General features: G+C 72.5%; 53 protein-coding genes and 1 pseudogene (1 of these 54 cut by a window edge). 30 read left to right on the top strand and 24 right to left on the bottom strand.

What is annotated here, in order from left to right; translation table 11 throughout:
* Window positions 1–51: 51 nt before the first annotated feature.
* The 4 genes from rbfA to ACILRH_RS16000 are packed head-to-tail and all read left to right on the top strand — an operon-like array spanning window position 52 to window position 3,274.
* Window positions 52–519 (top strand): 30S ribosome-binding factor RbfA, encoded by a 468-nt coding sequence (gene rbfA, locus ACILRH_RS16015; protein WP_395694917.1) that lies wholly within the window; start codon window positions 52–54, stop codon window positions 517–519.
* A complete protein-coding gene (gene truB, locus ACILRH_RS16010) occupies window positions 512–1,366 on the top strand; it encodes a tRNA pseudouridine(55) synthase TruB (RefSeq protein WP_395694916.1) in 855 nt (284 codons plus the stop codon). Before rbfA ends, truB begins: the two co-directional genes overlap by 8 nt.
* 22 nt (window positions 1,367–1,388) lie before the next feature.
* The gene (locus tag ACILRH_RS16005; protein WP_395694914.1) at window positions 1,389–2,321 is read left to right on the top strand and encodes a bifunctional riboflavin kinase/FAD synthetase; all 933 of its coding nucleotides are present in this window, start codon (window positions 1,389–1,391) and stop codon (window positions 2,319–2,321) included.
* The gene (locus ACILRH_RS16000; RefSeq protein ID WP_395694913.1) at window positions 2,318–3,274 is read left to right on the top strand and encodes a hypothetical protein; all 957 of its coding nucleotides are present in this window, start codon (window positions 2,318–2,320) and stop codon (window positions 3,272–3,274) included. Before ACILRH_RS16005 ends, ACILRH_RS16000 begins: the two co-directional genes overlap by 4 nt.
* Window positions 3,275–3,564: 290 nt before the next feature.
* Here ACILRH_RS16000 and ACILRH_RS15995 read toward each other — a convergent pair whose 3' ends face one another.
* The 4 genes and pseudogenes from ACILRH_RS15995 to ACILRH_RS15980 all read right to left on the bottom strand — a co-directional run bounded on the left by ACILRH_RS15995 (window position 3,565) and on the right by ACILRH_RS15980 (window position 7,703).
* Window positions 3,565–3,822 carry an HPr family phosphocarrier protein gene (locus tag ACILRH_RS15995; RefSeq protein ID WP_395694911.1) on the bottom strand — a complete coding sequence of 86 codons (258 nt, stop codon included), beginning with the start codon at window positions 3,820–3,822 and terminating at the stop codon, window positions 3,565–3,567.
* Between the two features lie 28 nt (window positions 3,823–3,850).
* Window positions 3,851–5,973: pseudogene (locus ACILRH_RS15990) on the bottom strand (fructose-specific PTS transporter subunit EIIC).
* Between the two features lie 6 nt (window positions 5,974–5,979).
* Window positions 5,980–6,939 carry a 1-phosphofructokinase family hexose kinase gene (locus tag ACILRH_RS15985; RefSeq protein ID WP_395694909.1) on the bottom strand — a complete coding sequence of 320 codons (960 nt, stop codon included), beginning with the start codon at window positions 6,937–6,939 and terminating at the stop codon, window positions 5,980–5,982.
* Complete coding sequence (locus tag ACILRH_RS15980) at window positions 6,936–7,703, bottom strand: DeoR/GlpR family DNA-binding transcription regulator (RefSeq protein ID WP_395694907.1); 768 nt, start codon at window positions 7,701–7,703, stop codon at window positions 6,936–6,938. The genes ACILRH_RS15985 and ACILRH_RS15980 overlap by 4 nt, the downstream gene beginning before the upstream one ends.
* A gap of 87 nt (window positions 7,704–7,790) precedes the next feature.
* Here ACILRH_RS15980 and ptsP point away from each other — a divergent pair, with 87 nt between their 5' ends.
* Window positions 7,791–9,482 (top strand): phosphoenolpyruvate--protein phosphotransferase, encoded by a 1,692-nt coding sequence (gene ptsP, locus ACILRH_RS15975; RefSeq protein ID WP_395694906.1) that lies wholly within the window; start codon window positions 7,791–7,793, stop codon window positions 9,480–9,482.
* Window positions 9,483–9,486: 4 nt separating this feature from the next.
* On the opposite strand, the gene ACILRH_RS15970 is transcribed toward ptsP, so the two are convergent.
* Entirely contained in the window at window positions 9,487–10,140 is a 654-nt protein-coding gene (locus tag ACILRH_RS15970) for a LuxR C-terminal-related transcriptional regulator (protein ID WP_395694904.1), read from the bottom strand.
* A complete protein-coding gene (locus ACILRH_RS15965) occupies window positions 10,080–11,246 on the bottom strand; it encodes a sensor domain-containing protein (RefSeq protein WP_395694902.1) in 1,167 nt (388 codons plus the stop codon). The genes ACILRH_RS15970 and ACILRH_RS15965 overlap by 61 nt, the downstream gene beginning before the upstream one ends.
* Window positions 11,247–11,420: 174 nt before the next feature.
* Between ACILRH_RS15965 and ACILRH_RS15960 the strand changes: the two genes are divergently transcribed.
* The 6 genes from ACILRH_RS15960 to ACILRH_RS15935 all read left to right on the top strand — a co-directional run bounded on the left by ACILRH_RS15960 (window position 11,421) and on the right by ACILRH_RS15935 (window position 19,853).
* The gene (locus ACILRH_RS15960) at window positions 11,421–13,559 is read left to right on the top strand and encodes an MMPL family transporter (RefSeq protein WP_395694900.1); all 2,139 of its coding nucleotides are present in this window, start codon (window positions 11,421–11,423) and stop codon (window positions 13,557–13,559) included.
* Between the two features lie 120 nt (window positions 13,560–13,679).
* Window positions 13,680–13,922: a DUF6458 family protein gene (locus ACILRH_RS15955; protein ID WP_395694898.1), complete on the top strand. Its 243-nt coding sequence runs from the start codon at window positions 13,680–13,682 to the stop codon at window positions 13,920–13,922.
* Between the two features lie 80 nt (window positions 13,923–14,002).
* Window positions 14,003–15,586, top strand: a complete 1,584-nt coding sequence (locus tag ACILRH_RS15950) for a hypothetical protein (RefSeq protein ID WP_395694896.1) — start codon at window positions 14,003–14,005, stop codon at window positions 15,584–15,586.
* 171 nt (window positions 15,587–15,757) lie between these two features.
* Window positions 15,758–16,033 (top strand): 30S ribosomal protein S15, encoded by a 276-nt coding sequence (rpsO, locus tag ACILRH_RS15945; protein ID WP_395694895.1) that lies wholly within the window; start codon window positions 15,758–15,760, stop codon window positions 16,031–16,033.
* Window positions 16,034–16,263: 230 nt separating this feature from the next.
* Entirely contained in the window at window positions 16,264–18,495 is a 2,232-nt protein-coding gene (locus ACILRH_RS15940; protein WP_395694893.1) for a polyribonucleotide nucleotidyltransferase, read from the top strand.
* Between the two features lie 26 nt (window positions 18,496–18,521).
* The gene (locus ACILRH_RS15935) at window positions 18,522–19,853 is read left to right on the top strand and encodes a M16 family metallopeptidase (protein ID WP_395694892.1); all 1,332 of its coding nucleotides are present in this window, start codon (window positions 18,522–18,524) and stop codon (window positions 19,851–19,853) included.
* Here the strand turns inward: ACILRH_RS15935 and ACILRH_RS15930 are convergent.
* Complete coding sequence (locus ACILRH_RS15930) at window positions 19,813–21,231, bottom strand: hypothetical protein (protein WP_395694890.1); 1,419 nt, start codon at window positions 21,229–21,231, stop codon at window positions 19,813–19,815. The genes ACILRH_RS15935 and ACILRH_RS15930 overlap by 41 nt on opposite strands.
* An 83-nt stretch (window positions 21,232–21,314) precedes the next feature.
* Between ACILRH_RS15930 and ACILRH_RS15925 the strand changes: the two genes are divergently transcribed.
* Window positions 21,315–23,213: an alkyl/aryl-sulfatase gene (locus tag ACILRH_RS15925; protein ID WP_395694888.1), complete on the top strand. Its 1,899-nt coding sequence runs from the start codon at window positions 21,315–21,317 to the stop codon at window positions 23,211–23,213.
* A complete protein-coding gene (locus ACILRH_RS15920; RefSeq protein ID WP_395694887.1) occupies window positions 23,210–23,881 on the top strand; it encodes a GAP family protein in 672 nt (223 codons plus the stop codon). The genes ACILRH_RS15925 and ACILRH_RS15920 overlap by 4 nt, the downstream gene beginning before the upstream one ends.
* A gap of 91 nt (window positions 23,882–23,972) precedes the next feature.
* Here the strand turns inward: ACILRH_RS15920 and ACILRH_RS15915 are convergent, their stop codons facing one another.
* The 7 genes from ACILRH_RS15915 to ACILRH_RS15885 form a co-directional block, all read right to left on the bottom strand.
* On the bottom strand, window positions 23,973–24,506 hold the full coding sequence (locus ACILRH_RS15915) for a hypothetical protein (protein WP_395694885.1): 534 nt from the start codon (window positions 24,504–24,506) through the stop codon (window positions 23,973–23,975).
* A 290-nt stretch (window positions 24,507–24,796) separates the two neighbouring features.
* Entirely contained in the window at window positions 24,797–26,134 is a 1,338-nt protein-coding gene (locus tag ACILRH_RS15910) for a DUF1501 domain-containing protein (RefSeq protein ID WP_395694883.1), read from the bottom strand.
* A 5-nt stretch (window positions 26,135–26,139) separates the two neighbouring features.
* A complete protein-coding gene (locus ACILRH_RS15905) occupies window positions 26,140–27,834 on the bottom strand; it encodes a DUF1800 domain-containing protein (protein WP_395694881.1) in 1,695 nt (564 codons plus the stop codon).
* Window positions 27,835–28,010: 176 nt separating this feature from the next.
* Entirely contained in the window at window positions 28,011–28,508 is a 498-nt protein-coding gene (locus tag ACILRH_RS15900) for a GAF domain-containing protein (RefSeq protein ID WP_395694879.1), read from the bottom strand.
* A gap of 174 nt (window positions 28,509–28,682) precedes the next feature.
* Entirely contained in the window at window positions 28,683–29,279 is a 597-nt protein-coding gene (locus ACILRH_RS15895; RefSeq protein ID WP_395694877.1) for a hypothetical protein, read from the bottom strand.
* Window positions 29,276–29,872, bottom strand: coding sequence for a transposase (locus ACILRH_RS15890; protein ID WP_395694875.1), 597 nt, complete (start codon window positions 29,870–29,872; stop codon window positions 29,276–29,278). The genes ACILRH_RS15895 and ACILRH_RS15890 overlap by 4 nt, the downstream gene beginning before the upstream one ends.
* A 56-nt stretch (window positions 29,873–29,928) precedes the next feature.
* Window positions 29,929–30,444 (bottom strand): class I SAM-dependent methyltransferase, encoded by a 516-nt coding sequence (locus tag ACILRH_RS15885; RefSeq protein WP_395694873.1) that lies wholly within the window; start codon window positions 30,442–30,444, stop codon window positions 29,929–29,931.
* 55 nt (window positions 30,445–30,499) lie between these two features.
* On the opposite strand from ACILRH_RS15885, the gene dapB reads away from it, so the two are divergent.
* Entirely contained in the window at window positions 30,500–31,246 is a 747-nt protein-coding gene (dapB, locus tag ACILRH_RS15880) for a 4-hydroxy-tetrahydrodipicolinate reductase (protein WP_395694871.1), read from the top strand.
* A gap of 148 nt (window positions 31,247–31,394) precedes the next feature.
* Window positions 31,395–32,954 (top strand): M4 family metallopeptidase, encoded by a 1,560-nt coding sequence (locus ACILRH_RS15875; RefSeq protein ID WP_395694869.1) that lies wholly within the window; start codon window positions 31,395–31,397, stop codon window positions 32,952–32,954.
* A 156-nt stretch (window positions 32,955–33,110) separates the two neighbouring features.
* Here the strand turns inward: ACILRH_RS15875 and ACILRH_RS15870 are convergent, their stop codons facing one another.
* The 4 genes from ACILRH_RS15870 to ACILRH_RS15855 form a co-directional block, all read right to left on the bottom strand.
* Window positions 33,111–33,407 carry an AzlD domain-containing protein gene (locus ACILRH_RS15870; protein WP_395694925.1) on the bottom strand — a complete coding sequence of 99 codons (297 nt, stop codon included), beginning with the start codon at window positions 33,405–33,407 and terminating at the stop codon, window positions 33,111–33,113.
* Window positions 33,407–34,096 carry an AzlC family ABC transporter permease gene (locus ACILRH_RS15865; RefSeq protein WP_395694867.1) on the bottom strand — a complete coding sequence of 230 codons (690 nt, stop codon included), beginning with the start codon at window positions 34,094–34,096 and terminating at the stop codon, window positions 33,407–33,409. The genes ACILRH_RS15870 and ACILRH_RS15865 overlap by 1 nt, the downstream gene beginning before the upstream one ends.
* A 36-nt stretch (window positions 34,097–34,132) precedes the next feature.
* Window positions 34,133–34,360 carry a hypothetical protein gene (locus tag ACILRH_RS15860; RefSeq protein WP_395694866.1) on the bottom strand — a complete coding sequence of 76 codons (228 nt, stop codon included), beginning with the start codon at window positions 34,358–34,360 and terminating at the stop codon, window positions 34,133–34,135.
* An 85-nt stretch (window positions 34,361–34,445) separates the two neighbouring features.
* Window positions 34,446–34,976, bottom strand: coding sequence for a GNAT family N-acetyltransferase (locus tag ACILRH_RS15855; RefSeq protein WP_395694864.1), 531 nt, complete (start codon window positions 34,974–34,976; stop codon window positions 34,446–34,448).
* A gap of 99 nt (window positions 34,977–35,075) precedes the next feature.
* Here ACILRH_RS15855 and paaA point away from each other — a divergent pair, with 99 nt between their 5' ends.
* From paaA to ACILRH_RS15825, 6 genes are read left to right on the top strand one after another with little or no spacing between them, the layout of a single operon-like run.
* Window positions 35,076–36,008, top strand: coding sequence for a 1,2-phenylacetyl-CoA epoxidase subunit PaaA (gene paaA / locus ACILRH_RS15850; RefSeq protein ID WP_395694863.1), 933 nt, complete (start codon window positions 35,076–35,078; stop codon window positions 36,006–36,008).
* Window positions 36,005–36,286: a 1,2-phenylacetyl-CoA epoxidase subunit PaaB gene (paaB, locus tag ACILRH_RS15845; protein ID WP_395694861.1), complete on the top strand. Its 282-nt coding sequence runs from the start codon at window positions 36,005–36,007 to the stop codon at window positions 36,284–36,286. Before paaA ends, paaB begins: the two co-directional genes overlap by 4 nt.
* The gene (gene paaC, locus ACILRH_RS15840) at window positions 36,283–37,032 is read left to right on the top strand and encodes a 1,2-phenylacetyl-CoA epoxidase subunit PaaC (protein ID WP_395694859.1); all 750 of its coding nucleotides are present in this window, start codon (window positions 36,283–36,285) and stop codon (window positions 37,030–37,032) included. The genes paaB and paaC overlap by 4 nt, the downstream gene beginning before the upstream one ends.
* Window positions 37,029–37,499 (top strand): 1,2-phenylacetyl-CoA epoxidase subunit PaaD, encoded by a 471-nt coding sequence (gene paaD, locus ACILRH_RS15835; RefSeq protein WP_395694857.1) that lies wholly within the window; start codon window positions 37,029–37,031, stop codon window positions 37,497–37,499. The genes paaC and paaD overlap by 4 nt, the downstream gene beginning before the upstream one ends.
* A 6-nt stretch (window positions 37,500–37,505) precedes the next feature.
* Window positions 37,506–38,567, top strand: coding sequence for a 1,2-phenylacetyl-CoA epoxidase subunit PaaE (gene paaE, locus ACILRH_RS15830; RefSeq protein ID WP_395694855.1), 1,062 nt, complete (start codon window positions 37,506–37,508; stop codon window positions 38,565–38,567).
* Between the two features lie 44 nt (window positions 38,568–38,611).
* Window positions 38,612–39,625, top strand: coding sequence for an aldo/keto reductase family protein (locus ACILRH_RS15825; protein WP_395694853.1), 1,014 nt, complete (start codon window positions 38,612–38,614; stop codon window positions 39,623–39,625).
* A gap of 9 nt (window positions 39,626–39,634) precedes the next feature.
* Here ACILRH_RS15825 and ACILRH_RS15820 read toward each other — a convergent pair whose 3' ends face one another.
* Window positions 39,635–40,219: a DUF3043 domain-containing protein gene (locus ACILRH_RS15820; RefSeq protein WP_395694851.1), complete on the bottom strand. Its 585-nt coding sequence runs from the start codon at window positions 40,217–40,219 to the stop codon at window positions 39,635–39,637.
* A gap of 118 nt (window positions 40,220–40,337) precedes the next feature.
* Here ACILRH_RS15820 and ACILRH_RS15815 point away from each other — a divergent pair, with 118 nt between their 5' ends.
* The 4 genes from ACILRH_RS15815 (at window position 40,338) to ACILRH_RS15800 (ending at window position 43,951) form a co-directional block, all read left to right on the top strand.
* Window positions 40,338–41,108 carry a PspA/IM30 family protein gene (locus tag ACILRH_RS15815; RefSeq protein ID WP_395694849.1) on the top strand — a complete coding sequence of 257 codons (771 nt, stop codon included), beginning with the start codon at window positions 40,338–40,340 and terminating at the stop codon, window positions 41,106–41,108.
* A gap of 59 nt (window positions 41,109–41,167) precedes the next feature.
* The gene (htpX, locus tag ACILRH_RS15810; protein ID WP_395694847.1) at window positions 41,168–42,082 is read left to right on the top strand and encodes a zinc metalloprotease HtpX; all 915 of its coding nucleotides are present in this window, start codon (window positions 41,168–41,170) and stop codon (window positions 42,080–42,082) included.
* Window positions 42,082–42,660 (top strand): PspA-associated protein PspAB, encoded by a 579-nt coding sequence (pspAB, locus tag ACILRH_RS15805; RefSeq protein WP_395694846.1) that lies wholly within the window; start codon window positions 42,082–42,084, stop codon window positions 42,658–42,660. Before htpX ends, pspAB begins: the two co-directional genes overlap by 1 nt.
* Before the next feature lie 127 nt (window positions 42,661–42,787).
* Window positions 42,788–43,951: an ATP-binding protein gene (locus ACILRH_RS15800; RefSeq protein WP_395694844.1), complete on the top strand. Its 1,164-nt coding sequence runs from the start codon at window positions 42,788–42,790 to the stop codon at window positions 43,949–43,951.
* A 133-nt stretch (window positions 43,952–44,084) separates the two neighbouring features.
* On the opposite strand, the gene nadA is transcribed toward ACILRH_RS15800, so the two are convergent.
* Both nadA and ACILRH_RS15790 read right to left on the bottom strand, forming a co-directional pair.
* Window positions 44,085–45,257, bottom strand: a complete 1,173-nt coding sequence (gene nadA, locus ACILRH_RS15795; RefSeq protein WP_395694842.1) for a quinolinate synthase NadA — start codon at window positions 45,255–45,257, stop codon at window positions 44,085–44,087.
* 33 nt (window positions 45,258–45,290) lie between these two features.
* On the bottom strand, window positions 45,291–46,172 hold the full coding sequence (locus ACILRH_RS15790) for a GNAT family N-acetyltransferase (RefSeq protein ID WP_395694841.1): 882 nt from the start codon (window positions 46,170–46,172) through the stop codon (window positions 45,291–45,293).
* 35 nt (window positions 46,173–46,207) lie between these two features.
* Here ACILRH_RS15790 and ACILRH_RS15785 point away from each other — a divergent pair, with 35 nt between their 5' ends.
* Window positions 46,208–47,290: a glycerate kinase gene (locus ACILRH_RS15785; RefSeq protein ID WP_395694839.1), complete on the top strand. Its 1,083-nt coding sequence runs from the start codon at window positions 46,208–46,210 to the stop codon at window positions 47,288–47,290.
* Window positions 47,291–47,350: 60 nt separating this feature from the next.
* Window positions 47,351–47,713 (top strand): iron-sulfur cluster insertion protein ErpA, encoded by a 363-nt coding sequence (gene erpA, locus ACILRH_RS15780; protein WP_395694837.1) that lies wholly within the window; start codon window positions 47,351–47,353, stop codon window positions 47,711–47,713.
* A 309-nt stretch (window positions 47,714–48,022) separates the two neighbouring features.
* On the opposite strand, the gene ACILRH_RS15775 is transcribed toward erpA, so the two are convergent.
* Window positions 48,023–48,208 carry a hypothetical protein gene (locus ACILRH_RS15775; RefSeq protein WP_395694836.1) on the bottom strand — a complete coding sequence of 62 codons (186 nt, stop codon included), beginning with the start codon at window positions 48,206–48,208 and terminating at the stop codon, window positions 48,023–48,025.
* Between the two features lie 63 nt (window positions 48,209–48,271).
* On the opposite strand from ACILRH_RS15775, the gene ACILRH_RS15770 reads away from it, so the two are divergent.
* On the top strand, window positions 48,272–49,255 hold the full coding sequence (locus ACILRH_RS15770) for a carbohydrate kinase family protein (RefSeq protein ID WP_395694834.1): 984 nt from the start codon (window positions 48,272–48,274) through the stop codon (window positions 49,253–49,255).
* Window positions 49,256–49,281: 26 nt separating this feature from the next.
* Here ACILRH_RS15770 and ACILRH_RS15765 read toward each other — a convergent pair whose 3' ends face one another.
* Both ACILRH_RS15765 and ACILRH_RS15760 read right to left on the bottom strand, forming a co-directional pair.
* Window positions 49,282–49,530, bottom strand: coding sequence for a sulfurtransferase TusA family protein (locus ACILRH_RS15765; protein ID WP_395694832.1), 249 nt, complete (start codon window positions 49,528–49,530; stop codon window positions 49,282–49,284).
* On the bottom strand, window positions 49,527–50,621 hold the full coding sequence (locus ACILRH_RS15760; protein WP_395694830.1) for a cysteine desulfurase family protein: 1,095 nt from the start codon (window positions 50,619–50,621) through the stop codon (window positions 49,527–49,529). Before ACILRH_RS15760 ends, ACILRH_RS15765 begins: the two co-directional genes overlap by 4 nt.
* A 135-nt stretch (window positions 50,622–50,756) precedes the next feature.
* Between ACILRH_RS15760 and coxB the strand changes: the two genes are divergently transcribed.
* Both coxB and ctaD read left to right on the top strand, forming a co-directional pair.
* Complete coding sequence (gene coxB, locus ACILRH_RS15755; RefSeq protein WP_395694829.1) at window positions 50,757–51,653, top strand: cytochrome c oxidase subunit II; 897 nt, start codon at window positions 50,757–50,759, stop codon at window positions 51,651–51,653.
* Window positions 51,650–52,478: the start of a cytochrome c oxidase subunit I gene (gene ctaD, locus ACILRH_RS15750; protein ID WP_395694827.1), read on the top strand. Its footprint extends 920 nt past the window's final position; only the first 829 of its 1,749 coding nucleotides appear in the window; it begins with the start codon at window positions 51,650–51,652; its stop codon lies beyond the right edge, outside the window. The genes coxB and ctaD overlap by 4 nt, the downstream gene beginning before the upstream one ends.

Here is a 52,478-nt window from a genome sequence, read left to right as displayed (position 1 = left end):
AGGCCCCACACGGGGCCTGCGTCGTCCGGCGCTGGGGAGTAAGAAGGAACCATGGCCAACCCTCGCGTCCGCAAGATCGCGGACCGCATCAAGGTCGTCGTCGCCGAGATGCTCGAACGACGGATCAAGGACCCGCGACTGGGCTTCGTGACCGTCACCGACGTCCGCGTCACCGGGGACTCGCAGCACGCGACGGTCTTCTACACCGTGCTCGACGCCAGCGGCGACGACGAGGCGGCCCTGGCCGCCACGGCTGCCGCGCTGGAGTCGGCCAAGGGCCTGATCCGCTCCGAGGTCGCCAAGCAGCTCGGCACCCGCACGGCGCCGACGCTCACCTTCGTCGCGGACGCCCTCCCGGAGTCGGCGCGGCACCTGGACGAGGTGCTGGCCCGAGCCCGGGCGGCCGACGAGGCGGTCGCGGCGCGTCGGGTGGAGACCTACGCCGGCGACGCCGACCCGTACAAGAAGCCCCGCGAGGTCGAGGACGACCTCGACGCCGACGACGCACTGGATGACTGACTCCGGTCTCGTCGTCGTCGACAAGCCGGGCGGCATGACGTCGCACGACGTCGTGTCGCGGGTGCGCCGGCTGGTCGGCACCCGCAAGGTCGGCCACGCCGGCACGCTGGACCCGATGGCGACCGGCGTGCTGGTGCTCGGGGTCAACCGCGCCACGCGGCTGCTGGGCCACCTGATGCTGACCGAGAAGTCCTACGACGCGACGATCCGCCTCGGGGTGTCGACCACGACCGACGACGCCGAGGGCGAGGTGGTCGCGACGGCTCCGACGCAGGGCCTGGACGAGGCGAAGGTCCGCGCCGCCGCCGCCGAGTTCGTCGGCGACCTGCTGCAGGTGCCGACCGCGGTCTCGGCGATCAAGGTGGACGGCAAGCGGGCCTACCAGCGCGTGCGTGCGGGGGAGGACGTGGCGCTGCCGGCTCGCCCGGTCACCGTGCACGAGCTCGTGGTGACCGACGTGCGCGGTGCCGACCTCGACGTCTCGATGCGCTGCTCCAGCGGGACCTATGTCCGTGCGATCGCCCGCGACCTCGGCGCCCGGCTGGGTGTGGGCGGCCACCTCACCGCGCTGCGGCGCACCGCGGTCGGACCCTACGACCTGTCCGTGGCCCGCACGCTCGAGCAGCTCGCCGACGACCCGTCGTTGCTGCCGATCGCGCAGGCGGCGCGGGCGGCATTCCCGACGTACGACCTCGACGACGCGGGGGCGGCCGATGTCCGGCACGGCCGCGCGCTCGACCTCCCGCTCGACGCCCTGACCGCGGTGTTCGCCCCCGACGGCGAGTTCCTCGCGCTCTACGAGCCCCGCGGCGGGGTCGCGCGAGCGGTCGCCGTCTTCGCCGGCTGACCGGTCTCGATAGGCTTCCCCGGTGCTGATCTGGCGATCCCTCGACGAGGTGCCGGCCGACCTCGGACCGACCGTGGTCGTCGTCGGCAACTTCGACGGCGTGCACCTGGGGCACCGCCACGTCGTCAACCGTGCCCGCGAGGTCGCCACGGCGAGGTCCCTCCCGGTGGTCGCGATCACCTTCGACCCGCACCCGATGGCGGTGCTGCGGCCCGAGCACGCGCCGACCACGCTGACGTCGCTGGAGGTGCGCGCCGAGCTGCTGGGCCAGGCCGGTGCCGACGCCGTGCTGGCGCTGCCGTTCGACCGCGACGTCGCGGCGTGGTCTCCCGAGGAGTTCATCGAGCGGGTGCTCGTCGACGGCGTCCACGCGGCCGCGGTGGTCGTCGGGGCGAACTTCCGGTTCGGCAACAAGGCGGCGGGCGACGTCGCGGTGCTCGTCGAGGCGGGGCAGCGGCTCGGCTTCACCGCCGAGGGCATCCCGCTCGACGGCGGTCCCCAGGTGTGGTCGTCGACGTACGTGCGGATGAGCCTGGCGGCCGGGGACGTGGCCGGTGCCGCAGAGGCGCTCGGCCGTCCGTACGCCGTCCGCGGCACCGTCGTCCGCGGCGACCAGCGTGGCCGCGAGCTCGGCTACCCGACCGCCAACGTGCCGACCGACGCGCTCACCGCGGCGCCCGCGGACGGGGTGTACGCCGGGTGGCTGCGCCGGCTCGACACCGGCGAGACCTACCCGGCAGCGATCAGCGTCGGGACCAACCCGACCTTCCGGGGGACCCGCGAGCGCCGCGTGGAGAGCTACGTGCTCGACCGCACCGACCTCGAGCTCTACGGCGTCGAGGTGGAGGTCGGGTTCGTCGAGCGGCTGCGGGGAATGGTCGCCTTCTCCTCGGTCGAGGCCCTGGTCGAGCAGATGAAGCACGACGTCGACCGTGCGCGCGAGCTGCTGACGTGAGCAGCACGCTCGACGACGCGGAGGCGTGGTTCCTGCGCCACGGGTTGCCCTACTTCGTGCCGTCCGAGCGCGCCGCCGTCCGGCTCGCGCTGCGTCCGGGTCGGACGCTCCCGCTGCTGGTGGGCGTGCTCCTGGTCGCAGTGGCGGCCGGTATCGGGCTGGCGTGGTTCGCCGACGAGATCTCGGCGGGCCCGGCGGTGCTGCTGGCGATCGTGCTGGTCGCCGCGCTCTGGTACGCCCTGACGGCGCTGCGGTTCCGGCCCATCCTGGTCTGGGGACTGAGCCGGACCTTCGGATCGGCGCGCCGGCTGCTGCCGGACATCTCCCGCGCCCTGCCGCTCCTGCTGCTCGCGATCACGTTCCTCTTCATCAACACCGAGATGTGGCAGGTCGGGTCCAACCTCACGGTCGGCACCCTCTGGCTGGTGGTCTTGCTGTTCGCGGCCCTCGGGGTCGGGTTCCTCCTGGTCCGACTGCCCGAGGAGGTCGACCGCGCCGACGACGACGTCGACGCCGCCCTGGTGCTGCGCGCGTGCGCCGGTACGCCGCTCGAGGCGGCCGCCCGGGAGCTGGTCGAGGACCCCGATGCCGACCCGGGCCGGTTCGGCGAGGTGACCGGGTTCGATCGCTGGAACCTCATCCTCGTGCTGATGGTGATCCAGCTGGTCCAGGTGCTGCTCCTGGCTGTCGGGGTCTTCGGGTTCCTCGTGCTCTTCGGCGCGCTGATCATGAGCGGGCCGGTCCTGGACGCCTGGCAGACCGACCCGACGTTCAACACCTCGCGCGGGCTGGTGCAGGTCTCGGTGTTCCTCGCGGCGTTCTCCGGCCTCTATCTCACGGTGTCGACGGTGACCGACGAGACCTACCGCACCCAGTTCTTCAGCGGCGTCACCCGCGAGCTCGAGCGCGCCATCGGCATGCGCGCCGTCTACCTCGCCCTCCGCAACAGCTGAGTCGGCGCTACTGCCGGTCCGACAGGGTGTGAGTCGGCGCTACTGCCGGGCGGTTGGCCGGGTGGTCCCGCTGCCTCGGCTTCATCAAGGGATGCAGGTGAATCGGCACTTCCCGTGGTGGGCAGGCCGTGGGAGGTGCGGGTTGGACAACAGACCATGGTGAAGCTGCGGCGGGAGTGACCCGGGCGGCCCGGCGTGGACGGTGTGCCGGCCCGGTCGCAGGAATGCTGGTGAACCGCGAGCGGTCCCCCGGGGCGAGACGTCCCCGGGGGACCGCCGGCGCGTCCTGCTCAGGCGTCGAGGTCCTTCTCGACCAGGGCGGCGATGGCGTCGAGGGCGGCCGGGTCGTCGCTGCTGACCTCGACCTGGTCGCCGGGGCCGGCGCCGAGGGTCATGATCAGCAGCGAGGAGCTGGCGTCGACCGGCTCTTCACCGGGCAGGCCGATCAGCACCTCGGCGTCGAGCTCCTCGGCGGCCTCGGCGATCAGCTGGGCGGGGCGGGCGTGCAGGCCGACGGAGGAGCCGACGGCGACGGTCTTGCTGGGCATGGTCTCTCCTGGGGTGTGTGGGGACGGGTCAGAGGGTGACGAGCTCGCGTTCGGGCACGTCGGCGGTCTCGGCCTCGGGGCGGCGGTGGATCGACTTGAGCCCGATCACTGCGGCAGCACCGACGACGACCCCGGCGACGAGGGCAATGAGGTAGCCGGCGATGTTGCTGACGGCGAAGATCACGAAGATCCCGCCGTGCGGGGCCCGGACACCGACGTCGAGAGCCATCGACAGTCCACCGGTCACCGCGCTGCCGAGCATGATCGCGGGGATGACCCGCAGCGGGTCGGCCGCGGCGAACGGGATCGCGCCCTCGGTGATGAAGCTGGCGCCGAGCGCCCAGGCGGCCTTGCCGTTCTCGCGTTCGGCCTGGTTGAACAGCCGGGGTCGCAGGACCGTCGCCAGCGCGAGGGCCAACGGGGGCACCATGCCGGCCAGCATCACGGCAGCCATGATCTTCAGCTGGGGCGAGTCGGTCGCGACAGCCGCGCCGCCGACGCCTGCGGCTGCGAAGCTGTAGGCCACCTTGTTGAGCGGGCCTCCCATGTCGAAGGCCATCATCAGGCCGAGGATGACGCCGAGGATGATCGCGCTGCTGCCGCTCAGCGAGTTGAGACCGGAGTTCAGCTGGTCCATCAGCCATCCGATCGGCTTGCCGAAGGCGATCAGCATGAGCAGTCCGGCGGTGACGCTCGTGAAGAGCGGGATGATGAGCACCGGCATCAGCCCGCGCATAGAGGTCGGGACCTTCCAGCTCCCGACCCAGTGGGCGATGACCCCGGCGAGGACGCCGCCGATGATGGCACCCAGGAAACCTGTCGCTGGCAGCGACACGGCGGGGTCGGCGGAGTTCTGCACGCCGAACAGGTTCGCGGCGAGTCCACCCATGACGAAGCCCGGGGCGATGCCGGGGCGGTCGGCGATCGCGTAGGCGATGTAGCCGGCCAGCGCCGGGATGAAGAGCATGAACGCGGTCTTGCCGATGATGAAGAACAATGCACCGATGTAGGCGCACAGGTCGGCCAGGCCGCTGCTGACGCTGTGGAAGAGCGCGTGGTCCAGGCCGAGCGCCTGGGCGTCGGGGAGGTCGAACAGCGAGTTGTCCACGGCGATGTCGCCGTACGGCCCGACGATCTCGTAGCCACCGAGGAGGGAGGACAGCGCGATCAGCAGGCCACCGGCCGCGACGAACGGGATCATGTACGACACGCCCGTCATCAGCACGCGGCGGGTGCGGCCGCCCCAGCTCTCGCCACTGCCCCCCGTCGCGGCGACAGTGGCGCCGTCACCGCCACCGGAGGAGCCCTCGACGCGCGGGCGGCCGGGTCGTCTGCGTACGCCAGCGCCTCGGCGATCATCGCGTCGGCCTGGTCGAAGGGGCGCTTGACCCCGGACGAGACGAGCGGCTTGCCGGCGAACCGCTGCCGGTCGCGGACGCCGACGTCGACGGCGAAGATCACCGCGTCGGCCGCGGCGATGGTCTCCGGGGCGAGCGGAGTGGCCCCGGCCGACCCCTGGGTCTCGACCGCGAGCGCGACGCCGGCCCGGGTCGCGGCGGCCTCGAGCGCCTCCGCGGCCATGTACGTGTGGGCGATGCCGGTCGGGCAGGCCGTCACCGCGACCAGGCGCCGCTTCTGCTCCGGTGCCGGCGTCGCGGCCGGAGCGGGTGCGGGAGCGGGCGCCGGAGCCGGTGCGGGCGCCGTGCCGACCACCTCGGCGACCAGGTCGGCCACCTCCTGGGCGGAGCCGGCCTCGCGCAGGGCGCCGGTGAACGCCGGCTTCACCAGCGCGCGCGCCAGCTTGGTGAGCAGCTGCAGATGGGTGTTGTCACCGCCGGCCGGGGCGGGGATCAGGAACACCAGGTCGGCGGGCCCGTCCTTGGCGCCGAAGTCGACGGCGGGGGACAGGCGCGCGAACGCCAGCACCGGCTCGGCGACACCCGCGGTGCGGCAGTGGGGGATCGCGATCCCGCCGGGCAGGCCGGTCGCGGACGTCGCCTCGCGGGCGAACGCGTCCTCGACGAGCTGGTCGACGTCGGTGGCGCGTCCGGCCTCGCCGACCACCCGGGCCAGGGCCCGGATCACGTCGTGCTTGGCGGAGCCGAGGTCGGCGTCGAGACGCACGAGGTCGGCGGAGATGAGGTCAGTCATGCAGGTTCACCCTCCCTGGGTGAGGTCGAGAGTGCGGACGGAGACCTGCTCCGGCCGCACCTGGTGTGGTTGCGGGATGGTCGTCCCCGGAAGGCCCGCGGCGGCACTGCCGTAGGCCACGGCCAGGGCGAGCCGCTCCTGCGGACGGCGTCCGCGCAGCTCACCGAGGAGGTATCCGAAGAGGCTGGAGTCGCCGGCGCCGACCGTGCTGACGACGGTGACGGGAGGTGGCTCGGCGTGCCAGGCACCGGTGGCGTCCACGAGCACCGCGCCGCGCGCGCCGAGGGTCGCCAGGACCGTCTCGACGCCGGACTCGACCAGGGTGCGAGCCGCCTTCGCTGCGGCCGCGGGGTCCGACTCGAGACGCTCGGGGTCGTCCCCGGTGAACTGCGCGAGCTCCTCGCCGTTGGGCTTCATCAGCCGGGGTGCGGCCTCGGGCAGCCGGGCGACGAGCGCCCGGAGCGGCTCGTCGCTGGTGTCGACCGCCACGCGGGCGCCGCTCGCGCGGAGCAGCACGACGAGGTCGGCGTACCACCCGGCGGGCGCACCCGGCGGGAGCGAGCCGGCCAGCACCACCCAGTCCGCGCCGGCGGCCCGGCGCTGGAGCGACTCGCCGAGCCGGCGGCGTACGTCGGGGGTGAGCTCGGGCCCGGGAGAGTTGAGCTTGGTCGTGGTGCCGTCGGGCTCGGTGATGGTGATGTTCACCCGCAGGGCGCCGTCGTGGTGGACGGGTCGGCAGTCGATGCCGGCGGCGAGGAGCTCGAGGACGAACGGGTCGTCCTGCGCGGCGGGCAGGACCGCGACCGCGGGGATCCCGGCCGCCACGCACGCGCGGGCGATGTTGACGCCCTTTCCGCCCGCTTGGGAGATGACGGCGTCGGCACGGCTCACCGCGCCCCGCTCGAGCGGTCCGCCGAGCATCACCGTGCGGTCGTGGCTCGGGTTGGCCGTGAGGGTGAGGATCACGCGACCACGACCTCGGGTCCGGCGCTCGCGAAGGCGGTGCGGTCCGCCGGCGCCAGGCCGCTGTCGGTGACCAGCACGTCGACCTCGTCGAGCGCAGCGAAGCGGACCGCGGCCTCCGAGCCGGCCTTGCTGGAGTCGGCCAGGCACACGACGGTCCGGGCGGCCGCGACCATGGCCCGCTTGGCGGCCGCCTCGTCGTGGTCCGGTGTCGACAGCCCGTGGGTGAGGCTGAGGCCGTTGGTGCCGAGGAAGGCGATGTCGACGCGCAGCGCGCCGATCGCCGCGACCGTGTCGGCCCCGACGGCGGCCTGGGTCGTCGTGCGGACCCGGCCGGGCAGCAGGTGCAGCTCGATCTGAGGGTGGGAGACGAGCCGGGCGGCGACCGGGACGGCGTGGGTGACGACCGTGAGCCGGTGGTCGCGGGGGAGCAGGCTCGCGAACCGGCCGGTGGTCGACCCCGCGTCCAGCAGGACGGTGCCGCCGGCCGGGGGGAGCTGCTCGAGCGCCGCCTTGGCGATCAGGTCCTTCTCCTCGGTGTTGGCCCGGTCGCGCTCGCCGAGCCCGGACTCGATGACGGCCAGGGAGCTGGCGGGGACCGCACCCCCGTGGACCCGGCGCACGAGGCCCATCCGCTCGAGCACGGACAGGTCGCGGCGGGCGGTCTCGGTCGTGACGTCGAACTGCGCGGCGATCGCGGCGACGGACAGGCGTCCGTGCTCGGTGACGAGCTGCGCGATGGCCTGCTGGCGCTCCTCGGCGTACATGGCGGCGACTCCTTCGGATCTGTGTATGCGTTGTTTTATCTCCGTTTGTGTTGACCTGTCAAGGGTTCGAGGTGTTGACTTGTGGCCATGGTCACCCAGCCACCGCCTGCCGCCGCCGGGCCGCTGCGCGGGACCCCCGTGGTCCCGGGCGTCGCCTACGCGCCCGCGCTCCTCGTCCACGCCGAGGTCTCCCCGGAGGCCGTCGCCGCCTTCGACCGGGATCAGTACGCCGATGCCGACCAGGCGCTGGCGGCGTACGACGCCGCGGTCGGTGCGGTCGCCGACGGGTTCGCCCGCAAGGCGGCCGCGGCGTCCGGGGATGCGGCCCAGGTGCTGACCGCGAGCGCCGGCCTGGCTCGCGACAAGGGCCTGCGCGGCGCCGTGCGCAAGCAGCTGCGTGGGGGTGACGACCTGCTGGCCGCCGTGCACGCGGGGGTCGACCAGTTCGTCACCGTCTTCACCGGCATGGGTGGCCTGATGGCCGAGCGGGTGACCGACCTGCTCGACATCGAGCGACGGATCGTCGCCCGCCTGGTCGGTGCACCCGAGCCGGGCGTCGGCACCCCGGAGGGACCCTGCGTCCTCGTGGCGGAGGACCTCGCGCCGTCCGACACCGCCGGGCTCGACCCGGCGCTGGTCCGGGCCCTGGTCACCGAGCGCGGTGGACCGACCAGCCACACCGCGATCATCGCGCGCCAGCTCGCGATCCCCTGCGTGGTCGGCGCCGTCGGCGTGATGGCCCTCGAGGCGGGCACCCCGCTGCTCGTCGACGGCACCGCGGGGACCGTCCGGACCGACGCGGAGCCCGCCGAGGCCGAGGCCCGCGTCGCCGCGGACGCCGAGCAGCGGGCAGCGCTCGCCTCCTGGTCGGGGCCCGGCCGGACCCGCGACGGGGTGCCGGTCAAGGTGCTCGCGAACGTCGCCGACGGCTCGTCCGCGGCGACGGCCGGCGAGGCGCCGGTGCAGGGCGTCGGCCTGTTCCGCACCGAGCTGTCCTTCCTCAACCGCACGGAGGAGCCGTCGGTCGAGGAGCAGGCGGGCATCTACGGCGCGGTGCTCGCGCCCTTCCGCGACGAGCGCTACGTGGTCGTCCGGACCTTGGACGCGGGCTCCGACAAGCCGGTCGCGTTCGCGACCCTCGAGGGGGAGGAGAACCCGGCCCTCGGCGTGCGCGGGCTGCGGCTCTCCTTCGGCAACCCCGGGCTGCTGGACCGGCAGCTGGACGCGATCGCCCGGGCGGCGGCCGAGACGGGCACCGAGACCTGGGTGATGGCGCCGATGGTGGCCACCGTCGCGGAGGCGGCCGACTTCGCCGCGAAGGTCCACGACCGCGGCCTGGTGGCGGGCGTGATGGTGGAGGTGCCCAGCACCGCCCTGCTCGCCCACCGGATGCTCGAGGTCGTGGACTTCTTGTCGATCGGCACCAACGACCTGACGCAGTACACGATGGCCGCCGACCGGATGGCCACCGACCTCGCGCACCTCACCGACCCCTGGCAGCCGGCGGTGCTGCAGCTGATCGCGATCACCGCCGAGGCCGGGCGCAACGCGCACAAGCCGGTGGGTGTGTGCGGCGAGGCCGCCGCCGACCCGCTGCTGGCCTGTGTCCTGGTCGGGATGGGCGTCACCTCCCTGTCGATGGCGGCGGCCGCCGTGCGTCCGGTCGGCGCCCGGCTCGCGCAGGTCACCTTCGAGGCGTGCGAGGAGGCCGCCGAGGCCGCCCTGTCGGCCGCGGACCCGGTCGCCGGCCGCGACGCGGTGCGGGCGCTGCTGGGCTGACCACCTACAGGCGCAGCCAGGCGAGCACGGCTCGGACGCGGCGGTGGTCGTCGTCGTCCATCGGGAGGTCGAGCTTGGTGAAGATGCTGTTGATGTGCTTGGCGACGGCCTTCTCGGTGACCGAGAGGCGGGCCGCGATCGCTGCGTTCGACCGGCCCTCGGCCATCAGGGCGAGCACCTCCCGCTCGCGGGGGGTCAGCCGGTCCACCGGCTCGTCACGCTGGCGCGCCATCACCGTCGCGACGACCTCGGGGTCCAAGACGGTGCCGCCCGCGGCGACCCGGCGTACGCCGTCGACGAACTCGGCCACGTCGGAGACCCGGTCCTTGAGGAGGTAGCCCACCGCGCCCTGCCCGCTCGCGAGCAGCTCGCGGGCGTAGAGGTGCTCGACGTACTGCGAGAGCACCATGACCGGGAACCCCGGCCGGTCGGCGCGGACGGCGATCGCCGCGCGGAGGCCCTCGTCGGTCTGGGTCGGTGGCAGCCGCACGTCGAGGACCGCGGCGTCGGCGTCCGGGTCCTGGAGCGCCGAGGCGAGCTCCGGGGCATTGTCGACAGCGTGCAGGATCGTGAACCCGTTGCCCTCCAGCAGCTGGGTCAGGCCGGCCCGGAGGAGGGCGTGGTCCTCGGCGAGGACGATCCGGAGTCCAGCGTGCACGGGACCTCCACGGTGACCAGGGTCGGCCCGCCTGCCGGGCTCGACACCGACATGGTGCCGTCGAACGCCGCCAGGCGCCGCATCACCCCCAGCATGCCGGTGCCGGCGGCCGGGTCCGCGCCGCCGCGGCCGTCGTCGCCGACGACCGCACGCAGCACGCCGTCCTCGGGGCCTGCCCCCTCGTGGCTGAGTGTGATCCAGGCGTGGTCTGCCCCGGAGTGCTTGCCGATGTTGGCCAGGCACTCGGCGACCCCGAAGTAGACCGCCGACTCCACCGGCGCCGGCGGCCGGCCGTCGAGGTGTGCCTCGACACGTACGGGCACCGCCATGTCGAGCGCCATCGCCTGGACCGCACCGGTGAGACCGCGGTCGGCCAGCACGGGTGGGTGGATCCCGCGCACCACCGACCGCAGGTCGCCGATCGCGGCCGCTGTCGTCTCGCGCGCGTCGCTGACCAACTGCCGGGCCCGCGCCGGGTCGTCGTCGAACGCTGCTTCGGCCATGCCCAGCGTCATCGACAGGGCCACCAGCCGTGCCTGCGCACCGTCGTGCAGGTCGCGCTCGAGGCGACGCAGCTCGGCCGCCGAGTGGTCGACCAGGTCTGCCCGGCTGGCGGCGAGAGTCTGCACCCGCTGCTCCAGCTTCTCGGTGCGGCTGTAGGCGAGGAAGAACCGGTCGAAGTACGCCCGCGCCGTCATCAGCGGCGGGGTCACGAACCACCAGATCGGGGTCGTGACGACGCCGACCAGGAGCACCAGCAGCACGATCGAGACGACCAGCCCGACGAGGGGCGCGATGAAGACCCACGCCAGGTCGCGCCAGGTCATCGGATCGGCGGCCACCACCCGGACGCGGGCGAAGAAGCCGCGGTCCCGAGGGACCGGCAGGTAGGGGACCGGCACGGGCTGCCCGAGCGTGCTCGCCGCCATCGCCCGGTGCACGTTCGCGACCCACCGGGTCGCGGGCACCACGCCGGCCAGGATGCCCAGCCCGACCCAGACCACGATCAGCGCGCCGCCCACGACCCACAGCGCCGCCAGCGCGATGAGCACGACGGCGAGGATCAGCTGAGCCACGGCGTACCCGGTCAGGCGCAGTCGGTCCACGCCGCCATCCTCCCGCGCGCGCCGCCCCTGCGCAGTGGTGCAGTCACCACCCCGGGGCGGGTCCTGGCACTCCTGACGGCCGGCCGTGCGCTCGCCAGGCTCGGAGCACACCCTGCACCACCCACTTCTGACCCGGGAGAGACGGCCATGGGCAACCCCCTGACAGCAGTACCGATGAGAGCGGCGCGCTGGAGCGCCGAGCACCCCTGGCGGGCGATCCTCGCCTGGATCGCGCTGGTGGCGGTGGCCGTGGGCCTCGCCGTCGCGGTCCCGACGACGGAGACCACCGATGCCGACTACCGCATCGGCGAGTCCGGCCGGGCCGACGCGCTCGTCGCCCGGGCCGGGCTCACCCAGCCCGACACCGAGAACGTCCTGATCGAGGGCGCCGGCGCACGGGGCGTGGCGAGCGAGCTGGTCCGCCGGGTGCAGGACGTGCCGGGCGTCGCGGCCGTGTCCGGGCCGCAGGCGAGCAGGGACGGCTCGGCGCTGCTGGTCTCGGTCGAGCTCGCCACCGGCGTCGCGGACGCCGGGGCCGTCCAGGCCGTCACGGACCAGGTGGCAGCGGACCACCCCGACGTCCGGGTCCGCGAGGCGGGTGACCTGAGCGTCGACGCGGCGATCAACGACCAGGTGTCGAAGGACCTCGGCTCCGCCGAGACGATCAGCCTGCCGGTGACCCTGCTGCTGATGCTGCTGGCGTTCGGAGCGCTGATCGCAGCGGGCATCCCGGTGCTGCTCGCCGCCTCGAGCGTCGCAGTGACGCTGGGCCTGATGGCGCCGCTCTCGCACCTGGTGCCCGCCGACCTCACCGTGTCGAGCATGATCGTCCTGATCGGCATGGCGGTCGGCGTCGACTACTCCTTGTTCTACCTCAAGCGTGAGCGCGAGGAGCGAGCGAAGGGGCGCGGGACGCTGGACGCCGTCGAGATCGCCGCCCGGACCTCCGGCCATTCGATCCTCGTGTCCGGCGGCGCGGTGATCGCGTCGATGGCCGGCCTGTTCGTGGTCGGCAACGCCACCTTCGACTCGCTCGCGGTGGGCTCCATCCTCGTCGTCGCGGTCGCCGTGCTCGGCTCGATCACGGTCCTGCCGGCGCTGCTGGTCAAGCTCGGCCGCTGGGCCGACCGGCCGCGCGTGCCGCTGCTGTGGCGCCTCAACCGGCGGCTGGAGCGACGCCTGGGCCGCGGCGGGATCAGCAGGAGGCTGCTGTCGCCCGTGGTCCGCCACCCCCGCACGGCGCTGCTGCTCTCCGGCCTGGTCGTGGTCGGCCTGGCGCTGCCCGCACTGGGCATGAAGACCCACTCCGCCACCCTCGACACGCTGCCGACCTCGATCCCGCAGGTGCAGACCGTCAAGGCCATCAGCGCCGCCTTCCCGGCCGACGAGGGCGCCAACGCCACCGTCGTCGTCACGGCCGACCCGGCGGACCGCGCCGAGGTCGTCACCGCGCTGCGGCGGCTCACGACCGAGGCGGTGGCGACCGGCACGTTCGTCGCCTCCGGGGCCGGGGTGCAGACCTCCGAGGACGGCACCACCTCCCTCGTGGTCCTGGGGATGCCGTACGACGAGACCGACGACCGGGTCCCCGCGGCGGTGCACCAGCTGCGCGACGAGCTCGTGCCGGCCGCGACCGCCGGCCTGCCCACGGACAGCGAGCACGCGGTCGGCGGGGGAGCGGCGGAGGAGGTCGACTTCCTGCAGCAGCAGCAGGGACGGCTCGCACTCGTGATCGGTTTCGTGCTCCTGCTGACCATGCTGATCATGGCGGTGACCTTCCGCTCGGTGCCGCTGGCGATCACCTCGACCGTGCTCAACCTCGCCTCGGTCGGGGCCGCGTTCGGCGTGCTGACCCTGGTGTTCCAGCACGGGTGGTTCAGCAGCGAGCTGGGCTTCACCAGCCCGGGCTTCGTCATCGACTGGCTGCCGCTGTTCGTGCTCGTGGTCCTCGTCGGCCTGTCGATGGACTACCACGTCTTCGTGCTCAGCCGGGTCCGCGAGCACGTCGGTCGCGGGCTGCCGACGCGCCTGGCGGTCGAGCAGGGGATCGCGGACACGGCGGGGGTCGTGGCCAGCGCCGCGACGGTGATGGTGTCGGTCTTCGCCATCTTCGCGACCCTGTCGATGATCGAGATGAAGATGATGGGTGTCGGACTCTCGGCGGCCATCCTGCTCGACGCCACGCTGGTCCGCCTGGTCATGCTCCCGGCGATCCTGGTGCTGCTCGGCGACCGCGTGTGGTGGCCGGTGCGCCCGGCGCGACCTCGCGGCGAGGTCGTGCACGAGCCCGAGCCCGCGTACGCGGACGCCTAGTCAGATGAAGTCGCTCGTGATGGTGTCCCAGCGGCTGACCGGGTTTCGTCCGGTCGGCCGCTGGAGACCCTCTTCCTGAGCGGCCCCGCCGGGGTCGACACGAAGGGGAGAGAGAACCTCATGGGATACGGACTCGGTGTCTTCCTGCTGGCCGTCGGCCTGATCCTGGCGCTGGCCGTGACCGACAGCATCAACGGCGTCGACCTCACGATGGTCGGCTGGATCCTCGCGGCGGCAGGCGTGCTCTGCATCGTGCTGGTGGCCGCGACCACGGCGAGCCGGCGCCGCTCCTCGGTGGTCACCACCCACGCCGACGGCAGCCGCACGGTGAGCGAGCGCAACGACGCCCCGCCCGCCGTCTGAGGTCGACTTCGGCGAAACTCCCACGCGAACGGCGCAGGCATACCTAGTGTCGTTCCATTCGTCTCGTGGGAGGAACGTCGATGGAACGCATCACGCGCCGTGCGCGGAGGGGCATCTGCGCCGCCGTCGTGATCCTGCTCTCGCTGGGTCTGGCCTCGCTGGTCGAGCCGGCGGTCGCGGGCAGCTCGTCGCTGACGGTGACTCCCGGCAGCTACGTGGGCGGGCAGCTCGTCACCTTCACCGGTCGCATGGGTGTACCGGGCAAGCGGGCGATCCACCTGCAGTACAACATGGGTCACTCGTGGAACGACGTGGAGGGCTTCACCCGCTACACCGCGGCTGACGGCAGCTTCTCGCTGACCTACCCGGCGCCGTCCATGTTCAACATCAAGATGCGGGTCGTCTCCGGGTCGCTCGCGACCCCGGCGTGGAACTTCGTCGCGAAGTCCCAGGAGGTGTCGGTCAGCCTGCTCCTGGACCCGCCGCTGGACGTGCTGGGCGAGCACCAGGTCGTCGCCGGCCTGCCGTTCACGCTCGTCGCCGACGCCGCACCGAGCCTCAAGGCCCACCCGGACCTCCCGCCGCCGGTCATCGTCGGTCGCACGCTGACGCTGCAGCGCCGGCTCGCCGACGGCACGTGGACGAACGCCGGCGCCACGACGCTCACGAACAAGCTCGGTGTCGGGCTCTTCGTGGTGACGGTCCCGCCGGGCGGTCCGGACGAGGTGACCTACCGGGTCCGCGAGGAGAACTGGACCGCCGGTGGCAACAAGATCGGATGGTTCCCGTCGTTCCCGTTCACCGTGCAGGTGCTCGACGCGATCCCGCGGCTCCCGGGCCTGACGCCGCGCGCCGCGGGCAGCACCTCGGTGCCGACCAGCGCCGCCTCGCTCGCGGCGGCCGACCGCCACGCGCGCTACGTCCTCGCCGACACCGCCTCCAAGGCGTGGGGCTGGGGCATGTCGAACTGGGACTTCGCCTGGGAGTACGGCGAGTCGCTCTCCTCGCGGCCCTCGCGCGGCCTCAAGCCGGTGGGCTCCTGGACCGACGGCTCCACCGGGTCGGGCCGGGCGGCCAAGCACAACGGCGGGCTCACGCTCGACAGCGGACCCAACCCCACCGGCCCCGGGGACGTGGGGGACACCTTCGCGACCATGCAGGGCAACCCCGCGACGTACGGCCGCTGGGAGGTGCGCTACCGCGCCCGGCGCTACGAGACCGGCGCCGGCAACTTCCATGCCGTCTTCGAGCTGGTGCCCGCCCGGGCGAGCGACTACCACTGCGGGGCGCAGAACATCACCCTCGCCGACATCCCGGTCTACGGGCCGAACTTCACGGTCGGAGCGAAGTCGCGGTCGGGGCACCAGTGGTCGCTGACTCGCAACACCGCCTTCGGGGACAAGCCCCAGTCGCTGGCGGTGGAGGTGGCCAAGTCGCACATCACCTGGTTCCTCAACGCCAAGCCGTTCGCCACCGTGAAGACGCCCGCGGCGATCTCCGCCGTCCCGAAGACCCTGCGGCTCACCCTCGTCGGTGACGGCGACAAGGAGATGAACCACACGCAGTTCATCTCCGACTGGCAGCGCGGGTGGTCCCTGGCCAAGGGCAAGCAGGTCATGAAGGGCACGGTCCTGCGGGCCAAGAGCTTCACCCCAGCCTGCTGATCCGGTCACTCGGTGGGAGCCGGCCGGGATTCGGCCGGCGCGCCGTCCACGCGCTAGAGTTCCCCGGTTGCCTGCTGCAGGCGACACGCCGTCAGAACGGCCGCGGAACCAGAGTGCCCGGGTGGACAGGCCCCGGCGCGCCGCGCAACGAGTGAACCAGAAGGAGCCCGCATGTCCGTCGGAACCGACGCGGAGACCAAGAAGAAGATCATCGCCGAGTACGCCACGACCGAGGGTGACACCGGTTCGCCCGAGGTGCAGATCGCGCTGCTGAGCCACCGGATCAGCCACCTGACCGAGCACCTCAAGCAGCACAAGCACGACCACCACAGCCGTCGTGGCCTCCTGCTGCTGGTCGGACAGCGCCGGCGGCTGCTGAACTACCTGCAGAAGACCGAGATCGAGCGGTACCGCTCGATCGTCGAGCGGCTGGGTCTGCGTCGTTGACCTGGTGAAGGGCCTGCCTCCGGCGGGCCCTTCACGCTTTCTCGGGAGCGCCACAGGGCGCTAGATTCACCATGTTGTACATCTGAACACCAGGAGCGACCCGCACGTTTCGGGCTCGGTCCTCGGTAGTGGCCCTCAGAGCACGGCTCTGCGGGCCTCGATCGAAGACCAGGCTCTTCGCACGACGCGGGACGCCGCGGATCGCTCCGCGAGCAGAACAGGGACCACCCTTGACTGAACCCGTCATCCACGCCGTCGAGACCGTTCTGGACAACGGCAAGTTCGGCACCCGCACCGTCAAGTTCGAGACCGGGCTGCTGGCCCGTCAGGCCGCCGGTGCGGTGACCGCCTACCTCGACGACGACACCATGCTGCTGTCGGCCACCACGGCCGGCAAGCACCCCAAGGACCACTTCGACTTCTTCCCCCTGACGATCGACGTCGAGGAGCGGATGTACGCCGCGGGCAAGATCCCCGGCTCGTTCTTCCGGTCCGAGGGTCGGCCGGGCGAGGACGCGATCCTCACCTGCCGCCTCATCGACCGCCCGCTGCGCCCGACCTTCAAGAAGGGCCTGCGCAACGAGGTCCAGGTCGTCATCACCGTCCTGGCGCTCAACCCCGACGCCCCCTACGACGTCCTGGCGATCAACGCCGCTTCGATGTCGACCCAGCTGTCCGGCCTGCCGTTCTCCGGTCCGGTCGGCGGTGTCCGGGTCGCCCTGATCGACGGCCAGTGGGTCGCGTTCCCGACGCACAGCCAGCTCGAGGACGCGGTCTTCGACATGGTCGTGGCCGGGCGCGTCACCGAGACCGGCGACGTCGCGATCATGATGGTCGAGGCGGAGGCGACCGAGCAGACCTACGCGCTCGTGCAGTCCGGCTCGCAGGCCCCGACCGAGGAGGTCGTGGCCGGTGGCCTCGACGCCGCGAAGCCGTTCATCAAGCAGCTGTGCGACGCCCAGTCCGAGCTGGCCAACGTGGCCGCGAAGCCGGTTCAGGAGTTCCCGATCTTCCTCGACTACGAGGACGACGTCTACGAGGCCGTCGACGCCGCCGTGCGCTCCGACCTCGCCGCGGCGATGAAGATCGCCGACAAGCAGGAGCGTCAGGACCGCACCGACGAGCTCAAGGAGGGCGTCCTCGCGTCGCTCGGCGAGCGGTTCGAGGGGCGCGAGAAGGAGATCGGCGCGGCGTTCCGCTCGGTCAACAAGGCCCTCGTGCGCGAGAGCATCCTGCGCGACAAGGTCCGCATCGACGGTCGCGGCCTCGCCGACATCCGGCCGCTGCACGCCGAGGTCGACGTGATCCCGCGGGTCCACGGCTCGGCGCTGTTCGAGCGCGGCGAGACCCAGATCCTGGGTGTCACCACGCTGGACATGCTGAAGATGGAGCAGCAGCTCGACACGCTGTCCCCGGAGAAGCACCGCCGGTACATGCACAAGTACGTCTTCCCGCCGTTCTCCACCGGTGAGACCGGCCGCGTCGGCTCGCCGAAGCGTCGCGAGGTCGGCCACGGCGCGCTGGCCCGCCGGGCGCTGCTGCCGGTGCTGCCCTCGCGCGAGGAGTTCCCCTACGCCATCCGGCAGCTGTCGGAGGCCATGGGCTCCAACGGCTCGACCTCAATGGGCTCGGTCTGCGCCTCGACGCTGTCGCTGCTGCAGGCCGGCGTGCCGCTGAAGGCGCCGGTGGCGGGCATCGCCATGGGCCTGGTGTCCGGCGAGATCGACGGCTCCACGCAGTACGTCGCGCTCACCGACATCCTCGGCGCCGAGGACGCGTTCGGTGACATGGACTTCAAGGTCGCCGGCACCCGCCAGTTCGTGACCGCGCTCCAGCTCGACACCAAGCTCGACGGCATCCCCGCCGAGGTGCTCGGGCAGGCGCTGCAGCAGGCCCGCGACGCGCGGATGACGATCCTGGACGTGATGGCCGAGGCCATCGACGCTCCCGAGGAGATGTCGGTCCACGCCCCGCGGATCCTCACGATCACCATCCCGGTCGACAAGATCGGCGAGGTCATCGGCCCCAAGGGCAAGGTCATCAACCAGATCCAGGACGACACGGGCGCCTCGATCTCGATCGAGGACGACGGCACCATCTACATCGGTGCCACCAACGGCGAGGCCGCGGAGGCGGCGCGGGCGGCGGTCAACGCGATCGCCAACCCGACGATGCCCGAGGTCGGCGAGCGCTACCTCGGCACGGTCGTCAAGACGACCAACTTCGGCGCGTTCGTGTCGCTGCTCCCGGGCAAGGACGGCCTGCTGCACATCAGCAAGCTGCGCGCCCTGGCCGGCGGCAAGCGCGTCGAGGCCGTCGAGGACGTCTTGTCGGTGGGTCAGAAGGTCCAGGTCCAGATCGCCGAGATCGACGACCGCGGCAAGCTGTCGCTCGTCCCGGTCGTCGAGGAGATCGAGACCGCCGAGGCCCCCGAGGCTGAGGGCTCGGCCGACTCCGAGTGACCTCCGCAGTGACCACCGCTGCACCGGTGACCCGCCAGAAGACGACTTCTGGCGGGTCACCGCCTTCTCCGGGGACCCGGACGCTGTTCACCGAGCGCGACGCCGACGGCCAGGTGACGGCCCGGGTGCGCCGGACGGTGCTGCCCTCGGGCCTGCGGGTGATCAGCGAGCACCAGGCCGGTGTCCGCTCCGCCGCGATCGGCGTGTGGGTCGGCGTCGGGTCGCGTGACGAGTCACCCACGCTCCACGGCTGCTCGCACTTCCTGGAGCACCTGCTCTTCAAGGGCACCGCGGAGCGGTCGGCGCTCGACATCTCGATCGCGCTGGACGCGGTCGGGGGCGAGTTCAACGCCTTCACGGCGAAGGAGTACACCTGCTTCCACGCGCGGGTGCTGGACGAGGACCTGCCGCTGGCGGTCGACGTGCTGGGGGACATGATCACCGCCTCGACGCTGCACGCCGAGGACGTCGAGGCCGAGCGCGACGTCATCCTCGACGAGATCGCGATGCACGACGACGACCCGGACGACGTCGTGCACAACCTCTTCGCCGCCCAGGCCTGGGGCGACACGCCACTGGGTCGTCCGATCGCGGGCACCGAGGCGTCGATCCGTGCTCTCAGCCGGGCCCAGGTCCAGCGCTTCTACCGCCGCCACTACCGGCCCGCCAACGTCGTGGTGGCGGCGGCCGGGAACGTGGACCACGCGGCCCTGGTGCGCCAGGTCAAGCGAGCGTTCGCTCGCAACGACTGGCTCGCCGGGACCGCCGAGCCGGCCCGCCCGCGGCACGGCACCCGCAAGCGGGTTGTCCCGGGCGCGGTCGAGGCCACCCGGCCGTTCGAGCAGGTCAACGTGGTGCTGGGCATGGAGGGTCTGGTGCGCGACGACGAGCGCCGCTTCGCCCTGGGAGTCCTCAACACCGCGCTCGGCGGTGGCACGTCCTCGCGGCTCTTCCAGGAGGTGCGCGAGCATCGGGGGCTGGCCTACTCGGTGTTCTCGTTCTCCTCCCACCATGCCGACTCCGGCCTGGTCGGCGTCTCGGTCGGCTGCCTGCCGTCGAAGCTGGACGAGGTGCTCGCCGTCGTCCGCGACGAGCTCGCGAAGGTCGCCGAGGCCGGCATCACCGAGGAGGAGCTGGCCCGCGGCAAGGGCCAGCTGCGCGGCGGACTGATCCTCGGGCTGGAGGACTCCGCGTCCCGGATGTCGCGCATCGGCAAGGCCGAGCTGGTCCACGACGAGCTGCTCAGCATCGACGAGGTGATGGCCCGCATCGACGCGGTGACGCGGGCCGACGTGCGTGCGGTCGCCGCCGAGGTCTTCACCCGGCCCGAGGTGCTTGCGGTCGTCGGCCCGGCCTGACCCGGGTCCACCCCCAGCGGGCGTAGGCGACCGTCAGCAGGACGACGCCGAGGAGCGCAGCCGCGAGCGCCAGGATCCGCGGCGTCGGGCCGTGCGCCACCGCGTCCCGGCTGACCCGCATCGGGTCGTCGAGCGCGATCGTCACCGGCTGGACATCCGGCGGACCGGGTGCGGTGTAGCGGACCCCGGGGAAGGGCTCCGGCCCGGGACCGCCGGGGTTGTAGAACGCGCGGTAGCCGCCTGCGGACGACGGGATCTCGACGGCCTCAATGCTGCGTGCGGCCGCCTCGTCACCGTCGAGGACGATGTCGATGTAGTTGTCGCGGTCCTCCTGGTAGCAGTCGTCGTAGTGGTCCCGCCGCCGCCCGAGGTCGGCGAGACCGACGACCCGCAGGGTTCCGCCGGCGACCCGGTAGTCCACGCCCGTGTGCTCCAGCAGGACCGTGCGACCGTCCGGGCCGCGGGCGCGGATGCGGAAGAAGTCCTCGAACTCGTCGGGGCGCACACCGGTCACCCCGTCCGGGGAGAAGCCGCCCGACGTCAGGACGCGCAGCCGGAAGCCGCCGCCGCCGTACAGCGCTAGCTCGTCGTTCGGCATCGTCCCCGAGCGCTCGAGGAGGCCGACGCCGCCCTCGCCGACGGGTGGGGACCCCACCCGGTTCAGCTTGGCGCCGACGAGGACCGGTCCGGAGTCGTACGGCGACGTGCGGGTCGTCCACGACAACCCGACGGCGCTCACCTCCCGGCCGCCGGGTCCGACGAGCACGAGCGGGGTGTCGTCGGCGACGATCTCCAGCCGCACGGGGAAGATCGCGCCGGGATCGGTGCTCGGCAGCCGGTTGCCGAGGTCGCCGAACAGCACGACGGTGTTGCGCTCGTCCAGCTCCCAGTTGGGGACCATGCCGGCCGCGTGCGGCGACACCGTCGCGCCGGTGTTCAAGGTGAGCCGGAAGTCGGTGGGATCGACCGTCTCGGTCGCGACCGGCCAGCTGAAGACCACCGGGAGCCCGTCATCGTGATCGACGTCGCCGCCGCCCTCGTAGGCGCTCTCGACGGTCGACGTGGTCGCGGCCGACGTCCGGTTCTTGTCGGTCGGGTCCGACCCGTCGCTGCACGTCAGGCTCCCGTACCAGGAGCCGCCGGCGTCTCGGACGGTCTCCTCGTCGAGCCGGGACAGGCCGATGATGCCGTCGAACCCGAGGCCCGCGGAGAGGATCTCGGGCTCCGCGGTCCAGTAGTCGGCGCCCTCGAGCCGGCCGTCGGTGAGCTGGCGCAGGACCGAGTCGGACAGGAGGCGCAGGGCGAGGAGGCCGACCAGACCGAGCCCGACGAGCGCGACGAGGACGGTGACCAGCACGTGCGTCCGTCGTCGGGTCATGGCCCTGCATAGCACCCGGGGCCGGGTCGTCTGGTCCGATTCAGGGGAAGCCGTCGGTGCGAGTCGCCTGGAGGCTGGTCACCATGACCACCGATCCCGCTGCTCCCAAGGACGCCACCGCCTCGGTCCGTGCCCAGCACCAGGAGGCGCTCGACACGCTCCCGTTCGCCGACGGGCGAGACTTCGAGGACGCCCGGCGCGGGTTCGTCGCGCCGCTCGAGGGGCCGGTGCTCGCGGCCGACGGGCGGGTCGTCTGGGACGCCTCGACCTACGACTTCCTCCAGGGCGATGCGCCGGACACCGTGCACCCCAGCCTGTGGCGGCAGTCGCAGCTCGCGGCGATCAGTGGGTTGTTCGAGGTCGTGCCGGGGATCTACCAGGTGCGCGGCCTGGACCTGTCCAACGTGACCTTCGTGGAGGGCGACGAGGGCGTGGTGGTGATCGACACGCTGCTCTCGGTCGAGACCGGTGCCGCGGCGCTCGCGCTCTACCGCAGGCACCGGGGCGACCGGCCGGTGAAGGCGGTCGTGATCACCCACTCCCACGCCGACCACTTCGGCGGGGTCCGGGGCTTCGTGTCGGCCGAGGAGGTCGCCAGCGGGTCCGTGCGGCTCTTCGCGCCGGAGGGGTTCGTCCAGCACTCGGTCGCCGAGAACATCTACGCCGGCATCGCGATGAGCCGGCGGGCCGGCTACATGTACGGCGCGGCGCTGCCCCGCAACCCCCGCGGGCAGGTCGGCTGCGGTCTCGGACAGACCGTGTCCACGGGCACGGTCTCGCTGCTCGCCCCGAGCGACGTGGTGACCACGACCGGCCACGAGGAGGTCGTGGACGGGGTGCGCATGGTCTTCCAGATGGCGCCCGACACGGAGGCTCCCTCGGAGTTCCTGATCTACCTGCCCGACCACCGGGCGCTCTGCTCGGCTGAGGACGCGACCCACGTCCTGCACAACCTGCTCACCCTGCGCGGTGCGGTCGTCCGCGACCCGCACGGCTGGGCCGGTTACCTCACCGAGACCATCGACCTCTTCGGCCCCGAGGTCGAGGTGGTCTTCGCCTCGCACCACTGGCCGACCTGGGGCAACGACCGCGTCGTGGAGTTCTTGTCGCTGCAGCGCGACCTCTACAAGTACCTCCACGACCAGACCCTCCGGATGCTGAACCAGGGACTGGTCGGGGCCGAGATCGCGGAGGCGATCCAGCTGCCGCCGGTGCTGGAGGACACCTGGCACGCCCGCGGCTACTACGGCTCGGTCAGCCACAACGTCAAGGCCGTCTACCAGCGCTACCTCGGCTGGTTCGACGGCAACCCGGCGCACCTGTGGGAGCACCCCCCGGTCGAGCGGGCGCGCCGCTACGTCGAGGCGATGGGCGGGGTGGACGTCGTCGTCGAGCGGGCCAGCGAGGCCTTCGACGCCGGTGACCTCCGGTGGGCGGCCGAGCTCGCCAACCACGCGGTCTTCGCCGAGCCGGAGCACGCGGAGGCTCGGGCGCTGCTCGCCGACACCTACGAGCAGCTCGGGTACGGCTCGGAGAACGGCACCTGGCGCGACTTCTACCTCTCCGGCGCCCACGAGCTGCGGGAGGGTTCGTTCGGCACGCCGACGCAGACCTCTGCCGCCGACATCGTCGGCCAGCTGACGCCGGCGATGCTCTTCGACGCCCTCGCGATCCAGGTGAACGGGCCGCGGGCCTGGGACGAGCGGCTGAGCATCGACGTCGTGCTCACCGACTCCGACGAGCGCTACCGGCTCCGGCTCGCCAACGGGGTCCTCACGCACACCGACCGGCCCCAGGCAGGGGACGCCGACCTCACGCTGACCGCGACCCGCACCTCGCTGCCGCTGCTGGCGCTCGGGATGCTCTCCCCGGACGGGTTCGGCGACGCCGGGGTCGAGCTGGCCGGCGACGTGTCCGCGCTGATGCGGCTGGTGGCCGTGCTCGATCCCGGTGACCCTGACTTCGCGATCGTCACCCCGTGAACGCGGCCGTCGGGCAGTCGCTGCCCATCGCCGTCGGCGTGATGGTCAGCCCGCTGCCCGTCGTGGCGGTGATCCTGATGCTGGTCAGCGGTCGGGCGCGGGCCAACGCGGTCGCGTTCGTCGGCACCTGGTTCGTGGCGATCGGTGCCCTGACGCTCGCGGTGGCGCTGGTCGCCGGCACCGCCACCGGCGACGGCGGATCGTCGTCGGGGAGCGGCTGGGGGGAGGTCGTGCTCGGCGTCGTGCTCCTGCTGCTCGCCGTACGCCGGTGGCGTGGACGTCCTCGGCACGGTGCCGAGCCGGAGCCGCCGCCCCGCTGGATGGCGGCAGTGGACGGCTTCACCCCGCTGCGCGCGGCCGGCCTGGCCGTCCTGCTCGCCGTGGTGAACCCGAAGAACCTGGTGCTCTGCCTGTCGGGTGGCGCCGCGATCGCGACCGCGGCGCCGGACGACGTGTCCGCCGCGGTGGTCGCCGCCGTGGTCTTCGCCGTGGTCGCCACGATCGGCGTGGCTGCGCCGGTGGTCGTCTACCTGACCACGGGTGACCGGGCCGAGGCGATCCTGGCGGACCTGAAGACCTGGATGGTGGAGCACAACGCAGTGATCATGGCCGTCCTGCTGCTCGTCATCGGCGCCAAGCTCGTCGGCGACGGCATGAGCATGCTCTGACGGGAGACCGCCGTTCGTCAGCGGGCCGGGTCAGCGGCTCCGTGTCGGACCTGACCGCCGGGCCGCCGGGCATGCGGCGGCCCGGCGGATCTCAGCCCCGGGTGAGCCAGAGGCTGTAGCTGCGCGGCTTCCCGACCCAGTCCACCGGACCGCGGTTGCCCGAGGCGCGGACCGAGACGCGCACCTTGCGGGGCTCGCCGAGGGCGGCCTGCGAGATCACGACGCGTGCGCGGTCCTTCCGGTAGTTCAGCCGCAGCCGGTAGTCGCCGTCCTCGACCGGCGACCCCCAGGTCGAGCGGGCGAAGCCCTCGGTGTGGAGCAGGGCGTAGTCGGTGCCGTCGAAGTAGCCCCCGACGAAGACGAACTCGGGGCCGGGGTCGGTCCGGTCGGTGTCGACGAAGATCGCGGCACCGGTGCCCGACCGCGGGTTGCGGCGCAGGTCCACGTGCTGGGTGGTGACGGTCAGGTTGCGCGCGCCGTTGTTCACCGACAGCGCGAGCACGTCGTACCCGCGGCCGGTCTCCTGGGGGTCGTCGATGCCGTAGAGGGCGGCGTGGGCGGGACCCGCCAGGCCGAGGACGAGGGCACCGGTGGCGACGGCGGCGGCAGCAGCGATGGGGCGCATGGGTTCTTCCTTCGTGAGAGGTGCTGGTGGGAACGAGACGCACGGGGCGGCTCCACGGTTGCATGCGTGCTCGGGTCGCGCCACCACCCGGTGGGGCCAGTCGCCCGGCAGGTCAGGTCCGGGCTGTCCCGGTGGTCGGTCCGGTGCGGTTGCATCAGGTCTGTTGTTGAACCTGCACTTCCCGTGGTGGGCAGGACGTGGGAGGTGCAGGCTCTCCTCCATCCCGTGATGAACCTGCGGCGGGGCGACGACGGGGCCGAGCCGTCCTGGCCCGGGCCTGCCAGCGCCGCTCAGGTCATCAGGCCGATCGGGGTGACCGGGCCCAGGCCCGGGAACACCGTCGTCCGGTCGGACTCGGAGATCCCCAACCGGGCGGTGGTGACCTCCCACAAGATGTCGCGGAAGTCCTTGTCGGCAATCAGGTTGTTGTCGGGGTCCAGCGTGGTGAGGCCGGGGAAGGAGCCGTGCACGCCCTTGGCCACGCCGGCGCCGAGGAGCAGCATCACGTTGCCGTAGCCGTGGTCGAGCCCGTGGTCGCCGTTCTCGTCGACCCGGCGGCCGAACTCGCTCATGGTGACCACCGTGACCCGGCCGGCGTGTGCGCCGAGGTCGGCGAAGAACGCCTTGAGCGAGCCGCCCAGGTGGTCCAGCTGCGCGGCCATCCAGTCGGTGCCGGGGTCCAGGGAGCCGTCGCTCAGGCCGACGTGCATGTCCCAGTCGCCGTAGTCGATGGTGATCATCGAGGTGCCCAGGTCGGCGCGGATCAGCGCCGCCGTGTTGGCCAGCACGTCCTTGAGCGGTCCCCAGTCGTCGTACCCGGCGTAGCCGGGGTAGAGATCGCGGTGGACCTCGGAGGGGTCGGAGTCGGCCGCCGCCACCAGCGGGGCGAAGGTGTCGAGCGCCTTCATCGCGGTGCGCACGCTGCCGCCCAGCAGCCGTGGGTCGTCCTTCCACATCGCCTTGAGCGCCTCGGCCCGCTCACCGGCCGTGCCCAGCGACCGCACCGAGAGGTCGGCCACCCCGTAGGCGGCGAGCGCGTTCGCCGGCCCCATCAGCGAGGTCGGCAGCATCGCGTCGCCGATCTCGACGGCGGTCTCGGGGCCGTTCGCCGCGTCGAGACCGACCATCCGGTTGATCCAGCCCACCCGCTGGTCCGACCCCGGTGTCGCCTCCTCGATCTCGACCATCGCGTCGAAGTGGCTCATGTTCGACTCGGGCAGCCCGACGGCGTGCACCGCGCCGAACGAGCCCGCGGTCCACAGGTCCTCCAGACCCGCCTTGAGCGCCGGGTGGAAGCCGAACCGGGGGTCGTCGCCCCACAGCTGTCCCTCGGGGACGACGATGCTCGGCCGGTAGCCGGCGAGCAGGTCGTACTCCGTGCTGCGCGGGACCACGATCGACAGGCCGTCCGCGCCGCCGCGCATCGACAGCACCACGAGGACGTTGCCGCCGGGCTCGGCACCGTAGGCGACCTGGCGGTAGGCGCCGCTGTACATCCCCGCAGTGGCCAGTGCGCCGCCGGCCGCCATCGCGCCGAGGAGCCGGCGCCGGCTCAGCCGGAAGCCCTCGAACTCGGGGCAGCCGCAGTCGCGGACCGGGCCGGTTCCGGGCGCAGCAGGGGTGTCCATGTCGTTCACCGGTGGAGGTGGAGGGGGGAGTCGAGCAGGGCGATCGCGACGGCCGTCGCGAGGGTGGTGCCACGGCCGTAGTCGCCGTAGTACGTCGTGTCCTTGCGGATCGTCGCGGTGAGCGGCTTGCCGACCAGGCCGGCGACGGCGGCGCTGACCCTCGGACCCGCCTTCTGACCGACCACCCGCAGCGCGATGGTGTCGATGACCGTCTGCAGCGTCGCCGGCAGGGGCGGCAGCAGGGTCGAGTCCTTCAGCCAGGTCGCGCCCTGCGACGGCCAGGAGGCGGTCGCCACCTCGCCGTGCTTGTCGAAGGCGGTCAGCACCCGGCCGGCACTGGCCCAGGCGGCGCCCACCTCCGGGAAGCCGTTGGGCTCCGGCCAGTCGTAGGGGGCCTGCCCGAGCTCGGAGTACTGGTCGTGCATGGCGTTGACGAAGTCGTAGGCGTGGGCGACCCCGTCGCTGTCGTCCCAGTCGTACGGCGACCCGGGCTTGCGCAGGGTGATGCCGAGGCCCCGCACCATCGCCACGTAGTCCTCCAGCGGCGTGCGCACCTTCAGGCCGCGGGCCACGGCGAAGTCGGGGTGCTGCACCATCGCGAGGAGCGTCGGCTTGATCGCGGTCCCGCTCCGCGTCCACGCCGTGGCGACCGCGCTGACGAGGGCGTCGGAGGGGTCGTCGCGGACGAACTTCACGCACAGGCGGCGGGCGATCCGCCGCGCCGTGGTCGGGTGGTGGGCGAGGTAGGACAGGTACGCGCGGGTGTCCGCCTGCGCGGCCGCGTCCGTCCTGTTGCTGAGGGTCCTGGTGAAGACGAGGTCGGGATGGTCGATCGGGTCGGCGACCAGCCGGACCTTGCCGCGTGCGTGGGAGTGCCGGTCGTAGGCGTGGTCGAAGTCGTTCCACACGTCGACGCGGTAGCCGGTGATGATCAGCGCCGACGTGACGACGTCGTCCTGGGTGTAGCCGGCGTCGACGCCGACGGTGTGCAGCTCGAGCACCTCGCGCCCCAGGTTCTCGTTGAGGTCGTCGGCGCTGGAGTACGCGTTGCCGAGGTTGAGCCCCATCGCCGGGTGGGTGATCGAGTGCTGCAGCAGCTGCTCGAAGGTGGTGAACGCGTACTTCCTGATCATCTGGTCGTAGGAGACGCGCCAGAACTGCGACTCGTTCGCGTAGAGGGGCACGTGCAGCAGGTTGGACCAGAAGTCGACCATCACCTCGTGCAGCTGCCGGGTGCTGTGCACCCGCCGCGACACCGTCCACCGGCTCAGCTCGGTCATCACGTCGCCGATGTAGACGGCCCCGTCGTCCTGGCGCTGGTCGAGGTCCCAGAGCGCGCGTGGCGACAGCCGGAGGTGGGGGAACCAGCTGCTGTCGATCGCGTCGCCGACCGGGTCGGCGACCGAGGCCGGCGTGAGCTGCTGACGGATCCAGGCGGGGCCGCCGCGGTACTTGTACCTCGGCTGCCCGCTCGCCGTGGTGCCGATCCTCTCGAAGCGGGCGTCCTTGACCGCGGAGGCCAGGGCGGGGGTGACGCCGAAGCTGAAGCGGCGCGCCAGGTGCAGGTCGGCCGTGCCGAGGGCGACCGGTGCCGGGCCACCGGCCCGGGGCGCCGCGCCGTGCAGCCGTCCCGGTCGGCGGGGGCGATCGCTGTGCTGCGGGCTGGCCGGTTCCGGGCGGGCGAGGGTCGTGTCGGTCATCTCCGGGCTTCCGAGAGCGAGGTGCTCGCGCCGGGGGAGGGCGCGACACCAGCAACGTACGGCTCCGTCGCTCCCGCAGCACGCTTTTGGGCGCGTCGAGGACCCACGGCCTCCCGAACTGGTGCGATCGGACTAGACCGGTACGACGACCAGCCGGGTGGACCGAGCCGGCCCGATCAGCTCTTGGAGAAGCTGGGTGCCCACGGCGCGGAGTCCAGGCCGATCCGGTCGAGGACCTCGGCGGCGGCGTCGGCGACGGCGAGCACGCGGTGCTTCTCCTCGTCGGTCGCGTGGTGGTGGCGCGCCCAGTACACGCCGATCGCAGCCGCGGGCGTCCCCCGCCCGACGGGGACCATCAGCAGGCTGCGGACGTAGGTGGGCTGGTAGGCGTCCTGGGGGATCCGGGCGTCCTCGGAGATGTTCTCGATCGCGACGACGCTGTCGTGGAGCATCGCCCACCCCGAGATGCAGGAGGTGATCGGGAACCGCTGGCCCTTCCAGAGCGGGGCGATGCTGTCCTCGTCGACGTAGAAGCAGCGGTCGTCCTCCTTGAGGACGAACGTCGCACCGTCGGCGTCGGCGGCGGCCCGGGCGGCGCGGCGGATGACCTCGGCGAGCTCGGCCACGCTCGTCACCACCGACAGGTCCTGCGCCAGGTCCGGCTGCTGGAGCACCTGCACCCTCCTCGTCCGCGTCGCGTCCTCCTCGGATCCTCCCACCCACCTCACCTCGACGGGTGAGAACCCCGGGATTCGGTCGGAGCAGGTCAGCCCCGCGCCAGGGCCGGCTGGACCAGTTCCCGGGACCTTGGTCCCGACGTGGGCGCTGGGGCAGGCCGCCGGCCGGGTCTACCCGACGAGCAGGACCACTCCGGCGCACGCGCAGGCCCAGAGCACGCTGGCGAAGGTGCCGATGATGAAGCGCTCCGCAGCGCCGGTGCGCACGCCGTCCTCGCCGGCGCGGAGCTCGGGGTAGCGGCCCAGGCCCTTGACGGCCAGCACGACCGCCAGGCCTGCGGGCCAGCCCGCGACCAGGGCCGCGTAGATCGCGACGCGCTCCAGCGCGCCGATCCAGGCACCGCCGCGCAGGACGTGCCCGGCGCTGGTGATCGCGTCCCCGAGGGAGGTGTCGGGCGGGTCGGCACCGTGGCCGGCTGCCGCGGGTCGCTCGCGGCGGTCGACGAGGTCGAAGACCAGCGCGGTCAGCGGCCCGCCCCCGACGATCGCGAGCAGGCCGCCGAGCACGACCAGCACGACCGTCGCGCCGCCGCTCTCGACGTCGACGGACGACGGCGTGGCGGCGACCGCTCCCGCGGCGACCAGCAGGAGCAGGGTGGCGGGCGCCCAGATCCGGCGGGCCGCGGGAGCCAGCCAGGCGAGGAGGCCGGCGGCCACGCCGAAGGTGAGCAGCACCAGCAACAGGGTGCCGTAGTCGGAGGGACTCATGCGGGCTCCTTCCCGAGCAGCCGGGCGGTGAGGTCGGTGGCGAGCTCGCGGGCGCGTCGCGACTCGACGATGCCGGCGGCCTGGGCGCGCTGGCTGACCGCGGAGGGGGTGATGCCGAGCCGTCGGGCGACCTCGTCGTACGACAGGCCGTCGGCGACGAGGTCGGCGACCTCCCAGCCGCGGGGGGTGCGCCGGGCCAGGACGGCCGCCCACAGCCACAGCGTCGTCTCCAGGGCGCGCGCCGCAGGGTCGTCGCCTCGGACCCGCAGGTGCCAGGGGCTGTTCTTGGCCGCGGTCACCGCCTCGCGCGCCAGCAGGTACGCCGGGCCGCGTCCGGCGCGGGCGTGTGGCGGGAGCGGCTCCTCGACCTCGCCGGCGCCGATCCCGACGTGCCACCCGCCGTCGCGCAGCAGCGACTCGGCCGCCGGCGCGAGCGCCGCGGGGTCGTCCAGCACGCCCTGGAACTCGTCGCCGACCGTCTGCTCGAAGGGCCGCAGCGTCGGCACGCCTGCCAGCGCCGCGACCGTCGCCGCGACCCGGTCGGGGGAGCGGCGGCTGTCGCGCTGGTCGACGGTGAGCACGATCACGGCCATGACAGGAGCTTAGTTCAGGTAATTGCCTAATGCAAGACTGCTTCAGGAAATAACCTTCAGCGACGCCCGATCAGGCCGATGACCGGCGGCGCCTTCTGCTCCACCACCGACACGCGGAAACCGCCCTCGACGAGGGCGGCCGACGCCTTCTTCACGATGGTCGGCACCAGCTCGGACCGGGTGGCCTCGAAGAAGAGGAACACCGCGCCGCCCGGGACCACCCGCTCGTGGAGCAGGGCCACCTCGTCGGCGCACCCGCGCACCCAGAACAGGTTGACGTTGAAGGCGAAGACCTTCGTCAGCCGCTTGACCGGGACCCGCAACGTGGCCAGGTCGATCTGGCGGACGGTGAGCCGGCCGGACTCCACGAACCGCGCGCAGCGTCGCTTGGTGCGGTCGACGCCGGACTCGGAGCGGTCGATGGCGAAGAGCTTGCCGGTCTCGAGCTTCTCGCAGATCAGCTCCGCCGCCGCCCCGGGTCCGCACCCGATCTCGAGGATGGAGTCGTTCGGCTGGACGTCCATCACGTCCACCGCCCAGGCGATCCGGGGCGGGATGGTCTGCAGCACCATGCGCCCAGCCTGCCAGACCGGACCGTCCCCCGGCAGCAACGGTAGGTTGGCCGGCGTGACGAAGGTGGGTGTGCTGGGAGCGCGGGGCAAGGTCGGCACCCAGGTGTGCCGTGCGGTCGCTGCCGCCGAGGACCTCGAGCTGGTGGCCGAGATCGACGCCGGCGACGACGTCGGGGCGCTGGTCGCCTCCGGGGCGGAGGCCGTCGTCGACTTCACGCACCCGGACGTGGTCATGGACCACCTCGAGCTCTGCATCGACCACGGCATCCACGCCGTGGTCGGCACCACCGGCTTCGACGACGAGCGGCTCGCGACGTTGCGCCGGTGGCTCGGCGACCGGCCGCGCGCCGGGGTCCTGGTGGCCCCCAACTTCTCGATCGGCGCGATCTTGATGATGCGCTTCGCCACGATCGCAGCGCCGCACTACGAGTCCGTGGAGATCGTCGAGATGCACCACCCGACCAAGGCGGACGCTCCGTCCGGCACCGCGCGCCGCACCGCGCAGCTGGTGGCCGCCGCCCGCCGGGAGGCCGGCCTGGGACCCGTGCCGGACGCGACGAGCACCGCGTTGCCGGGCGCGCGCGGTGCCGAGGTCGACGGGATCCACGTGCACGGCCTGCGGGTGCGGGGGATGGTGGCCCACCAGGAGGTCGTCCTCGGCGGGGCGGGGGAGACGCTCACGATCCGCCACGACTCGATGGACCGCGCGTCGTTCACGCCGGGTGTGCTGCTCGGCCTGCGGACCATCGCCGACCGCCCGGGGTTGACGGTCGGGCTGGAGGAGCTCCTCGACCTGCCCTGAGGTGCCCTGAGGCGTCCGGGGTCGACGTCTGGACCTGCAGGTTCGTGCAATGCACGGATCCGCAGGTAGCCGTCGGTTGAGTCGGTCGTTGGTAGCGGGTGAGGGTGCCGCTACCGCAGCACCACCGCCCCCACCGAAAAGGACCCACATGCGCAAGATCTCGGGTGTCGCATCCCTTGCCGTCCTCGCCGTCGCGACCGTCGGCGTCCAGACCGGGGGGAGCCAGGCCGCCGCCCCGCCGGCCCGTCCCGGCCCCGTCGCCGCGCTGCTCCAGCACCCCGGCGCCGCCCTCGCGAGCGCGGGCACGGCCTTCACCGTCACCGACCGCATCACCGACCCCAGTGGTGCGACCCACGTGCGGATGCAGCGCACGTACGACGGCCTCCCGGTGCTCGGCGGTGACCTGGTCGTGCACCAGGGCGCGAGCGGCGCCTACCGCGGCGTGAGCCAGACGCTCGACCGCGCGGTGCGCGTCTCCACGACGCCCGCGGTGACCCGCGCCGCCGCTGCCCGGGTGCCCGCGCGCCAGGCCCGGTCCGCCCGCCTGGTCGTCGACGCCACCTCCGGCACCCCGCGCCTGGCCTGGGAGGTCCTCACCGGCGGCTTCCAGCACGACGGCACCCCGAGCCGGCTGGCGACCTACGTCGACGCCCGGACCGGCGCGGTGATCCGGCGCGAGCAGCAGATCGAGACCGTCGACGGCTCGGGCCAGACGCTCTACAGCGGCACCGTCCCGCTCAGCGTCACCAAGTCCGGCGCGACGTACCAGCTGAAGAACGACGGCGTCCGCGGCAACACCTACACGACGGACATGAACAACAAGTCCGACTCCTACGCCTGCCAGCTGCTCGGCATCAACTGCTCCACCGGCACGCTGATCACCTCCAGCACCACGACCTTCGGCAACGGCACCACGAGCAACCGGGCCAGCGCCGGCGCGGACGCGCAGTACGGCAGCAACGAGACCTGGGACTTCTACAAGCAGACGTTCAACCGCGACGGCATCTTCGGCAACGGGGCCGGCTCCTACAACCGGGTCCACTACGGCAGCAAGTACGTCAACGCGTTCTGGGACGGCACCAAGATGACCTACGGCGACGGGGACGGCACCAACTACGGCCCGCTGGTCTCCCTCGACGTCGCGGGTCACGAGATGAGCCACGGCGTCACCGAGAACACCGCGGGGCTGACCTACTCCGGTGAGTCCGGCGGCCTCAACGAGGCGACCTCGGACATCTTCGGCACGATGGTCGAGTTCTTCGCCGCCAACCCGAACGACCCGGGCGACTACCTGATCGGCGAGGAGTTCGATCTCAAGAAGCACGTCGGCTTCCGCCGCATGGACAACCCGGCCTCCGACGGCAGCTCGCTGAACTGCTGGACGTCCTCGGCCGGCAACGTCGACGTCCACTACTCCTCGGGCATCGGCAACCACTTCTTCTACCTGCTGTCCGAGGGGTCGGGCGCCAAGACCCTGAACGGCGTCTCGTACAACAGCCCGACCTGCAACGGCTCGACGGTGACCGGCATCGGCCGCGACGCCGCAGCGCGGATCTGGTACCGCGCGCTGACGGTCTACATGACGTCCAGCACCAACTACGCCGGTGCCCGCACCGCCACCCTCAACGCCGCCAAGGACCTCTACGGCCAGGGCAGCACGCAGTACAACGCGGTCGCCGCGGCCTGGAGCGCGGTCGGCGTCGGCTGACCGCTCGGGCGTCGGGCAGCCACTCCGTCGCACAGGGGTCCACGCGCCACGGAACGCGTGGGCCCCTGTGCCCCGCCCGCCCGGAGCGGCTCGACCGCCCGCCTGACCGGCCTCGGTGGCTCGACCGCCGCTGTCGCCGGCCCGGGCCGGCGACAGCTACAGCAGCCGGACGCCCGCGGCGACGAGCGCGGCACCGAAGACGACCACGAGGAACGGCGCCCGCAGCGTCAGCAGCACCACCGCGGCCGCCAGTCCGACCGCCCGGGCGTCGACGACGATCTGGTGGCCCCGGGAGAAGGTCTGCACGGCCACCAAGGCCGCGAGCAGCGCGACCGGGATCAGGTCGGCCACCCGGGCGACGATCCGGTGCTCGAGCACCCGGGGTGGGACCGAGAGCCCGGCCAGCTTGAGCAGGTAGCACCCGAGCGCCGTGCCGAGGACGGCCGCCCACATCACGAGCCGGGCTCCGGGGTCAGCGCGCCGACCAGCAGGGCCACGCCGGCCGCGGCGAGCACCGGCATGCCGGCGGGCACGAACGGGACCGTCAGGAGCGCGACGGCGGCCGCCGCGACCGCGACCCACCGGTTCCGCGGCTGCCGCAGCCGGGGCCAGAGCAGGGCGAGGAACGCCGCACCCACGGCGGCGTCGAGGCCGTAGCGGCGCGGGTCTCCCAGGGCGTTGCCGGCGAGGGCGCCGGCGAGCGTCGCGGCGTTCCAGAGGACGAAGACCGACCACCCGGTCACGAGGAACCCCAGCCGGGCGGCCTCCTGGCTCTCGCGGGTGATGGACATCGCGGTGGACTCGTCGATCACGACGTGTGCCGCCAGCGCGCGTCGCAGGCCGCGCCACGCGAGGGTCGGCGCGAGGCGGAGGCCGTAGAGGGTGTTGCGCGTGCCGAGCAGCAGGGCCGTCATCGCCCCGGAGAGCGGCGCACCACCGGCAGCGACGACTCCCACCAGCGCGAACTGGCTGGCGCCGGTGAACACCAGCAGCGAGAGCGCGCACGTCTGGGCCACGGTGAGCCCGGACGCGACCGAGACAGCGCCGAAGCTGACGCCGTACGCGCCGGTGGCGAGTCCCACACCGAGGCTGTCGCGGATGATCGACGACCGCTCGCGCGGGTCGAGGGGAGCGTCGGTCACCCGACGCAGGCTAGGCGACGGAGCGGGCCTGCGCGGTCAGCGCCGCCGGATGCGGACCGGCTGCGGACGGTGGCGGAAGTCGTGCAGCAGCACATAGGTGAGCAGCAGCCCGGTGAGCAGTCCCCAACCGATCCCACCTGCGATCAGCGCGGGGACGCCGGTCACGGAGACCAGCCAGATCCCGGAGAGCATGCCCACGACCATCGACGTGACCACCACCAGGCGGCGGTGGAGCGGGGGCAGTGGACCGAACACGAGATCCATCGTGACCCTCGCTCCCGGGAAATCAAGGGGGAGGCGCCTGGGAGGTCCCTGTGAACGATCCAGCGACGGTGCGGGAGGTCCAGGTCTAGAGCGCCGTGTGCAGGCGGACCTGCTTGACGGTGGTCCCGCCGGCCTCGTCGAGGGCGAGCTCGCGGTGCGCCTGGTCGGGCGCCCAGCCGGCCGCGGTGAGGAACGCCCGGAGCTCGTCGTCGGACGCGATCGCCCACAGCACGCCGCGGCTGAACCGGTCGGCACGCATCGTGTCGACGGCAGCCTGCAGCAGGCGGGACCCGTGCCCCTTGCCGCGCTCGCCGGGGTCGACGGTCAGCTCCGCCAGCTCCCCGTCGGCGACCGGGTCGCAGTCGGGGTCGCCGGCGGGGGAGGTGATCGCGAAGCCCACCACACGGTTGCGCTCGAGTGCCACCAGGACCCGGTTCCGGGCGTCGCCGGGCCGGGTCAGCGCCGCGTGCCAGGCCGCGGCGGCCCCCTCCACGTCGGCGGGCAGCGCGTCCGGCGGAAGCAGCCCGGCGTACGCCGCGCGCCAGGTCCGCAGCTGCAGCTCGGCGATCGCGGCGGCGTCGTCGGCCCAGGCCACCCGCACGGAGACGTCGCTCATGCCGGCCATCTTGTCAGCGGGGCCGACCAGACCCTCGATCTGTGACACCCAGATGACGACAGTGCAGACATCTGTAACAACCTCGGGTACCGTCTGCGAGTGGCCTTCGATGACCTCCTCGCCGATGACGGCAGGGTGGAGCCCCGGGACGAGATGCCCGACGGCTACCGCCGCACGCTCGTGCGCCAGATCGCCCAGCACGCCCACTCCGAGATCATCGGCATGCAGCCGGAGGGCAACTGGATCAGCCGCGCGCCGAGCCTGCGCCGCAAGGCGGTGCTGATGGCGAAGGTGCAGGACGAGGCCGGGCACGGCCTCTACCTCTACGCGGCCGCGGAGACGCTCGGCGTGGACCGGGCCGATCTGCTCGACCAGCTGCACACCGGCCGGCAGAAGTACTCCTCGATCTTCAACTACCCGACGCTCACCTGGGCCGACGTCGGCGCGATCGGCTGGCTGGTCGACGGCGCCGCGATCGTCAACCAGGTGCCGTTGTGCCGCTGCTCCTACGGCCCCTATGGCCGGGCGATGGTCCGGATCTGCAAGGAGGAGTCGTTCCACCAGCGCCAGGGCTTCGAGATCCTGCACACCCTCTCGCACGGCACCCCCGCGCAGAAGGCGATGGCACAGGACGCGGTCGACCGCTACTGGTGGCCGGCCCTGATGATGTTCGGCCCGCCCGACGACGCCTCGCCCAACTCGGCGCAGTCGATGGCGTGGGGGATCAAGCGGTTCTCCAACGACGACCTCCGCCAGCGCTTCGTCGACATGACCGTCCCGCAGGCGCAGGCCCTCGACCTGACGCTGCCCGACCCCGAGATCCGCTGGAACGAGGAGCGGGGTCACTTCGACTTCGGCGCGATCGACTTCACCGAGCTCTTCGAGGTGGTCAAGGGCAACGGGCCGTGCAACCAGCAGCGGCTGGCTCACCGGGTCCGCGCGCACGAGGACGGGGCGTGGGTGCGGGAGGCCGCGTCGTCCTACGCGCAGAAGCAGGCCGCCCGGGCCGCGGGGGCGGTGGGAGCCGCGTGAGGGACTGGCCGCTCTGGGAGGTCTTCGTGCGCTCGCGCCGTGGGCTCTCGCACGTGCACGTCGGGTCCCTGCACGCCCCCGATGCCGAGATGGCCCTGCGCAACGCCCGCGATCTCTACACCCGTCGCCAGGAGGGCGTCTCGCTCTGGGTCGTGCCGTCGGCGCAGATCGTGGCGTCGGACCCCGGGGCGCGCGAGGCGTTCTTCGACCCGGCCGACGACAAGGTCTACCGGCACCCGACGTTCTACGACGTGCCGGAGGGGGTCGAGCACCTGTGACGGCACCCGCACTGTTCGGCTACACCGTCTCGCTGGCCGACGACGCGCTCGTCTCCGCGCAGCGGACGGGCTGGTGGATCAGCCGTGCGCCGGAGCTGGAGGAGGACGTGGCGCTGGCCAACATCGGCCTCGACCAGCTCGGCCAGGCCCGGGCGCTGCTGACGTATGCCGGCCGGGTCGAGGGCGACGGCCGCAGCGAGGACGACCTGGCCTACCTGCGCGACGAGCGCGAGTTCCGCAACGTCTGGCTGGTGGAGCGCGCCCAGACCGACTTCGGGGTCGCGATGGCGCGGTTGCTGCTGCTCGCGGCCTGGCAGTGTGAGCTCTACGGAGCCCTGCTCGCCTCCACCGACCCGACGCTCGCGGCCGTGGCGGGCAAGGCGGTCAAGGAGGTGTCCTACCACCTCGACCACGCCTCCCGCTGGGTCGTGCGGCTCGGTGACGGCACCGACGAGTCGCACGTGCGCATGCAGGCCGGCCTGGACGCCGAGTGGCCCTACCTCGAGGAGCTGTTCGGGCCGGTCGACGCCGGGCTGGTCGAGTCCGGGGTCGCCGCCGACCCGCCGGCGCTGCGCGCGGCGGTGCTGGCGCGGCTGGAGCCGGTCGTGGCCGAGGCGACCCTCGTGCTGCCCGACGTGACGCCGGTGCGCGGCCGAGGGCGCGAGGGGATCCACACCGAGGAGATGGGCTACCTGCTCGCCGAGATGCAGCACCTCCACCGCTCGCACCCAGGAGCCGTCTGGTGACCGGCGCGTGGAAGATCGTCGCGGACCTGCCGGACCCCGAGCTGCCCGTGGTGACCATCGCCGACCTCGGCATCCTGCGCGACGTCACCGAGGACGACCAGGGCCGGGTGCACGTGCAGATCACCCCGACCTACTCCGGGTGCCCGGCGATGGAGACGATCAGCGAGGACCTCGTCGAGGCACTGCTCAGCGCGGGCTACCAGCACGTCGACGTCGAGTTCGTGCTGAGCCCGCCGTGGACCACCGACTGGATGAGCGCGGAGGCCAAGGCCAAGCTGGCGGCGTACGGCGTCGCGCCCCCCGGCCCGCGCGGCGACGGCCCGGTCACGGTGCCGTTGAGCGTCCGCTGCCCGCAGTGCGGCTCGACCGACACCCGGGAGTCCAGCCGGTTCGGGTCGACGGCCTGCAAGTCGCTGTGGGTGTGCCGCAGCTGCCGCGAGCCGTTCGACCACTTCAAGGCGCTGTGACGACGGATGTCCGCGACCTTCCACCCGCTGCGCGTCGCGGCGATCGACGAGCTCACCGAGGACGCGGTCGCACTGACCTTCGACGTCCCGCCCGACCTCGCCGGCCAGTTCGCCTTCGAGCCGGGGCAGCACCTGTCCATCCGTGGCGGCGACGACGTGCGCCGCTCCTACTCGATCTGCACCCCGCCGTCGGCCGGCGTGCTGCGCATCGGCGTCAAGCGGCTGCCCGGTGGCGCCTTCAGCGAGGGCGTCGTCTCGCGCCTGGTGGTCGGTGACACGCTGGAGGTGATGACGCCCGCCGGGCGGTTCACCCCGGTCATCGACCCGACCGCCCGCCGGACCTACGTCGCGGTCGCGGCCGGGTCGGGCATCACCCCGGTCCTCTCGATCCTGGCCGCCGTGCTCGAGGGCGAGCCGGCGTCGCAGGCGATGCTGGTCTACGCCAACCGCACCCACCGGTCGGTGATGTTCCTCGACGAGGTGCACGACCTCAAGGACCGCTACCCCGCGCGGTTCCAGGTGGTGCACGTGCTGTCCCGCGAGCAGCAGGAGGTCGAGCTCCTCTCCGGCCGGCTGGACGGTGAGCGGCTGACCCGGATCCTGCAAGCACTGATGCCGCCGCACGACGTGGACGCCTGGTTCCTCTGCGGGCCGCAGCAGCTGCTCACCGAGCTGCGGACCACCCTCACCGACCTCGGTGTGCCCGGTGCGCGGGTGCACGCGGAGCTGTTCCACGCCGACCCGGTGCCGCGCGCCCCCGTCGGTCGACTGGCCGGTGCGCCGGAGGGCGCGGCCCGGGTGACCATCCGGCTGGACGGCCGGTCGTCCGCCGTGGACCTGCGCCCCGACGGCGTACCCGTGCTGGAGGCCGCCCTCGCCGTCCGCTCCGACCTCCCGTTCGCGTGCAAGGGCGGGGTGTGCGGCACCTGCCGCGCCCGGCTGGTCACCGGCACGGTCACGATGGATGCCAACTGGGCGCTCGAGCCGGACGAGATCGAGCGCGGCTACGTGCTCACCTGCCAGGCCCACCCCACGTCGCCCGAGGTCGAGCTCGACTACGACGGGTGACCGGGCCGGCCGGCGCGGTTGGGCCGGTCACTAGGGTCGAAGACATGGAGATCCGCAACCTCGGCAGCAGCGGCCTGAAGATCTCGGCCATCGCCTACGGCAACTGGCTGACCCACGGGTCCCAGGTGGAGGAGGAGGCCGCGCTGGCGTGCGTGCGGCGCGCGCTGGACGAGGGCATCACGACGTTCGACACCGCGGACGTCTACGCGAACACCCGCGCGGAGTCCGTGCTCGGGCGGGCGCTGAAGGGGGAGCGCCGCGAGGGGCTGGAGATCTTCACCAAGGTGTTCTGGCCCACCGGGCCGGGCCGGCACAACGACCACGGGCTCTCGCGCAAGCACATCCTGGAGTCGATCAACGGCTCGCTGCACCGGCTGGGCACCGACCACATCGACCTCTACCAGGCGCACCGGTACGACGACGAGACGCCGCTGGAGGAGACCATGGAGGCCTTCGCCGACGTGGTGCGCCAGGGCAAGGCGCTCTACATCGGCGTCTCGGAGTGGCGGCCCGAGCAGATCCGCGAGGCGCACCGGCTGGCGCGCGAGCTGCGGATCCCCCTGGTGTCCAACCAGCCCCAGTACAACCTGCTGTGGCGGGTCATCGAGCCGGAGGTCGTCCCGACCTGCGCGGAGCTCGGCATCGGCCAGGTCGTCTTCTCGCCGATCGCGCAGGGCGTCCTGACCGGCAAGTACCTCCCCGGTGAGCAGCCGCCGGAGGGTTCCCGCGCGACCGACGACAAGGGCGGCGCGACGATGATCGGCCGCTGGATGCGCGACGACGTGCTCGAGCGGGTGCAGCGGCTGCGCCCGATCGCCGACGACGCCGGCCTGACCATGGCCCAGCTGGCTGTCGCGTGGGTCCTGCAGAACCCCAACGTGTCGGCCGCGATCATCGGCGCCAGTCGGCCCGACCAGGTCAGCGACAACGCCCGCGCCGCCGGCGTACGCCTCGACGCCGACGTGCTGAAGGCGATCGACGAGGTGGTCGACCCGGTGGTCGAGCGGGACCCGTCGAAGACCCAGACGGTACGCCGGGCGCAGCTGATGAAGGGGTGAGCCGGGTGCTCAGCGGTAGCGGTCGGAGAGCTGCTGACCGATCTTGACCTGCGGCTTGGGCAGCCGCATGAACTTCATCTGCAGCGCTCGGGTGATCGCGTAGTAGGTCAGGCCCTTGTAGGACGACTCGGGGAACCGCTTGACCAGCTCGCGGCGCAGCCGGAACCGCAGCCACACCATGTCCATCAGCACGAACAGCACCATGAACATCAGCAGGGTGTTGCCGAAGCGCGCCAGCGTGGCGTTGCCGGACCAGCCCAGGAGCAGCGTCACGAGCAGCAGCGGGATGACCAGCTCGACCAGCGAGAACCGGCTGTCGACGAAGTCCCGCACGAAGCGCCGCTCGGGTCCGCGGTCGCGGGCGGGGTAGTAGCGCTCGTCGCCGTCGCGCATCGCCTGCCGGACCCGCTGGCTGGACTCGCCGCGGGCTGCCCGCTGGGCCGCCGCCTGCTCCTTGCGGGTGCGCGGGACCTTGGCGCGCGCCTTGGCAGCCGCCTCCGCCTCCTTGCGGGTCGGCGTCGGCCGTCCCTTGCCGCCCACCTTGGTGGGGGTCGGGTCGACGGCGGGGGTCTCGGTCTTGGTGCGACGGAACAACGCTGGGCCTTCAGTGAGCTCGTGGTGACGGCGGCGGTCCGGGCAGGAGCGCCGGGTGGATCGGCACCAGACTACCGGCGCCGTCGCCCCGCCTTGCTTTTGTGCCTAGGCTGAGCCCATGGGTATCTGGCAGCGCATGAGCCTCATCTTCCGCTCGAAGGCCAACAAGGCGCTGGACCGCGCCGAGGACCCCCGCGAGACCCTCGATTACAGCTACCAGCGCCAGCTGGACCTGCTGTCCAAGGTGCGCCGGGGCGTGGCCGACGTGGCGACCAGCCGCAAGCGGGTGGAGCTGCAGATCAACCAGCTCGAGCAGCAGTCGGCCAAGCTGCAGGACCAGGCGCAGAAGGCGATCACGATGGACCGCGAGGACCTCGCGCGCGAGGCGCTCACCCGCAAGTCGGGGCTGACCGTGCAGATCGCCGACCTGCAGACCCAGCACGCCCAGCTGCAGGCCGAGGAGGAGAAGCTGACCCTGGCCCAGCAGCGGCTGCAGGCCAAGGTCGAGGCGTTCCGCACCCGCAAGGAGACGATCAAGGCGACCTACACCGCGGCGGAGGCCCAGACGCGCATCAACGAGGCGATGTCCGGCATCGGCGACGAGCTCGGCGACGTCGGTCAGGCGATCCAGCGCGCGGAGGACAAGACCGCCCAGATGCAGGCCCGGGCCGGCGCGATCGACGAGCTGATCGCCTCCGGCGCGCTCGACGACGTCACCTCGACCGGGCCCGGCGACGACATCGCCCGCGAGCTGGAGGCGATGAGCTCCCAGGCCGACGTCGAGGCCGAGCTCGCCGCACTGAAGTCCGGGTCGACCCCGCCGCCACCGCAGGCCATCCTGCCCTCGGAGGAGGCCCCGAAGGAGCCGGAGAAGGAGCCCGGCGCCTGACCCGTCGCCGGCCCGGCCCGGTCCCGGGAGGCTTGGCGCCACCGGCAACAATCGGTGGTATGGCACGTTCGCGCTTCGTGGGAGACGCCGGGCTCACCGCCCGCATGACCACGGTCATGTTCCTGCTCGGAGCGATGTTCGTCGGCATCATCGCCGTCCTGATCGCGATCATGCCGGCCGGCTGGGCGCCGATCATCGGCATCATCGGGCTGGGCGTCGTCTGGTTCCAGTGGTACAGCTCCGACACCGTGGCCATGAAGGCGATGCGGGCCCGCGAGGTCAGCGCGCAGGAGGCGCCCGAGCTGCACGGCATGATCGAGCGCCTGTGCACGCTGGCGGACATGCCCAAGCCGCGGGTGGGTGTCGCGGACACCGACCTGCCCAACGCGTTCGCGACCGGTCGATCGCCCAACCGGTCGGTGGTCGTGGTGACCACAGGCATCCTGCGTCGACTGACGGCCGAGGAGCTGGAGGGCGTGATCGCCCACGAGCTGTCCCACGTCGCCCATCGCGACGTGCTGGTCATGACGGTCGCGTCCTCGGCCGGGATCGTGGCCAGCATGCTGACGCGGGGGGCGCAGTACGGCGCGATCTTCGGCGGCGGGCGCCGCGACAGCAACACCGGCGGGGTCCCCGTCTGGCTGGTCGTGCTCCTGGTCAGCCTGGTGACGTACGCCGTCAGCTTCCTGCTGCTCAAGCTCCTCTCGCGCTACCGCGAGCTGTCCGCGGACCGGGCCGGCGCCTACCTCACCATGAAGCCCCACGCCCTGGCCTCGGCGCTGCAGAAGATCACCGGTGAGATCAACCAGATCCCCGACCGCGACCTGCGCGCGTCGCAGGCGATGAACGCCTTCTTCATCGCCCCGGCGGCCCGCGGGGTCTCGCTGCGCACCCTCACCTCGACGCACCCGACGCTCGAGCAGCGGCTCGAGCAGCTGGCGCGGATCCAGGCCGAGCTGGACCGCCCCGCCTGATGGGCTTCTGGGACGTCGTCACGGGTCGCACGCGGCCCAAGCAACCGAACCTCGACGCGCTGTTCCTCGTGCCGAGCGCCGCGATCACGCTGCAGACCGGCCTCGGCCTGGTCCCCACCGGCCAGGGCGCGGTCTGCTACCGCGCGGCGGCCGGTCCGGCGTTCCGGCAGACCCAGGACGAGGTCGTGGCGCTGCTCGACGCCGATCCGGCGGCGCCCGCGGTGGAGGTGACGCAGGACGAGTTCGGGTTCACGTGGTTGCTCAACCGTCACGACCCCGCCGACGTGTCGGGCCTGGTCACCGACCTGCACGCCGTGAACACCTCGTTGGAGGCGCAGGGGTTCGGTCCGGGCCTGCTGTGCTCGCTGGTCCCGTTCGCCGACCCCGGGGGCCGTCGGGTCGGGCTGGTGTACCTCTACAAGCAGGGCACGTTCTATCCCTTCGCCCCGGCGCCGGGCGCCGAGAGGCGTCGCGACAACCTGCTCGAGATCCAGGTGCGCGACACCCTCGCCGGCGAGCTCCCGGTCGAGAAGGACCTCTCCCGCTGGCTGGCCGTCTGGGGCGCGCCCGGCCTGTGACCGGTGGTGGTCCGGTCCGCGGGCCGGTGGTTATCCTGCCGCTCGGTCGGGGCGGCCTCGGGGGTACCGGCTCGACGCCCACGCTGCTGCACCCGCCCACTGCTCCGCCTACCGGGAGGCGCTGACCGTGACGACCCCCCTGCTCGAGTCCGACGCGACCCGGGTTGCCGAGATCGGCAAGTACCAGGTCCTGGTGGACCCGCCGCGCGCCGACCTCCACGCCCTGGTCGAGGTGGCCGCCCAGGTCGCCCAGGTGCCGATGGCCACGATCAACCTGATCACCGACACCGCCCAGCACCAGGTCGCGGCGCACGGGTTCGACGCCGCGGTCTGCGCCCGCGAGGACTCCATGTGCAACGTCGTGCTTCACGACGGTGGGCCCGTCGTGGTGCCCGACGCGAGCCGTGACGAGCGGTTCCGGGAGAACCCGTTCGTGACCGGGGTCCTCGGCTCGGTCCGCTTCTACGCGACCCACCCCCTCGTGACGCCCGAGGGCGTGGTCATCGGCACCCTGTGCGTCTTCGACACGGTCCCGCGCGAGCTCGGCGCCGACCAGGAGCACGCCCTGGTGGCCCTCGCGGACCGGGTGGTCGACCTGCTCGAGCTGGAGCTGCGCACCCGGGAGCTCCGGCGGTCCAACGAGGCGCTGGCGGCCTTCGCCGGACAGGTCAGCCACGACCTGCGCAACCCGCTCACGGCCGTCACCATGTCGTTGTCGATGATCGGTGAGCAGGCCGGCGCCGACGAGGGGCTGGAGTTCCTCGTGGCGCGGGCACTCGGCGGCGCGCAGCGCATGCAGTCGCTCATCGACGACCTGCTGGCCTACGCCCGGGTGGGCGCCGAGCTGCGGCGCGTCCCGGTCGACCTGGGCGCCGTGCTCGACGACGTACGGGAGGACCTGGCCGCGCTGCTGGCCGACGCCACGGTGGTGGTCGGCGAGCTGCCCACCGTCCTCGGCGACCCGGTCCAGCTGCGCGCGGTGCTGCAGAACCTGGTCGCGAACGCCGCCAAGTTCACCCGGCCCGGTCAGGCGCCGCACCTGGAGGTCGACGGCACCCGGATCGGCACCATGTGGCGGGTCGAGGTCTGCGACCGCGGCCCGGGGATCCCCGAGGACCAGCGGGAGCGGGTCTTCGAGCCCCTGGCCCGGATCGACCACGACGTGGAGGGCTCGGGCATCGGGCTGTCGACCTGCCGCCGCATCGTCGAGGCGCACGGCGGCCGGATCAGCCTCACCAACGCCGCGTACGGCGGCACCTGCGCCTGGTTCGAGCTCCCCGCGGACCGTTGAGTTGCGGGTTGTGACCCGTTGAGTTGCGGGTTGTGACCCGTTGAGTTGCGGCTCGTGACCAAGACCGACCCAGGCTGAGGGCGAGGCTGGTCCGAGCGCTCAAGTCAACCGGTCGCAAGGCTCAAGTCAACGGTCAGTCGCGGGCGGTCTTCCCGGGGAGGGCGAGCATCCGCTCGAGGGCGACCAGGGCCCACCGCTCGGTCTCGGGGTCGACCTCGATCCGGTTGACCACCTGACCGGCGACCAGCGACTCCATCGCCCACACGAAGTGGGGCAGGTCGATGCGGTTCATCGTCGAGCAGTAGCAGACCGTCTTGTCCAGGAACACGATGTGCTTGTCCGGGTGGGCGGCGGCGAGACGCTGCACGAGGTTCAGCTCGGTGCCGATCGCCCAGCTCGACCCGGCCGGCGCCGCCTCGATCGTCTTGATGATCAGCTCGGTGGAGCCGACGACGTCGGCCTTGAGCACGACCTCGTGACGGCACTCGGGGTGCACCAGGACGTTGATCCCCGGGATCTCCGCGCGCAGCTCGTCGACCACCTCGGGGCTGAACCGGCCGTGCACCGAGCAGTGGCCCTTCCACAGGATCATCCGGGCGTCGCGCAGCTGCTCGGTGGTCAGGCCGCCGTTCGGGCGGTGCGGGTCCCAGACCACGCAGTCGTCGAGCGAGAGCCCCATCTGCAGCACCGCCGTGTTGCGGCCCAGGTGCTGGTCGGGCAGGAAGAGGACCTTGGCGTCCGGCTTCTGGTCGAACGCCCAGGCCAACGCCACCTCGGCGTTGCTGGAGGTGCACACGACGCCGCCGTTGCGACCGCAGAAGGCCTTGATGTCGGCCGAGGAGTTCATGTAGGTCACCGGCACGACGCTCTCGGCGACGCCGGCCTCGGCCATGGCCTGCCACGCCAGCTCGACCTGGGTGAGCCGCGCCATGTCGGCCATCGAGCAGCCGGCGGCGAGGTCGGGCAGCACGACCTGCTGGGCGGGGCTGGTCAGGATGTCGGCGGACTCGGCCATGAAGTGCACGCCGCAGAAGACGATGTACTCCGCCTCGGGCCGGGCCGCGGCCTCGCGCGCGAGCTTGAAGGAGTCGCCGGTGACGTCGGCGAACGCGATGACCTCGTCGCGCTGGTAGTGGTGGCCCAGCACGAACACCTTGTCGCCGAGCGCCTCCTTCGCGGCGCGGGCCCGCGCGACCAGGTCGGGGTCGGAGGCGGCGGGCAGGTCGCCCGGGCACTCCACGCCCCGCTCGCTGGAGAGGTCGACGCCACGGCCGAGCGGCAGCAGCGGGAGGTCCACGGTCGTCATGGCGGCCATCCTATTTGTCGAGGTGCTGCGCCTTCACAGCAGCGCACCATGGTGAACGTACGGCGTGGGCGGCTTCATCCCGCGCAGCCCGAGATAGCCCTCCTGGTGCACGTCGAGCCGAGCGGCGACCCCGACGTCGAGGACCCACTGGTTCGCGCCCGTCACATGCGGGACCGTCGCCTGCACGGGGCCGTCGGCCAGCGCGGCCCACAGCAGCCGGGTGGCGGTGCGCCGGTCGGAGGCGGCCAGCAGCCCCAGCCTCCCGCGCTCGTCGACGTAGGCGTACCCGGAGCCGGTCGTGGTGTCCGACACCAGCAGCCGCCAGGTCCGCAGCATCAGCTCGTGGTCGGGGCCGTGGCCGGCACCACGCAGGCGGCGGTCGAGGGAGTCCATCAGCTCGACGTCGCCGGCGCTGCCCTCGCGGACCTTCTCCAGGACGGGGATCGCCGACCGATCGACGCTGCCGGTCAGGTACATCTGCGGGTGCAGGTCGAACCCCGCCTGGCGGTAGAGCCGGGTCGCTCTCGGGTCCGAGGACGCCGAGAGCATGCCGCGCGTGCAGGCCTGTCCGTGCTGCAGCGCGGCAGCCAGCAGCGGCTTGCCGATGCCCCGGCCCTGGTGACCCGGCAGCACGGCGTACGTCGCCAGGCACCACACCACCTCGCGCCGGAACGACGTCGCCATCCCCACCACGCGACCGGCGTCCTCGGCCACCCAGCACCCGCCCGGGTCGGTGCGCACGAGGTGGCTGGTCCGCTCGATCCACACCGCCCGGTGGGCGTCGGTGCGGCGCGACGGCTCGGGGTCGGAGAGCCGGCGGGTGCGGCTGTCGAGCTCGAGGAACCCCTCGTCGCTGACCCGCTCGGCCGCGGGCACGTCGTCGAGGGTCATCGGCCGGATCGTCAGGTCGCCCACGCGGGCGAGCCTAGGCACCCGGCAGGATGGGCCGCATGCGAGTTCTGGTGGCCCCTGACAAGTTCGCGGGCACGCTGACGGCCGTCGAGGCGGCGGAGGCCATCGCGGCCGGCTGGCGGCGGCAGGCGCCGGGCGACGAGCTCGACCTGGCACCGATGGCCGACGGCGGGCCCGGGTTCGTCGACGTGCTCCACGCGGCCCTCGGCGGCGAGCTGCTCGCGGTCACCGTACGGGGCCCGCACGGCCGGCCGACACCGGCCGCCGTGCTGCTGGTCGGCACGACCGCCTACGTCGAGGCCGCGCAGGCGTGCGGGCTCCACCTCACCGGTCGGGAGCGGCCCGAGGAGGCCACGACGTACGGCGTGGGCGAGCTGCTCCTCGCGTCGGTCGGTGCCGGTGCCACCCGGGTGGTGGTCGGGCTCGGCGGCAGCGGCACGAACGACGGTGGTGCCGGGCTGCTCGCGGCGCTCGGCGCGACCGCGGACCGCCCCCTCGACGGGGGCGTGGCCGCGCTCGCCGGCCTGACGCGGGTCGCCGTGCCGTCGTTCCCCGCCGAGGTGGTCGCCGCCAGCGACGTCGACAACCCGCTGACCGGGCTCTTCGGCGCGACCAAGGAGTTCGGCCCCCAGAAGGGGATCGCCGAGGACCGCCTCCCCGCCGTCGACGGGCTGCTCGAGGAGCTCGCCGCGGCCACCGACCGCCGCCTCGCGCTCGAGAAGGGCGCCGGCGCGGCCGGCGGACTCGGGTTCGCGCTCCTGCTCCTCGGCGGCACCCGCGAGCCGGGCGTCGACCTGGTCGCCGGGGCCGTCCGGCTCCCCGAGCGGGCCCGGGCGGCCGACCTGGTGCTCACCGGCGAGGGGGCGTTCGACTTCTCCAGCCGCGGCGGCAAGGTGCCGTACGGCGTCGCCGCGGTCGCCGGCGAGGCGCTGCGCCCCTGCGTGGTGCTGGCCGGCCGGGTCGACGTCGGGTCGCGGGAGATGCGCGCGCTGGGCGTGGAGTCGGCGTACTCCCTCGTCGAAGCGGTGGGGGAGGAGCGGGCACTGGCCGATCCGGCCGGGGCCCTCGCCGACCTGGCGGCCCGGGTGGCGCGGACCTGGTCGCACGAGGCCCGGGAATAACCCCCTGTGTGCGACCATTGACCCGGAGGAACCACCCCACCGATCACGGGAGAACCGCACATGACCGAGCAGGTCGAGACCAGCACCGAGCGCCGCACGGACTCCATCAACCTGAGCCCGGTGGCCGCTGCGAAGGTGAAGAGCCTCCTCGAGCAGGAGGGCCGCGACGACCTGTCGCTGCGCATCTCGGTGCAGCCGGGTGGCTGCTCGGGCCTGCGCTACCAGCTGTTCTTCGACGAGCGTAGCCTCGACGGTGACGTCGTCACCGACTTCGACGGTGTCGCCGTCGTGGTCGACCGGATGAGCGTCCCCTACCTCAACGGCGCGATGATCGACTTCGTCGACTCGATCGAGAAGCAGGGCTTCACGATCGACAACCCCAACGCGACCGGCTCCTGCGCCTGCGGCGACAGCTTCCACTGAGCGAGGACGCGCCAGCGGACTCGCTGATGGTGGTCGAGCGAGCGCTCTGACTGAGCTTGCGAAGTCAGAAGGCGCGTGTCGAGACCCGGTGACCCGAGAGACAGCCTGACGACCGACAGGCAGCCCGACATGCAGCCCGACGACTGATAGTCGCACGAGACAGACAGACATCACCCCCGGACCCGAGAGGGCGCCGGGGGTGATGTGCGTCTGGGCGGCCGGGGGCCAGCTGCTCGACCACCAGTGGTCGAGGCCCGGTGGTCGAGCAGCGCTCGGGGGAGGGCGTGGTGTCCGGTGACGCGCCCTCGGTCAGCCGTAGATCGCGCGGGCCAGCCGGGCGGCGGCCTCGGGGACCTCGATCTCACCGCGCTTGGCGACCTCGCGGGGCCGGTAGGGAGCCGGCACCCAGCCGAGCGAGGTCAGCACGGCCAGGGCGTCGGTGCCCATCTCGGACGGGGTCGACAGGTCGTCATAGGCGAGGCGCTCGGGGGTCATGGCCTCGACGCTAGGGGCTACCGATTGGTACTCCCAGCGGTACCCATCGGTAGTCTCGCCCGCATGTGCCTGCTGATCGCCGGATCGATCGCGACCGACCACCTGATGACCTTCGGTGGCAAGTTCCGCGACTCCCTCGTCGTCGACCAGCTGGACAAGCTGTCGGTCTCCTTCCTGGTCGACGAGCTCGAGATCCGCCGCGGCGGAGTCGCCGCCAACATGTGCTTCGGGCTGGGTCAGCTCGGCATCCGCCCGGTCCTGGTCGGCGCCGCGGGCGAGGACTTCGCGGAGTACCGGTCCTGGCTCGAGCGGCACGGCGTCGACTGCTCCCACGTGCGCATCTCCGACACCCGTCACACCGCCCGCTTCGTCTGCACCACCGACCCGACCGGCGCGCAGATCGCGTCCTTCTACCCCGGCGCGATGAGCGAGGCCCGGCTGATCGAGCTCGGGCCGATCGTCACCCAGGCCGGCCCGCCGGAGTACGTCCTGATCGGCGCCGACGACCCCGACGGCATGCTGCGGCACACCGAGGAGTGCCGCCAGCGCGGGTACCCCTTCATCGCCGACCCGAGCCAGCAGCTGGCGTTCAGCGACGGCGACCTCATCCGCCGGCTCATCGACGGGGCGGCGCTGCTGTTCTCCAACGAGTACGAGTCGGCGATGATCGAGCAGAAGACCGGCTGGTCGGGTGCGGAGATCCTCGACCGGGTCGGCGTCCAGGTGACCACCCTGGGCAAGGACGGCGTCCGGATCCTGCGCCGCGGCGAGGAGCCGATCGAGCTGCCGGCGGCCAAGGACGTCGCCGCCCTCGAGCCCACCGGGGTCGGCGACGCGTTCCGGGCCGGCTTCCTGGCCGCGCTCTCGTGGGACGTCGGCCTCGAGCGGGCCGCGCAGGTCGGCTGCGTCCTGGCGGCGTACGTCGTCGAGACGGTCGGCACCCAGGAGTACACCTTCACACCGTCGCAGTTCCTCGCCCGGGTCGAGCACTCCTACGGCTCGCTGGCGGCCGACGACGTCGCGCCGCACCTCAAGGCACTGGCCTGACGTCGGTCTGACGCCGGCGGAGCCGGTCAGCTGAGCCGTCGCACCAGGTAGCGGGGCGTCCCGTCGGGGGCGACCTCCTCGCCGGCGTACTCCTGGCCGCGCATGCGGCACCACGCGGGGACGTCGGTGCGCGCCGCCGCGTCGTCGGCGAGCAGGGCGACGAGCCCGCCGACCGGCACCTCGGCGAAGCGGCGGCCCAGCTCGATGACCGGCAGCGGGCACAGCAGCCCCCGGCAGTCGAGCTCGAGGTCTGCTGGCGTGGTCGCCCCGGTCACAGCCCCACCCGGGCCCGCAGCTCCTCGACGACCTCGGGCAGCACCCGCAGGAACGCGTCGACGTCGGCGTCGGTGGTGTCGCGGGTCAGCGACACCCGGACGTTGCCGTGGGTCAGCACGCCCATCGCCTCCAGGACGTGGCTGGGGGTGAGGGTGGACGTGGTGCAGGCCGAGCCGCTGGCCACCCCGAAGCCGCGCCGGTCGAGCTCGGTCACGACCGCCTCGCCGTCGACGTAGAGGCACGAGAAGGTCACCAGGTGGGGGAGCCGGTCGTCGGGGTCGCCGACGACCTCCACGTCCGGGACGGCTGCGGCGCCGGCCCGGATCCGGTCCACCAGGGCGCGCTGACGCGCCGCGACCTCGTCACGCTCCTCGACGACCGCCCGCAGGGCGGCCGCGGCCGCGAGCGCGGCGGGCACGTTCTCGAAGCCCGAGGCCCGCTCGTCGGCACGGTCGTCGTGGGGGAACGGGTTGACCCAGCGGGCTCCCTTGCGCACGACGAGCACGCCCACGCCGGCGGGCCCGCCCCACTTGTGCGCCGACCCCGCGAGCGCGTCCCAGCCGGTGGGCAGCGGCAGGCGCCCCATGGCCGCGCACGCGTCGACGAAGACCGGTACGCCGCCCGCTGCCTCGGCCACGGCCTGGACCGGCTGGACGGTGCCGACCTCGTGGTTGGCCGCCTGGACGGCGACCACTCCGGCGGCACCCGCGAACCCGGCCGGGTCGACCCGCCCCTCCCGGTCGACGGGGACGACGGTCCCTGCGGCGTCCGCCCACCGGACGGCGTGCAGGACGCAGGAGTGCTCGACGGCCGTCCGGGACACCACAGACCCGGGCCGGCGCAGCCCGAGCAGGCCGCGGTGGACGGCGTCGGTGCCGGAGGAGGTGAAGGTGACCTCGTCGGGGCGCACCTGGAGGCACTCCGCGACGACGGCGCGCGCGTTGTCGAGCAGCAGCCGCGCGTCCCGGCCGGGGCCGTGGAGGCGCCGCGGGTCGGCGTACCCGCGCTCGAGCGCGGCGAGCAGGGTCTCCCGGGCGGCCGGGTGCAGCGGCTCGGAGGAGGCGGAGTCGAGGTACCCCACCGTGACCACCGCCCTTCCTCCGGACCGGGGCTACCGCCCCGCGAAACGTGCGGACCCCACCGGGAGGGCAGGGTCCGGTTCCGCTAGTCTTCCGCATATCCGTGTTCGTGCTGAGTTCGTGCTGAGAGAGAGAGGCTCAAGGCGTTGAGTCTGCAACCCCCCAAGCGGCTGCTCCTCCTGGCCGCCGTGGGCATCGGTGTCCTCGGGCTGGGCGGCTGCTCGTCGGAGACCCGCGGCGAGTGGGAGCGGGTGGCCATGCCGGACCCCGCGTCCGAGCAGGGCACCTACATCCTGCACCTGTGGCAGGGCGCCTGGATCGCGGCCCTGGCCGTCGGAGTCCTGGTGTGGGGCCTGATCCTCTACGCGGTCGTGCGGTTCCGCCGGCGCAGCGATGACGAGATCCCGATCCAGACGCGCTACAACCTGCCGCTGGAGATCCTGTACACGATCGCCCCGGTGATCATGGTCATCGTGTTCTTCGCGCACACCGTCAAGACGCAGAACACGGTGCTGGACGACGACACGCCCCCGGGCAACACGATCGAGGTCGTGGGCCAGCAGTGGTCGTGGACCTTCAACTACGGCCTCGGGCAGATGGACAACGCCGCCAACGAGGACGCCACCGACGACCGGTTCCCCTACTCGTCGTACGTCCACGACTCCGGCACCGCCTCGCACATCCCGGACCTCTACCTGCCCGTGGACGTCACCACCCGGTTCAACCTGCACTCGCCCGACGTCATCCACGACCTCGGCGTGCCGGCGTTCCTCATGAAGATGGACGTCATCCCGGGCCGGGTGAACCACTACGCGATCACCCCGACCGAGATCGGCGACTACGCCGGCAAGTGCTACGAGCTCTGCGGCACCTACCACTCGCGGATGCTCTTCAACGTCCACGTCGTCTCCCAGGCCGACTACGACGCCTACCTCAAGGCGCTGGCCGACGCCGGCACGACGACCGACCTGCCGGTGCTCGGCGGCCACTACGCCCGCACGCAGGTCGGCCTCAGCGAGAACATCGAGGGAGAAGCCCAGTGACCGCCACCGCCGCAGCGCCGACCAGCGTCGCCGCGCCTCGCCGTTCGCTCGGGCAGCAGCTCGGCCGGCTGCTCACGACGACCGATCACAAGCTGATCGGCAAGATGTACCTGGTCACGTCGTTCTCGTGGTTCCTGGTCGGCGGCCTGCTGGCGATGCTGATCCGGTCCGAGCTCGCCTACCCGGGCATGCAGATCGTCAACGACGACCTCTACAACCAGCTGTTCACGATGCACGGCCTGATCATGCTGCTGCTCTTCGCGACGCCGCTGTTCTTCGGGTTCGCCAACGTGATCATGCCCCTGCAGATCGGCTCGCCCGACGTCGCCTTCCCGCGGCTGAACATGTTCAGCTACTGGCTGTTCGTCTTCGGCGGCCTGATCGCCGCCTCCGGCTTCCTGACCCCGGGCGGAGCCGCGAGCTTCGGGTGGTTCATGTACACGCCGCTCTCCGACGCCGTGCGCTCACCGGCCGTCGGTGGCGACCTCGGCATCATGGGCCTGTGGATGGCCGGCCTCGGCACCATCCTGGGCGCGGTCAACTTCATCACCACGATCATCTGCATGCGCGCCCCGGGCATGACCATGTTCCGGATGCCGATCTTCGTGTGGAACACGCTGGTCACCAGCCTGCTCGTGCTGATCGCGTTCCCGGTGCTCGCCGGCGCGCTGCTGACCCTCGAGGCCGATCGACTGCTCGGGGCACACGTCTACGACCCCGCCCACGGCGGCCCGATCCTGTGGCAGCACCTGTTCTGGTTCTTCGGCCACCCGGAGGTCTACATCATCGCGCTGCCGTTCTTCGGCATCGTGACCGAGATCCTCC

Source organism: Nocardioides sp. (genome assembly GCF_044226765.1).
Lineage (GTDB): Bacteria > Actinomycetota > Actinomycetes > Propionibacteriales > Nocardioidaceae > Nocardioides.
This window is presented reverse-complemented; position numbering and strand designations above follow the sequence as displayed.

Excerpts from the sequence above, each read along its gene's own strand:
- nadA (WP_395694842.1), bottom strand. The coding sequence starts at position 45,257 with ATGACGACCGTGGACCTCCCGCTGCTGCCGCTCGGCCGTGGCGTCGAC.
- rbfA (WP_395694917.1), top strand. The coding sequence starts at position 52 with ATGGCCAACCCTCGCGTCCGCAAGATCGCGGACCGCATCAAGGTCGTC.
- ACILRH_RS15925 (WP_395694888.1), top strand. The coding sequence starts at position 21,315 with ATGACCACCGATCCCGCTGCTCCCAAGGACGCCACCGCCTCGGTCCGT.
- ACILRH_RS15890 (WP_395694875.1), bottom strand. The coding sequence starts at position 29,872 with ATGGCCGTGATCGTGCTCACCGTCGACCAGCGCGACAGCCGCCGCTCC.
- pspAB (WP_395694846.1), top strand. The coding sequence starts at position 42,082 with ATGGGCTTCTGGGACGTCGTCACGGGTCGCACGCGGCCCAAGCAACCG.
- ACILRH_RS15955 (WP_395694898.1), top strand. The coding sequence starts at position 13,680 with ATGGGATACGGACTCGGTGTCTTCCTGCTGGCCGTCGGCCTGATCCTG.
- ptsP (WP_395694906.1), top strand. The coding sequence starts at position 7,791 with ATGGTCACCCAGCCACCGCCTGCCGCCGCCGGGCCGCTGCGCGGGACC.
- ACILRH_RS15910 (WP_395694883.1), bottom strand. The coding sequence starts at position 26,134 with ATGGACACCCCTGCTGCGCCCGGAACCGGCCCGGTCCGCGACTGCGGC.
- rpsO (WP_395694895.1), top strand. The coding sequence starts at position 15,758 with ATGTCCGTCGGAACCGACGCGGAGACCAAGAAGAAGATCATCGCCGAG.
- truB (WP_395694916.1), top strand. The coding sequence starts at position 512 with ATGACTGACTCCGGTCTCGTCGTCGTCGACAAGCCGGGCGGCATGACG.
- ACILRH_RS15895 (WP_395694877.1), bottom strand. The coding sequence starts at position 29,279 with ATGAGTCCCTCCGACTACGGCACCCTGTTGCTGGTGCTGCTCACCTTC.
- ACILRH_RS15785 (WP_395694839.1), top strand. The coding sequence starts at position 46,208 with ATGCGAGTTCTGGTGGCCCCTGACAAGTTCGCGGGCACGCTGACGGCC.
- ACILRH_RS15875 (WP_395694869.1), top strand. The coding sequence starts at position 31,395 with ATGCGCAAGATCTCGGGTGTCGCATCCCTTGCCGTCCTCGCCGTCGCG.
- ACILRH_RS15930 (WP_395694890.1), bottom strand. The coding sequence starts at position 21,231 with ATGACCCGACGACGGACGCACGTGCTGGTCACCGTCCTCGTCGCGCTC.
- ACILRH_RS15960 (WP_395694900.1), top strand. The coding sequence starts at position 11,421 with ATGAGAGCGGCGCGCTGGAGCGCCGAGCACCCCTGGCGGGCGATCCTC.
- ACILRH_RS15770 (WP_395694834.1), top strand. The coding sequence starts at position 48,272 with ATGTGCCTGCTGATCGCCGGATCGATCGCGACCGACCACCTGATGACC.
- ACILRH_RS15905 (WP_395694881.1), bottom strand. The coding sequence starts at position 27,834 with ATGACCGACACGACCCTCGCCCGCCCGGAACCGGCCAGCCCGCAGCAC.
- htpX (WP_395694847.1), top strand. The coding sequence starts at position 41,168 with ATGGCACGTTCGCGCTTCGTGGGAGACGCCGGGCTCACCGCCCGCATG.
- paaE (WP_395694855.1), top strand. The coding sequence starts at position 37,506 with ATGTCCGCGACCTTCCACCCGCTGCGCGTCGCGGCGATCGACGAGCTC.
- ACILRH_RS15915 (WP_395694885.1), bottom strand. The coding sequence starts at position 24,506 with ATGCGCCCCATCGCTGCTGCCGCCGCCGTCGCCACCGGTGCCCTCGTC.
- ACILRH_RS15860 (WP_395694866.1), bottom strand. The coding sequence starts at position 34,360 with ATGGATCTCGTGTTCGGTCCACTGCCCCCGCTCCACCGCCGCCTGGTG.
- ACILRH_RS15980 (WP_395694907.1), bottom strand. The coding sequence starts at position 7,703 with ATGTACGCCGAGGAGCGCCAGCAGGCCATCGCGCAGCTCGTCACCGAG.
- ACILRH_RS15855 (WP_395694864.1), bottom strand. The coding sequence starts at position 34,976 with ATGAGCGACGTCTCCGTGCGGGTGGCCTGGGCCGACGACGCCGCCGCG.
- ACILRH_RS15825 (WP_395694853.1), top strand. The coding sequence starts at position 38,612 with ATGGAGATCCGCAACCTCGGCAGCAGCGGCCTGAAGATCTCGGCCATC.
- ACILRH_RS15885 (WP_395694873.1), bottom strand. The coding sequence starts at position 30,444 with ATGGTGCTGCAGACCATCCCGCCCCGGATCGCCTGGGCGGTGGACGTG.
- ACILRH_RS15815 (WP_395694849.1), top strand. The coding sequence starts at position 40,338 with ATGGGTATCTGGCAGCGCATGAGCCTCATCTTCCGCTCGAAGGCCAAC.
- ACILRH_RS15950 (WP_395694896.1), top strand. The coding sequence starts at position 14,003 with ATGGAACGCATCACGCGCCGTGCGCGGAGGGGCATCTGCGCCGCCGTC.
- erpA (WP_395694837.1), top strand. The coding sequence starts at position 47,351 with ATGACCGAGCAGGTCGAGACCAGCACCGAGCGCCGCACGGACTCCATC.
- ACILRH_RS15995 (WP_395694911.1), bottom strand. The coding sequence starts at position 3,822 with ATGCCCAGCAAGACCGTCGCCGTCGGCTCCTCCGTCGGCCTGCACGCC.
- ACILRH_RS15870 (WP_395694925.1), bottom strand. The coding sequence starts at position 33,407 with ATGTGGGCGGCCGTCCTCGGCACGGCGCTCGGGTGCTACCTGCTCAAG.
- ACILRH_RS15775 (WP_395694836.1), bottom strand. The coding sequence starts at position 48,208 with ATGACCCCCGAGCGCCTCGCCTATGACGACCTGTCGACCCCGTCCGAG.